Genomic DNA, 56,991 nt, shown 5'->3' on the forward strand with positions numbered 1-56,991 from the left:
CGCAGGATTCCGGCGGCGGTCTGGGCGACCTGCTCGGCGGGCTCATCGGCGGCAGCACCACCAGCGGCGGGCTCGGTGGGGTGATCGGCGAGGCGCTGTCGAAGAACGCGGGCGGCGGGCTCGGCGGCATTCTCGGCGGGCTGCTCGGCGGCAAGCGCTGAGAGATTTCCCACCGGGAGCTAACGTCGCGCGGCCCGCAGCGATAGACCCTACGCTGCGGGCCGAGCACCTAGACTCGTCAGTACGACGAGACGGCGTCGGCCGAGGTTGTGGCGTTGCTCAACTTAGGCGGAAATCCGCTCAGTTGCGTTTCGCATCACACCTACGGTGCCGTAAGGTATGGCCGCATCGCGACGTTCGACCGTAAGCACGACAGCGAAGGGTTTTTACATGGCAAGGGATCTGACTCAACTCGAACTGCTCACGGAGTTGGAGCCGGTTGCCGAAGAAAACGTCAACCGGCACCTGTCGCTCGCCAAGGAATGGCACCCCCACGATTACGTCCCGTGGGACGAGGGCCGCAATTTCGCCGCCATGGGCGGTATCGACTGGGATCCTGAGCAGTCCAAGCTCAACGAGGTCGCCAAGGCGGCCATGATCACCAACCTGCTCACCGAGGACAACCTGCCGTCCTACCACCGTGAGATCGCCGAGAACTTCTCCCAGGACGGCGCCTGGGGCACCTGGGTCGGTCGCTGGACCGCCGAGGAGAACCGCCACGGCATCGTGATGCGCGACTACCTGGTGGTCACCCGCGGCGTCGACCCGGTGGCACTCGAGAACGCCCGCATGATCCACATGACCAACGGTTTCGCCTCGCCCACCGAGGTGGACGCCGGCTTCCTGCACTCGGTCGCCTACGTGACCTTCCAGGAGCTGGCCACGCGCGTGAGTCACCGCAACACCGGCAAGGTGTGCGACGACCCGATCGCCGACCGCATGCTGCAGCGCGTCGCCGCCGACGAGAACCTGCACATGATCTTCTACCGCAACCTCTGCGCCGCGGCGCTCGACCTGTCGCCCGACCAGGCGATCGAGGCCATCTCGCTCATCGTCGAGAACTTCCAGATGCCCGGCGCCGGTATGCCGAACTTCCGCCGCAACGGCGTCCTGATGGCCAAGCACGGCATCTACGACCTGCGTCAGCACCTCGAAGAGGTCGTCCAGCCGGTGCTCAAGAAGTGGAACATCTTCGAGCGCACCGACTTCACCGCCCGCGGTGAGGCCACCCGTGAGCGCCTGGCCGGGTTCCTCGACAGGCTGGGCCAGGACGTGCTCAAGTTCGAGGAGCAGCGCGACAAGATGCTCGCCCGCGAAGCCAAGAAGCTCGAACTGGCCCGCGTCTAGCCCGCACAACGACCAACGCCCGCCCTCCGTGCTCGGAGGGCGGGCGTTGTCGTCGGTGCGGCTACTTGGTCGGCAGGGCGCCGTCGGTGCTGCCGACGTCGGTGATCTTCCAGTCCTTGCCCGCGTCGACGGTGATGTTGTAGGTGACCGTGTTGCGCAGGCCGTCGGGGTTCTGGGCGTTGGTGGTGCTCACGTCGACGAAGGCGGCGACCTTGTAGACCTCGCCCTCGTGCGACATCACCTTGGCCGTGATCGGCGTCGCGGCGGAGGTCCACTTCAGCGGGATGATGATCTGCTCGAGCTTGGCACCGGTGGCGTCGAACTTGGCCGACAGCTCCGGCGAGGTGCCCGCCTTCAGGTTGGCGACCCAGGCGTTGACGTCCTGGTAGTTCAGCGTCGCCGAGCCGACGGCGTAGTCGAGGGCGATCTGCTCGGCCTTGGCGTTGTCGGCGTCCTCGGCCTTCAGGTCGGAGAGATCGGAGCGCGCCGAGCCGAGCAGCACGCCGAGCACGAGGGCGATGATCGCGAGGACGGCGATCACGGCGCCGCCGATCAGCGTCGAGACCTGCACCGCGACCGTGCCCTTGCCCGGCTGGGCCGGTGGGGTTTCGGTCAGGTCGGTGGCGTCGTCAGCGGGTTCGGCCATGGGTGGTTTCTCCGATTACGTGGGGACAGCGCACCGCCGGAGGCGACGATGCCAGCAGACAACAGGCTACTGAGGTAGGCGACCAACCTGGGACTCCGAGTCACAGACAAATGGTGTCGCAGGGCTCGCAATCCCGAGATGACCCGCGGAAAGGCGCCGGTACGCGAGATCGATCACATCGGGTCGGATGAGAGAATAGCCAGCGTGACTATCACGATGCCCCAGGCCCCCACGGCGCTGCGGATCGGACCGTACCCGGTCGATCCGCCGGTCGTGCTCGCGCCCATGGCGGGCATCACGAATCAGGCGTTCCGGAAGCTGTGCCGCGAATTCGGCAGCGCGACCTCGATCTACGTGTGCGAGATGATCACCGCCCGCGCGGTGGTCGAGCGCAACGAGAAGACGCTGCACATGATGTCGTTCGACGCCGACGAGAACCCGCGCTCGATGCAGCTCTACGGCGTCGATCCGAAGACCCTCGGCGAGGCGGTGCGGATCATCGTCGGCGAGGGGTGGGCCGATCACATCGACCTCAATCTCGGCTGCCCGGTCCGCAAGGTGACCCGGCTCGGCGGCGGCTCCGCGCTGCCGTACAAGCGCAGGCTCTTCGCCAACATCGTCCGGGAGATGGTGCAGGCGGCCGAGCCGGCTGGTGTCCCGGTGACCTTCAAGTTCCGCATCGGCATCGACGACGATCACCACACCTACCTGGATACCGGCCGCATCGCCGAGGCCGAGGGCGCGGCCGCCGTGGCGCTGCACGCCCGCACCGCGGCCCAGCTGTACTCCGGCGCGGCCGACTGGTCGGCCATCGCCCGGCTCAAGGAAGCCGTCACCACCATCCCCGTGCTCGGCAACGGCGACATCTTCTCCGCCGACGACGCGCTGCGGATGATGCGCGAGACCGGCTGCGACGGCGTCGTCGTCGGCCGCGGCTGCCTCGGCCGCCCGTGGCTGTTCGCCGAACTCAGCGCCGCGCTGCGCGGCGAGCCCATCCCCGACGGCCCGGTGCTCGGGCGCGTCGGCGAGATCCTGCTCCGGCACGCGACCCTGCTCACCGAGCACGACGGTGAAGACAAGGCGATGCGCGATATCCGCAAGCACATGGCCTGGTACCTGATGGGCTTCCCGGTCGGCTCGCAACTGCGCCGCAGCTTCGCCACCGTCTCCCGGCTGACTCAGCTCGAGGACCTCATCGGTCAGCTCGACCCGTCCGCCACCTTCCCCACCGACGCCCTCGGCCCGCGCGGCCGCCAGGGCTCGCCGCAGGCCAAGGTCGCCCTCCCCGACGGCTGGCTCGACGATCCCGAGGACGACACCGTTCCATCGGCAGCCGATGTGATGCACAGCGGCGGCTGATTCCGCCGAGGTCAGCGGGCCTTTGTCATCGGTGCGCAACGAGTTCGCCTTCGATTCGTTTGCGCACAGGAGTGGCTACTCGTGGCGGAATCGTTATCATTGCGGACATCGTTCGGCTGCGGTACGAATCGGAGCCGGCGGTGACGCGCATGCTGCGGCAGATAGAAGAAGTGAGGTTCGTTGGTGGGTGACGATCGGCGCGGGCGAACGCCCCGGCCCGGAAGTCGCGCCCCCTGGGAGCGCTATCCGACGGCCGAACCCACCGAGCAGCCGGAGGCCGGCGCGCGACGGTCCAGGCACGCGGACGCGGCGCAGGACCCCGGTGCGGCACCGCTGACGGTGCAGGACCTGGTCGACCGCGTCGACAGCGAACGCACCAGGCGCGGCAGGCGCCCCGCCCCCGATATCGACGCCGGTTCGCGTGCGGGCCGCCGGGCCCGCGACCAGGCGCCGCGTCCCACCCAGCGTCCCGACATCACCGCGCGCACCGACAGCTCGTCCGTCGTCGACGACATCGTCGGCACACCGCATCGCGCCGAATCCCCCGCCGACCGCACCGCGACCACCGCGCTGCCCGCCCAGGCGCCCGAGCCGGGCCGTGGCGGGCGCAAGCCGAGCACGCCGCCGCGCCGCGCCCACGATCCGATCGGCGATCCGGCCACCGACATCCTGCCCGCGGTCACCGCCGAGCCGCCGCAGCGCGCCAGGCCGGTCAAGGCCACGGCCGACGCGTCGCCGCGCCGTCCCTCGGCCGACGGCCGCCGCGGCAAGCAGGCGCGGATGGCGGGCCGGGTGGCGTGCACCTTCTTCGCGGTGCTCGCGCTAGTAGTCACCGGTGGCGGCTGGAGCTACCTGCGTGCCACCAACAACAGCCTCAACCAGGTCTCCGCGCTCGACGGCGCCACCGAGGACGTGCTCGACGGCGATATGCAGCTCGGTGACGAGAACTACCTGATCGTCGGCACCGACACCAGGGCGGGCGTCAACGCCGGCGTTGGCGCCGGCACCACCGACGATGCCGAGGGTGCGCGCGCCGACACGGTCATGCTGGTGCACATCCCGAAGAACCGCTCGCGCGTCGTCGTTGTCTCGTTCCCCCGCGACCTCGATGTCACCCGCCCGCAGTGCGCGGGCTGGGACAACGAGAAGGCCACCTACACCGACCAGAAGTTCGCCCCGTTCATGGGCGACAAGCTCAACGGCGTCTACGCGCTCGGCGGCCCCCGCTGTCTGGTCGACGTGGTGCGAAAGATGTCGGGCCTGAGCATCGGCCACTTCATCGGCATCGACTTCGCCGGATTCCAGGCGATGGTCGATCAAATCGGCGGCGTCGAGGTCTGCTCCACCAAGCCGATCATCGACGGCGTACTCGGCACGGTCCTGGAAACCTCGGGCAAGCAGCGCGTCAACGGTGAGACCGCACTCAACTATGTGCGCGCACGACACGTCATTGGCGAGGAGCGCAGCGACTACGACCGGATCCACCGGCAGCAGCAATTCCTTGCGGCCCTGCTCCGTGGGGCGTTGTCGAGCAAGGTGCTGCTCGACCCGGGCAAGTTGCAGGGTTTCGTCGACGCGTTCGGGCAGCACACCTTCGTCGACGGCGTCGGCACCCAGGACCTGATCCTGCTCGGCCGATCGCTGCAGAAGGTCAATGCCGGTGCGGTGACGTTCATTACCGCACCGACCGCGGGGACCACGGCGTACGGCAACGAGATTCCGCGCGAGTCCGATATCAGGGCGATCTTCCGCGCGATCATCGACGACCAGCCGCTGCCCGGTGAGGAGACCGCCCCGCCGGTCACGAGCTCGGCCGAAGCGCCGCCGACGCAGGCGCCCAAGGTGCATGCCGTCAGTCCGGGATCGGTGTCGATTCGGGTATCCAACGGAACCGGTCGCACCGGCGTCGCGCAGCAGGCCGCCAACAAGCTCAGCACGATGGGCTTCGGGATCTACAGCGTCGGCAACTACCCCGACGGCAGCGAGTCGACGGTGGTGCACTACTCGATGGGCAACGAAGCGGCGGCCGCGACTGTCGCCAGTTCGATCCCCGGCGCGGTCATCGAACGCGACGACAACCTGGACGGGATCGTCGAGGTCATCCTGGGTTCGAGCTTCGCGGGACAGGTCCGCACCCCCACCGCGGTCGGTACCGAAATCCCCAACGTGGAGACCGGCAAAGCGATCGCGGCCGCACCCGTCGCCCTCCCGTCCGACCTCGAACACATGAACGCCGCCGACACCAGCTGCGACTGACCCCCGCAGAGCTGGCACGACACTGCCACGCGGCATTCACCCGCCGTTGGGTGACAGCGCCGGGGGTACCCACTAGGGTCTGCAATCATGCGTGTCATCTACAACGAGCAAATGGCCGATCTCGCCAACCTCCTGGGCGAGATGGCCGGTCTCGCTGGCCAGGCGATGGAACAGGCCACCCAATCCCTGCTGCAAGCCGACCTCACCCTGGCCGAGCAGGTCATCGGTGAGCAGGATCGGATCTCGGTGATGATCTCCGAGGCCGAGGAGAAGGCATTCGCCCTGCTCGCGCTGCAGGCCCCCGTCGCGGGCGACCTGCGCCAGGTGGTGAGCGCCATCCAGATCGTCGGTGACGTCAACCGGATGGGCGCGCTGGCACTGCACGTCGCCAAGGTGACCCGCCGCCGCCACCCCAACCACGCGCTACCCGAGTCGGTCAACGGCTACTTCGCCGAGATGGGCCGCATCGCGGTCAACATGGGCGCGGGCGCCAAGGAGGTGCTCGAGACCCGTGATCCCGAGCGCGCCGCCCAGCTCAACCAGGACGACGAGGCGATGGACGACCTCCACCGCCACCTGTTCACCCTGCTGATGGACCGTGAGTGGAAGTACGGCGTCGCCTCGGCCGTCGACGTCACCCTGCTCGGCCGCTACTACGAGCGCTTCGCCGACCACGCCGTCGAGATCGGCCGCCGCGTGATCTTCCTGGTCACCGGCGTCCTGCCCGGCGACGAAGAGGTCGAAAGCTAGCAAGCACCAACGGAAAAGCCCCCGCACTCCTTCCAGGAGGCGGGGGCTTTCTCGTCGCTCTTAACCGAAGCGGCCGGAGATGTAATCTTCCGTGGCACGCTGGGTGGGGTTGGAGAAGATCTTCTCGGTGTCGTCGATCTCGATCAGCTTGCCGGGCTTGCCCTGGGCCTCGAGGTTGAAGAAACCGGTCTGGTCACTCACGCGCGCGGCCTGCTGCATGTTGTGGGTGACGATGACGATCGTGAACTCTTTCTTGAGCTCGGTGATCAGGTCCTCGATCGCCAGGGTGGAGATCGGGTCAAGCGCCGAACAGGGCTCGTCCATCAGCAGCACGTCGGGCGAGACCGCGATCGCGCGGGCGATGCACAGACGCTGCTGCTGACCACCGGACAGACCGCCGCCCGGCTTGTCGAGGCGGTCCTTGACCTCGTTCCAGAGGTTGGCGCCCTTGAGCGAGCGCTCGGCGACCTCGTCGAGTTCCTTCTTGTTGCGCACGCCCTGCAGCTTCAGGCCCGCCACCACGTTGTCGCGAATGGACATGGTGGGGAACGGGTTCGGGCGCTGGAAAACCATGCCGATGGTGCGGCGCACACCCACCGGGTCGATGGCGGCGCCGTAGATGTCCTCGCCGTCGAGCAGCACCGCGCCCTCGACGCGGGCGTTCGGGGTCACCTCGTGCATCCGGTTCAGCGAACGCAGCACGGTGGACTTGCCACAACCGGAGGGACCGATGAAGGCGGTGACGCTGCGGGGCAGCACGGTCAGGTCCACGTCCGACACAGCGTGGAAGGCGCCGTAGTAGATATTGAGATCTTTGACGTCGATCCGCTTGGCCATCTGAGTTATCCGTTCGCTTCTATCGGTTCCGGGTGAGCAGCTTGTTGACGCCGGCTGCGGCAAGGTAGAGCGCCGCGATGATCAGGATCAGCGTGAGCGCCGCACCCCAGACCCGCTCGCGACCGGCAGCCTCCGGGTTGGCCAGCTCTTGGTAGATCAACAGCGGCAGCGAGGCCATGTTGCCGTCGAAGATGTTCTGGTTGATCGACTTGCTGTAGCCGACCAGCACGAGCACCGGCGCGGTCTCACCCATGACGCGGGCAAGGGCGAGCAGGATGCCCGAGATCATGCCGGGGGCCGCGGTGGGAATGACGATCCGCAGGATGGTCTTCCACTTCGGCACGCCGAGCGCGTAGGACGCCTCGCGCAGCTCGTCGGGCACCAGCTTGAGCATTTCCTCGGTGCTGCGCACGACGACCGGGAGCATCAGCAGGACCAGCGCCAGCGAGACGGCGAAGGAGCTCTGCGGCATACCGAAGGTGGCGATCCACAGCGCGAAGATGAACAGCGCCGCGACGATCGATGGCACACCGGCGAGGATGTCGACCATGAAGGTGGTGACCTTGGCGAGCCGGCCGCGACCGTATTCGACCAGGTAGACCGCGGCCATGATGCCGAGCGGCACGGCGATCACCGAGGCGACCGCGGACTGCACGATGGTGCCGTAGATCGCGTGGTAGACACCGCCGCCGGTCTGATCCGGCAGGATGCCCTTCTGCGAGTTGAACCACCAGTCGGCGGACAGGATCGCGGTGATGCCCTTGGTGACGACCAGTCCGAGCACCCACACCAGCGGGATCAGCGCGATCACGAAGCAGAGGGTGACCAGGCCGGTCGCGATGTTGTTCTTGATCCGCCTGCCGGTGCTGACGTGGCGGAAGGTAGGCGCTTTGACCGGCTTGTCGAGGGTCGTTGTGCTGGTCATCAGCCGTTCACCTTTCCACCGGAGGCCAGGCGGGCCAGCGCGTTGACGACGAAGGTCAGCGCGAACAGGACGAAGCCGGCGGCGATGTAGGCGCCGGTCGGCAGCGGTGCGCTGAACTCCGAGGCGGCGGAAGCGATCTTGGAGGCGAAGGTGTAACCGCCGTCGAACAGCGACCACTCACCGGCCTGGCTGGCGGTGCGCAACACGACCAGGACCGCGATGGTCTCACCGAGCGCGCGGCCGAGGCCGAGCATCGAGCCCGCGATCACGCCGCTGCGGCCGTAGGGCAGCACGGTCATCCGCACGACTTCCCACTTGGTGGCGCCGAGCGCCTGCGCGGCCTCGATGTGGGCGCGCGGGGTCAGCGCGAAGACCTCGCGGGCGACGGAGGTGATGATCGGCAGGATCATGACGGCGAGCACGACGCCCGCGGTGAAGATGGTGCCACCGCCGCCGATCGAGACGTTGCCGTCGGAGAAGAGGAAGAACCAGCCCAGCTTGTCGTTGAGGAACTGCTGGACCGGCGCGATCTGCGGCGCGAGCACCAGGAAGCCCCAGAGGCCGAACACGATGGACGGCACCGCGGCGAGCAGGTCGATCAGCATCGTGAACGGCCTGCCGAGCTTCGACGGCGCGTAATGGGTCAGGAACAGGGCGATCCCGACACCGATCGGCACCGCGACGATGAGCGCGAACACCGAGCTCAGCACCGTGACCATGAACAGGTCACGGATGCCGAAGCGCAGGTTGTTCGCGTCACCGGTCGAGAATTCGGTGCTGGTGAAGAAGTTGACCTCGTCAGCCCGGAGCGAGGGGACCGCGCGGATCAGCAGGAACAACGCGATCAACGCGATGGCGGCGACGATGGTCGCGCCTGCCGCGGTGGCCGTCCAACGGAAGATCGTCTCGGCGTTCAGGCGGCCGGTACGACCCCCGTCAGGGGCCTTGTCGATTTTCGGTTCGGTCGGCATAGTCGCAGTATCTCCGGCCGCCCTCGGGCTCGTCGAATTCGACGAGCCCGCTGCGGTCACCTCAGGGTGCGTGGTCATGGTCTTCGAAGCGATCAGGAGATGGCGTTGATCGCGGTGGTCAGCTTGGTCTTGAACGCGTCGGGCAGCGGCACGTAGCCCGCGTCGGCGAGACCGGTCTGGCCGTTGGTGACAGCCGAGGTCAGGAACGCCTTGACGGCCTTGCCGGTCTCGGCGTCGGCGTACTTGGAGCACACGATCTCGTAGGTCGCCATCATGATCGGGTACGAGCCGGCCGCGGTCGGCTTGTAGAACGAGCTGGTGTCGAGGACCAGGTCGTTGCCCTCGCCCTTGACCTTCACGCCGTCGATCGACTTACCGGCCGACTCGGCCGACAGCTTGACCGGGTCCTTGCTCGCGGAGGTGATGATCTGCGCGATCGACAGGTTCTGCGCCTTGGCGAAGGACCACTCGTTGTAGGTGATCGAGTTCTTGGTGCTCTTGATCGCGGCCGAGGTGCCCTCGTTGCCCTTGGCGCCTTCACCGACACCGCCGTTGAAGGTCTTGCCGCCACCCTTGCCCCACGCGCCGTCGGAGGCGGCGTCGAGGTAGAGCTGGAAGTTGTCGGTGGTGCCCGACTCGTCGGAGCGGAAGATCACGGCGATCTTCTCCGAGGGCAGCTTGGCGTTCGGGTTGAGCGCCTTGATCTCCGGGGCATCCCAGGTGGCGACGGAGCCGTTGAACACCTTGGCCGCGGTCGGGCCGTCGAGGACCAGGTCGGTCACGCCGTCGACGTTGTAGGTGATGGCGATCGGGCCGAAGACGGTCGGCAGGTTCCACGCCGGGGCGCCGCAACGCTCCTGCGCCTTGGCGGGCTCTTCCTTCTTCGAGCTCAGCGCGGAGTCGGAGCCACCGAAGTCGGTCTGGCCGCCGATGAACTCGTTCACGCCGGCGCCGGAGCCGCTGGAGGTGTAGTTCAGGGTGAAGCCGTCGCAGTTGGTCTCGTAGGCGGCGACGAAACGCTCCATGGCGTTCTTCTGCGAGGAAGCGCCGGACGCCTTCAGCGCCTTCTTGCCGCCGCAGTCGACGCTGCTGTTGGCGGCGCCGGTGTCGCCACCGGTGTTGTCGTCGCTGCCACAGGCGGCCAGGGTCATGGCGCCAACGGCGAAGACGCCGACCAGGGCACTGGTGCGCTTGAAGTTCACTTTTCCTCCGACAAAGCTGGACGACTCGCTCGGTCCCTCACCGGCCCGGGCGAGTTGGGCGGTGCGGACCGCGGGGGACCGCGCGCACCAGGCGACGACTGTGCCGCCCAGAAGTAACCTAGGGTCGCCCGGTTGACAGTGAGCCGGACGTGGGTTAACGGAGAATGAACACCCCGGCGCGAATAGGGCCACGAATGTGACGTTTGCCCCAGTTTTACTCACACGTACCCGGTCATCCGCGCAATATTCAGCGGCGCAGAAGAATTCACCCGCCGTGTGAGGTGTCTCGCATCGCTCAGGGCAGCGCGTAGGCGACGTCGATATGCGCCGGGGCGAACCCCAATGTGGTGTAGGTGCGCACGGCGGCGCGGTTGTCGGCCTCGGTGTAGAGCAGCACCTCCGCCAGCCCCTCGGCGCGCAGGTGCCGAAGCCCGGCAAGGGTCAGCAGCCTGCCGAGGCCACGGCCCTGCGCGGACGGATCGATGCCGACCACGTAGACCTCCCCCGCCGGCGCGGCGTCGGGATGCACCTTGGTCCAGTGAAAGCCCAGCAAGCGGGCCGGATCCGCGGCGTCGAAGGCGAGGAACAGCCCGGCCGGATCGAACCAGGATTCGGCGCGCCTCGCCGCGATGTCGCGCTCGGTCCAGCCGCCTTGCTCAGGGTGCCAGGAGAACGCGGCGTTGTTGACCCGCAACAGTTCGGCGTCGTCGGCGGGACCCGCGTAGGTGCGCAGGACGAGATCTTCGGGAACCACCAGGTCGGGTAGCTCCGGGGTCGCCAGCGACCGGCGCATCTGCCACAACTCCCGCGCCGTTGCCAGGCCGAGGCCGGTGGCGAGCGCCTTGGCGGCGGGCAGGTCACCGTGCGCCCACACCCGCGCGCCGGGTCCGCCCTCGGTCAGGGCGGCGCGCACCAGTTCGGCGCCGACGCCGTCGCCGCGCGCGGACGGGTCGACCGCGACCTCCGCCATCGCGGGGTGTTCGTCATGTGCCGCAACGAGATTCGCGTAGCCGACGAGTTCGCCCGCGCGTTCGGCGAGCAGATGCCTTGTCGCCGGGTCGGCCTCGGCGAGCGAGAGCACGGCCTGCTCGGAGACCGGCGCGACACCGTCGGCCGCCTTCGCCCTGGCGAGCAGGTCGCGCACCAGCGGCGCGGTCGCCGGATCGACCCGATCGGTCCAGGTCAGGGTTGCTGTCTGCGACATCGCCGTCCTCCTCGCTGTGCGCGGCGGGGAGATGACCACGCCGCGCCGTACCGTCCTGGCGCTGCTCGGCGCGCGCTACTGCGCGCTGCCGTTGAGCGGGGCCAGCGAGTCGTCGCCGTCGACGTCCTCGTCGTGGAAACTCACCACGTCACCCTTGGCGGCGGGCGTCCTCGCCGGGCGGACCGCCTTGTAGCCGACATTGCGCACGGTGCCGATCAGCGACTCGTACTCGCTGCCGAGCTTGGCGCGCAGGCGCCGTACGTGCACGTCGACGGTGCGGGTGCCGCCGAAGAAGTCGTAGCCCCACACCTCCTGCAGCAGCTGGGCGCGGGTGAACACCCGGCCCGCGTGCTGGGCGAGGTACTTGAGCAGCTCGAATTCCTTGTAGGTGAGGTCGAGCGGGCGCCCGCGCAGCCGCGCCGTGTAGGTGCCCTCGTCGATCACCAGCTCACCCAGGGTGATCTTGCCCGTGTTCTCCGGGCTGGCCACGCCGCCGTTGCGGCCGACCAGCAGCCGCAGCCGCGCGTCCAGCTCGGCGGGGCCGGTGCCGGGCAGCAGGATGTCGTCCAGGCCCCAGTCCGCGTTGACCGCCACCAGGCCGCCCTCGGTCAGCACCGCGACGACCGGCACCGAGGAACCGGTGCTGCCGAGCAGCCTGCACAGACCGCGCGCGGCGGCCAGATCGGTTCTTGCGTCGACCAGCGCGACATCTGCGCTGCCTGCCTCCAGCAGGGACGACACCTCGGTCGGCGCGGGCCGCACGTTGTGCGCGAGCAGCGACAACGACGGCAGCACCGCATCGGGGTTGGGGTCGGAGGTCAGTAGGAGCAGCTCCACCGGGCTCTCCTCCTATCTCGTTGCTCCGCGGACGACAGCAGCCGCGTAGCTACGTCGCCGAAACACAGGTCAGTCGATTGCAACATTAGCCCCTGAAGGCTGATGACCTCGAACCATGGGCCGAGTCGCGGTGTCGCTGCCGCCGTCCATCCCACTTCCGACCTGACCGGAGGGTGCGACGGAGAAGTACAAGGACGCCCGCCGCTAGGGTGAGCAGCATGCGCAAGCTGATCATCGGGCTGCTGTGCCTGGCCGGGGTGGCGGTGGTGATCGATTTCGGCGCCGCCGCCTACACGGAGTACCACGTATCGCGGCAGCTGCGAGCCGGAGCCGACTTGTCGGCCGACCCCGAAGTGACCATCAAGGGCTTCCCGTTCTTCGCCCAGGCGATGTCGGGCCGCTACGACGACGTGCTGATCCGCGCCCGCAGCATGCGCCCCGACATCCCCGGACAGATCGCGCTCGAGGCCAATCTCTACGGCCTGCACGCCTCGGCGAGTCAGCTGGTCGACGGCACCGCGCGCACCGCGCAGGTCGACCGCGTCGAAGCCAAGATGGCGATCGAGCCGACCGAGCTCGGTCGCCTGTTCGGCATCCCCGACCTGCAGGTACTCGGTCCGCCCGCCGACAAGTCCGACGGCACCGGCGGTTCCGGCGGTTCCGGGCTGACCACCGCGGGCGCCCATGTCCTCAAGGGCTCCCTCCCGGTCGCGCCCAACGGGCGCATCCTCGGGCCCGGCGTCGTCCCGACGAGCAACGCGACCAAGGTCGAGGTGCAGGTCGAAGCCGATCTGCTGCTCGACGGCGACAAGATCCGGATCCAGGCCACCCGCTTCTACACCGACCGCACCTCGACCGCCGATACCCCGGCCTCGACAACCAAGTCCGAGATCCTCGACGTCGATCGGCCCGCCGTGCTCGAGCGCTTCAGCCGTACGATCGATACCAAGGAACTGCCGTTCGGCATCGCCCCCACCGAAGTGGAGGCCAAAGGCGGCCAGATCATCGTCTACGGTGTCGGCCGCTCCCTGACCATCGACCTGGACCGATTGCAGCAAAAATGATCGAACTCGTCATCCTCGCCGCCGTGGTGCTGGCCGCCGTCGCGGTCGGCCTGTTGCTGCGGCGCAATCAGGGCCGCGTCCGCCCGGCCACCCTCGATCCCGAGACCGCGCAGCGCGCCCGCCTGCTCGACGCGGCGGGCGTCACCGGCGCCACCCCGGCGGTGCTGCACTTCTCGGCCGACTGGTGCGGCCCCTGCGACGCGGTCCGCCGGGTCGTCGCGGGCGTCACCGCCGACCTGTCCGAATCCCCGAACGCACCGCGCGACATCGAGATCGACATCGACGCCGACCCCGCGCTGGCAAGGGAACTCAACGTCCTCTCGCTGCCGACGACCTTCGTCTTCGACGCCGAGGGCAAGGAGCGTTTCCGCATCTCCGGCGTGCCGAAGGCGGGCGATCTGCGCACCGCGCTGGAGCCGCTGACAGTGTGATCTAGCCCCCTGTTCAGGGGGGCCGGGACATTTCCCGGGACGACCGGGTAAACTGCTTCTCGTGCAATCCGACCACGAGCTGATGCTCACCCGACGCCGCACAGTTGATCTGTGTCGGCTCGGTGGTTGTTGCTGCCTGTGCCGCTGAACGGTCGGCATCTCTGAACGAGATTCCTGACGCCGACCTATGTCCGCCGCGCGAGTGATCGTCTCGATCCCCCGGCGAACCGGCAGTTCCGAAGTCAACAGACTCAGCGCAGGAGTTCGCACAATGACCACTTCCCTTGATTCCCCACCGCGCGTCGACGTCCGCGGGCCACGTTTCGTGGCCTGGGTGACGACCGGCGTGCTGGTTCTGGTGCTCGTCGCCGCCGCTCTCTCCACCGTCGCCGCCGCGATCCTGATCGGCCTGCAGGCCGTCGTCTTCGCGATCGGCGCGTCGGGCGGCCCTGGCAAGAACCCTTACGGCCGGATCTACGCGGCGTTCATCGCGCCGCGGCTCGGTCCGCCCACCGAGACCGAGCCCGTGCCGCCGCTGCGTTTCGCGCAGCTGCTCGGCTTCGCGTTCGCCGGTCTGTCCCTGCTGGGCTTCGCGCTCGGCTCCCCGATCGTCGGCGCGGTGTTCGCCGGCTTCGCTCTGTTCGCGGCGTTCTTGAACGCGGCGTTCGGGGTCTGCCTGGGCTGCCAGATCTACCCGCTGGTGGCCCGCTTCCGCCGGTCCACTGCCCCGGCATCGAACTGAACCCCTGCAAGTCATCTCTGAAAGGAACAACATGGCTCGCTCCGATGTCCTGGTCTCCGTTGACTGGGCCGAAGAGAACCTCAACGCCCCCGGCGTGGTCTTCGTCGAGGTCGACGAGGACACCTCCGCCTACGAGGGTGGCCACATCGAAGGCGCCATCCGCCTCGACTGGAAGACCGACCTGCAGGATCAGGTTCGCCGCGACTTCGTGAACCAGGAGCAGTTCTCCGACCTGCTCTCGGCGCGCGGTATCGGCAACGACGACACCGTCGTGCTCTACGGCGGCAACAACAACTGGTTCGCGGCGTACGCCTACTGGTACTTCAAGCTGTACGGCCACAACGACGTCAAGCTGCTCAACGGTGGCCGCAAGAAGTGGGAGCTCGACGGTCGTCCGCTCTCGCGTGACGCGGTCTCGCGCCCGGCCACCCAGTACAAGGCCTCGGCGCCCGACAACTCCATCCGCGCGTTCCGCGACGAGGTCATCGCGGCCATCGGCGCCAAGAACCTGGTCGACGTGCGTTCGCCCGACGAGTTCTCCGGCAAGATCCTGGCTCCCGCGCACCTGCCGCAGGAGCAGAGCCAGCGGGCCGGCCACATCCCGACCGCGATCAACGTGCCGTGGAGCAAGGCGGCCAACGAGGACGGCACCTTCCGTACCGACGCCGAGCTCGCCGAGCTGTACAAGGACGCGGGCCTGGACGGCGAGAAGGAGACCATCGCCTACTGCCGCATCGGCGAGCGTTCCTCGCACACCTGGTTCGTGCTGCAGGAGCTGCTCGGCCACCAGAACGTCAAGAACTACGACGGCAGCTGGACCGAATACGGTTCGCTCGTCGGCGTGCCTATCGAGTTGGGAGCGTAATCAATATGTGTGCAGCACCTACCCAGGGTCAGGCCATCCCGGCCGGTGTCGACGTGGAGAAGGAGACGGTCATCACCGGCCGCGTCCTGAGCGCCGACGGTCAGCCGGTGGGCGGCGCGTTCGTGCGTCTGCTCGACGGCAACGGTGATTTCACCGCCGAGGTCGTCGCCTCCGGCACCGGTGACTTCCGCTTCTTCGCCGCGCCGGGTTCGTGGACCCTGCGCGCGCTGTCCTCGTCGGGCAACGGCTCGGCCTCGGTCACCCCCGAGGGCGCGGGCATCCACTCGGTGGACGTCGCGGTCGCGAAGTAAGAAACCTCACAACGGCCCTGGTAGTTCCTGTGCGGGAACTACCAGGGCCGTTTTCGTGTCCACTCACCGGACTCGCTAGACTCCGATTCGTGGTCCTCTTCTTCGAGATTCTCCTTGTCGTCGTGTCGATCCTCATCGGCTGGTTCGGCCTGTACGTCTTCTACCGGCTCTTCACCGAGTCATGAGCGGGCTCGCGAGCGAAGGTTCCGAACCGGCCGAGCGAGCGAGCAACCAAGACGCTCCGGCCGAGCGTCGCAGCGGTGACGAGGCAGTCAACGTCGCCGCCGAACGGGCCAAGGAGACCGGTGTCAGGAACATCGCGGTCCTGGCAGGTCTTCCCCTGCCTACCGACACCGCGAACCTGCGCGAAGGTCCCGACCTGAACCACGCCATGCTGGCGCTGCTGCCGCTGGTCGGCGTGTGGCGCGGCGAGGGCGAAGGCAATCATTCCGCCGACGGTGACTACCGGTTCGGCCAGCAGATCGTCGTCTCGCACGACGGCGGCGACTACCTGGTCTGGGAATCGCAGTCCTGGAAGCTCGACTCCGAGGGCAACTACGAGCGCCCCGATCTGCGCGAGAGCGGCTTCTGGCGCGTCGGCACCGAGGGTGACGACGAGATGCTCGAACTCCTGCTCACCCACAGCAACGGCATCGTCGAGCTGTTCTACGGCACCGCCCGCACCCAGTCCTCCTGGGAACTGGCCACCGACGTGGTGATCCGCAGCCAGTCCGGCGCGGTCCTCGGCGGCGCCAAGCGCCTCTACGGCATCGTCGAAGGCGGCGACCTGGCCTACGTCGAGGAACGAGTAGACGCCGACGGCGCCCTCGAACCCCGCCTCTCGGCCCGCTTGCAGCGCTATATCGGCTGACAGACGCACCGAAGGCCCCGCGCTTGCTGCGCGGGGCCTTCGACGTTCTCCGGAGAAATGGAGCGACCCCCGAGCCGTTCCACTGCGTTCGTGAACGCGATGGTCCCGGTTGGATCGTCCGGGGGCTCGGGGGTCGGGTGACTGCCTGGGATTCGCTCAGCGCACCGCTGGGGAATCTCCCGCAGTGGAGCTGCTAGCGGGCAGCCACCTCACGCATCCGATGAACATACATTCTTCAGACCACCTCCTCTCTTGTGTACTGACGAATCTATCTGCGCGTCGTGAGCTCGGCAATTGATTTTCTCGTCGCGCCGACCTGGGCGGATGCCGGTCAGGGTGCCCGGTGGGTGAGGTGGCAGGCGCCGGTGGGGTCGACGGTGACGACGGTGTCGGCGCGGTGGTCCACCGGGAGCTGGTGGGTGACGACGACGACCGTGCGGTCCGGGTCGACCAGGCCGCTGCCGGCATCGAGCAGATCCCGGAGCAGTTGTTCGCCTTCGGCGGCGGCCAGGTGTTCGGTTGGCTCGTCGAGCAGCAGGGTGGTGGCCGGGGCGACGAGTGCGCGGGCGAGGAGGATGCGTCTGCGCTGTCCGCCCGATACCGCGGCCGCCCCCGCGGTCAGCCCGGTGTGCACGCCGTCGGGCAGGGAGTCGAGCCAGGGGCCGAGTCCGACTGCGCGCAGGGCGGTTTCGGCGTCTTCGACGGTGAGATCACCGCGAGCGACGCGCAGGTTCTCCAGGATCGAGGTGCCGAACAGGTGGGCGTCCTCGGCGAAGAAGGTGACCCCGTCACGGGGAGTGTCGAACAGGCCTGCCCAGGACATGAGCAGGGTCGTCTTGCCCGCACCGCTGGGTCCGATGACGACGATTCGGCGCCCCTCGGGCAGCGGGATACGCGGCAACCTGTACCCCGCGCCGGCGAGCGTTTCGGCGGCCCCGCCCACCCGGCTGCCAGGAACCACCGCGCCACCGCTTGCCCCGGCCACCCCGCTGGTCGCGTGGGTGCGGATCGACTTTCCGGTCGCGCCGGCCGCGGCGGTGCCGCTGGTCTCGCCAGTGCCGCCTGACTCGGCGTCGCTGGCCTCGCCGGACTCGACGGCGCGGAGACGGTGCAGGGCTGCGCGGGAAGTCGTCAGAGTGGTTGCTGCGGCCGGGAGAGCGCCGACGGCTTCGAAGGCCGACAGCGGGACAAGGACGAGGATGGTGAGGGCCATCGGGGTCATGCCGCCGGGCAGTCCACCCGTCGGTCCGTAGGCGGCGATGCCGACCAGCAGGGCGCCCAGTGCGCTGACGCCGATGGACAGCGGGGTCGCGGCGGCGGCCCAGGCGCTGTGTGCGGCGGCGGTGTCCTCGGCTTGCACCGCGCGCCGAGTCGCCTTGTCCGCCTGGGCGAGTGCCGCGTCGAGCTTGCCCGCGACGCGCAGCTCGGCGGCATGGTCGAGCACGGTGACCGCCTCCGCCGTGAACTCCGCGCGGTCGGCGCGCACGGCCTGCTCCGCTTCCCGCGCCGCGACGCCCGACAGCCACGGCGCCACCATCCCCGAAACGGCAAGGGCAACAGCCAGAATCATCGCCGCGGGCACCGAGATGAACGCGATCAGCCCGATCGCCGCGAGTGACAGCACCACCGCCACCGCGACCGGAACAAGAACCCGGACCACCACCGCACCGAGGTCATCGATATCGGCGCCGATCCGCACCAGCAGATCACCCCGCCGCATCTCCCGCAGATCATCACGCCCGCGTTCCGGTGCGTCCGAACCGCCGGACCGGGAACGATCCGCCGAAGTCCCCTGCCACCACCAGATATCCGCGTGCGCGAGCGTGCGATACACCGTCGTCCGCGCCGTGGTCATCGCCCGCAGCGCCACATCGTGGGTGGCCAGCCGCTCCAGATACCGGCACAACCCCCGCGAGATGCCCAGCGCCCGCACCGCGACCACCGCCACACTGAGATACAACACCGGCGGCATCTGCCAGGCCCGCGCGATCAACCACGCCGCCAGCGCGGCCAGCCCGAGCCCACTACCGAGCGCCGCCACACCCCAGGCGATCGCCACCACGACCCGCCACGGCGACAGCGCGAGCAGCTGCCGCATCTCCCGCAGATCCCGCCGCAGCGACCCACCACGCTCGAGCCCGGCTCCAGTCACGACACCGACACCCCCTCCACGCCATCCCTGACGCCGTAGCTTCGAGATTCCGCGCGATCGCTCATCGTCTGTGTGCCGGACCCGCAGTTCGCAGAGCTGCCGTCGGCGCCGAATCTGGTGTCCGGCACCGCATCAGCGGGGGCGTGGTCGTCGACAGAAGGCGTCGTTCGATCGGAGCCGGTACCTTCGGGCCGGTCGGTGGCGGGTGCGGTGCTGCCGGCTACCTGGACGACGACGTCCGCTGCGGCCAGCACCGTCGGCCGGTGGCCGACGACAACGACCGTCGCGCCCGCGGCTGCGAGGGCGCGCAGGGTGGTCAGCACCTGCTGTTCGCTCCGGGAGTCGAGGTGGGCGGTGGGTTCGTCGAGCAGGAGGATGGGGCGGCGGGCGGCCAGCACCCTGGTGAGGGCGAGGCGCTGTCGCTGACCCAGTGACAGGCCGATGCCGCCTTGGCCGACGATCGTGTCCCAGCGATCCTGTAGTTCGTTCAGTACGGTGTCGAAACCTGTTGCGGCGCTGATCTCGTCGAGGTCGGCGGCGGTGGAATGGGCGCCGAGCAGTTCGACATTCTCACGCAGTGTTCCCGGTACCAGCACCGGTCGCTGAGGCAGCCAGGCGATGCGGGCCCACCAGCTGTCCGGGTCGAGCTCGCGGACATCGGTGCCATCGACCAGAACCGCACCGGCATCGGGGGCGACCAGGCCGAGAATCGCTTGCAGCGTGGTCGATTTCCCACATCCGTTCGGCCCGGTCAGTACCGTGACCGCCCCGGGAGCGAGTTCGGCGGTCAGTCGATCCGGCGCATTTCCCGAGCGGGACGCAATCGTCAACCCGCACACGGTGATTCCCGAGTCAGCAGGACCTGGACGGCCGCCGGCCCCCGTAACCCGGCGGCCCGCATCGGCCCTGTCTGTGCTCGCGGACTTCCCTGTCCCCGCCTCCAGCACCGCAAAAGCCTTGTCCCCCGCCGCCATCCCGTCCTGCGCCGCATGGAACTTCTCCCCCACCTGCCGCAGCGGCCAGTACACCTCCGGCGCGAGGATCAACGCGACGAGCCCGGCGTACAAACTCATCTCCCCGTACACCAACCGCAACCCGATGGCGACGGCGATCAGCGCGACACTCAAGGTCGCCAGCGACTCCAGCACCATCGAGGACAGGAACGCGATGCGCAGCGCTCGCATGGTCCGCTGCCGCAGCGAATCACCCAGTGCTCGGACCTGATTCACCATGCTCGGCCCGTCAGCCCCTTCACGGCCGAGGGCACGCAACGTCGGCATGCCGGCGAACAGATCGAGGAGCTGGTCGGACAGGCGGGTGGTCGCGGCGAGAGTCGCTTCGGCGCGGCCCTGGGTGAGCAGGCCGATGAGCACCATGAACAGCGGGATCAGCGGCACCGTGATGATCGCGATCAGCGCCGAGGTCGGATCATGGAAGGCGATGACCACCAACACGATCGGCGGCACCAGACAGGCCAGCAGCAAGGCGGGCAGGTAACCGGTGAACCAGCCGCGCAGGCCGCTCAGTCCGTTGCCGACCACGACCGCGATCTCGGTCCGGCGCGCGTCGAGTTCGCGCGGCGGCAGTTCCGCGCCTGCCCGCAGCACCGCCGATTCGAGCTCGGCGACAACGGTGGCACCGGCCCGGTGCGCCAGCCGCGCCTGCCACCAGCTCGCCGCCGCGCGCACCGCCACGGCGACGGCCAGCCCGATCAATTCCGTTGTCCACGCGCTGAACTCGCGCTTGCCGGGGTCGGTGATGACCGCGGCGAGCACCCGGCCGAGCAGCACGGCGATCACCACGATCGTGGCCGTGATCACCAGCGCGAGCAGCACCGACACCACCAGGTGGGGCCGGGCCGAGCGGGCGTACCGCAGCAGGCGGGGATCGACGGGACGGCGCTTGGCAGTCCGCGGTTCGACGACCGCACCGGCCTGCCGACCGACGACCGACCCGTTCTGCGACCTGCCCGCCCGCACCATCACTCAGTCCTTGCTGGTCAGCGGCAGCCCGGTCGGCGCCGGAATCTGCTCGACGGTCAGCCGCTGACGGAACACCCAGTACGTCCAGCCCTGGTAGACCAGCACGACCGGCGTGGCCAGCAGAGCGGCCCAGCTCATCACCTTCAGCGTGTACGGCGTCGAGGACGCGTTGTAGATGTTCAGGTCGTAGAGCGGGCTGATGGTCGAGGGCAGCACGTTCGGGTACATCGAGCCGACGATGAGCACGGTCGCCGAGATGACCGTCAACGTGGTGCCGACGAAGGCCCAGCCGTCGCGGCCCGCCGCGTTCGCCGCGCCGGTGAGCACCAGACCGAGTACGGCCGTCACCAGCACGGCCCAGGTCCAGCCGGCACCGTAGGCGAGCTGGGTCCACACCCCGAAGCCGCCGACGATCACCGCGGTCGGCACCAGCAGCAGCCGGACGATGCGCTGCGCGTCGGCACGGACCTCGCCGCCGGTCTTGAGCACCAGGAACACCGCGCCGTGCAGGGCGAACAGGATGCCGGTCGTCAGGCCGCCGAGCAGGGCGTAGGGGCTGAGCAGATCCCACACCGAGCCGACGATCTGGCGATCGGAGTTCAGCGGCACACCGCGCACCAGGTTCGCGAACACCCAGCCCCAGGCCAGCGCCGGGATCCAGGAGCCGATCCCGATGCCGATATCGCACCAGGCCCGCCATTTCGGATCGTTGATCTTGGCGCGGTATTCGATCGCGCAGATCCGCAGGATCAGCGCGACCAGCAACAGCAACAGCGCCAGATAGAACCCGGAGAACATGCTCGCGTACCACTCGGGGAACGCCGCGAACATCGCGCCGCCAGCGGTGATCAGCCAGACCTCGTTGGCGTCCCACACCGGGCCGATGGTGTTGAGCACAACGCGCCTGCGGGTGTCGGAGCCCTTGCCGAGGATCGGCATCAGCATGCCGACACCGAAATCGAAGCCCTCCAGCACGAAGTAGCCGGTGAACAGCACGCCGATCAGAACGAACCAGAACTGCTGCAGATCCATCACCGGCTCCTAGTAAGCGAAGGAAAGTTGTTCGACGGCGGGCTCTTCCGGTTTCCGGTGCTCGCCGGTGTCCGGACCGTCGGGGCCGTCGCCGGTGGATGGCCGTGTCGGCTCGTCCGGCCCGGCGACGGTGTACCGGCGGATCAGGTAGAACCACACCACCGCCAGCACGCCGTAGAGCAGCGTGAACACCACCAGCGAGAACACAACCGTCGCGGGTGCGTGGTCGGAGACCGCCTGCTGCACCGTCATCCGGATGTTCGGGTCGCCGGTCGGGTTGGGCACGACAGCCCACGGCTGGCGGCCCATCTCGGTGAACACCCAGCCCGCGGCGTTGGCCAGGAACGGGGTGGGGATCGCGAGCAGGCTCAGCCAGGAGAACCAGCGCTGGTCGGGCACCCTGCCCCCGCGAGTCACCCAGAATCCGGCGAGCAGCAGCAGCACCGAGCCGGCGGCCAGGCCGATCATGGCGCGGAAGGCCCAGTAGGTGACGAACAGGTTCGGCCGGTAGTCGCCGGGCCCGTACTTGACGTTGTAGGTCTGCTGCAGGTCGACGACGCCGTCGAGGGTCACCCCGGTGAACTCGCCCTCGGCCAGGTACGGCAGCACATAGGGCACCTCGAGCACGTGGGTGACGCTGTCGCAGTTGTTGTGCGTGCCGACGGTGAGAATCGAGAAGTCGGGGTCGGTCTGGGTGTGGCACAGCGATTCCGCCGAGGCCATCTTCATCGGCTGCTGCTCGAACATCAGCTTGCCCTGGATGTCACCGGTGAAGATCACCGCGACGCCGGCCAGGGCGACCACCACCAGCGAAAGCCGCGCCACCGGCCGCCACATGACGCGCGCGTCCTCGAGTTTCGCCGGATCACCGCTGCGCGCGTTGCGTACCATCCACCAGCCCGCGATACCCGCGACGAAGGTGCCAGCGGTGAGGAACGCGCCCGCGACGACGTGCGGGAACGCGGCCAGGGTCGTGTTGTTGGTGAGCAGCGCCCAGATGCTTTCCAGCTCAGCGCGTTCGGTCTCGGGGTTGTAGCGCGCGCCGACCGGATGCTGCATGAACGAGTTCGCGGCGACGATGAAGTAGGCCGACGCGTTCACGCCGAAGGCAACGATCCAGATGGTCGCCAGGTGCACGAGTTTCGGTAGCCGGGTCCAGCCGAAGATCCACAGGCCGATGAACGTCGACTCCATGAAGAACGCGATGAGCGCTTCCAGCGCCAGCGGCGCGCCGAAGATGTCGCCGATGAAGCGGGAGTACTCGCTCCAGTTCATCCCGAACTGGAATTCCTGCACGATGCCGGTGGCGACGCCGATGGCGAAGTTGATCAGGAACAGCTTGCCGAAGAATTTGGTGAGCCGGTACCAGTGTTCCTTGCCGGTGATCACCCAGGCGGTCTGCATCCCGGCGATCAGCGGTGCCAGACCGATTGTCAGCGGTACGAAGATGAAGTGATAGACGGTGGTGATACCGAATTGCCACCGGGAGACGTCCACAATGTCCATCCGACCCTCCAGCTTCTACTACGACAAGTCGTAGTAGATCGTACGCCTGGATCGACCCCTGTTGAGCGTGACAACCGCCACGACACGCCAAAAGGTTGCTGCACGATGGATATTACGCGGTCCGGCCGGGGATTCCCGGCGCCGCGGGGGCACGCCCACCCGTGCCCCGCACACGACTCACCAGTCGCCGATGGTCCCCGGCCGTTCGACCCCCAGATTCACCATGTCGATGATCTCCTGCGCATTGTCCGGCGCCGACATGCGCACACCGTCGAGCTGGTTCACCCGCGCGGCCAGCGTGATGCTCGACAGCAGCCAGATGCTGTCGCAGTCGAACAGGTCGGCGGTGAACAGCGACTGGTACTTGCACTCCCAGCCCTGCTTCTCCGCCACCGCGAACAGCGAACGCTGCGTTACCCCGGGCAGCACTCCGCTCTTCGCGGGCGGGGTGATGAGCTGCTTGTCGCGCGCGATCACGACGGTCGAGCGCGGGCCCTCGAGCACCCGGTGCTCGGTGCTGTGGAAGATCACGTCCTCGGCGCCCATCCGCCGCGCGAACCGCAGCGCGGCCATATTGGTCGCGTACGACAGCGTCTTCGCGCCGAGCAGTTGCCACGGCGCCGCCTGCGCGAGGTCGACCGAGATGCCGCGGGCCAGCGACATCACCTTCACGCCTTCGGCGCGGGCCGTGGCGACCCGAGCCGGTACCGGGGAGACGAGCACGTACGCGGTTGGCTTCGGTTCGGTCGGGGTCAGTCCCGCCGGAGCGTCGTATTCGGAATCGCGGCCGCGGGTGTAGATCAGCCGCAGCATGCCTTCCTCTTCCGAACCCCACTCCTTGCACGCCAGCTCGACCGCGGCGCGCCATTTCGACAGCCCCGGCTCCGGCAGCTCCAGCGCCTGCGCGGACCGGCGCAGCCTGGCGAGGTGGAATTCCAGCGCGGTCGCCGTGCCGTCGCGGACCAAAATCGTTTCGAAGACGCCATCACCGCGCAGTGCGCCGATGTCGTCGGCATAAAGCGACGGCGCGTTCGCGTCAGCGACCGCGCCGTCGAGTGTCACAAGTACCCGTTCTCCCATGTGGAGAGCGTAGGCGTTATCGGTCCGTTATGCCTACGGCTGCTCCGAATCGGACGCCCGGCTGCGGCGCGTGTCGGTGGACGCGCCTACAGTGGGTCTTGTGTCGGTGGTCGTCGCCCCCAGTCCTGTTCTCCACACTCCGGGTGCCGTCGCGGGCGCACCTGGCTCCCCGGACGCCGCGGTCGCGTGGCACTACGGTGATCCGTTCGGCGAACAGAAGGCCGCGGCGCAACGCGTCGCGGTGGTCGATCGCTCGCATCGCGCCGTCGCCAGGATCACCGGCGCCGAGCGTCTGAGCTGGCTACACACCATCACCAGCCAGCACATCGCCGCACTGCCCGACGGGCACAGCGCCGAGAATCTCGACCTCGATCTCAACGGCCGCGTGCTGCACCACTTCGTGCTCACCGATCTCGACGGCACCGTCTGGCTCGACACCGAGGCCGAGCGCGGCGCGGAGCTGGTCGCGTTCCTGCAGAAGATGGTCTTCTGGGCCGATGCCAAGCCCGAGCCCGCACCCGACTACGCCGTGCTGAGCCTGCTCGGCCCGCAGGTGAGCACGCTGCTCGACGCGCTCGGCATCGCCGCGCTGCCCGAGGTCTACGCCGCCGTCGCGCTGCCGGGTGGCGGCTTCCTGCGGCGCATGCCGTGGCCCAGCGCCGATTCCTTCGACCTCGTCATCCCCCGCGCCGAGCTCACCTCCTGGTGGACCAAGCTCACCCAGGCCGGCGCCGCGCCCGCGGGCATGTGGGCCTTCGAAGCACTGCGCGTGGCCGAACTGCGGCCCCGGATCGGCGTCGACACCGACGAGCGCACCATCCCGCACGAAGCCCGCTGGATCGGCGGCGTCGACGAGCACGGCGCGGTGCACCTGAACAAGGGCTGCTACCGCGGGCAGGAGACGGTCGCCCGGGTGCACAACCTCGGCAAGCCGCCGCGCAACCTGGTGTTGCTGCACCTGGACGGCTCGGCCGACGAGCGCCCGGCCACCGGCGCCGACGTCACCGCGGGTGGCCGCACGGTCGGCAGGCTCGGCACGGTCGTCGACCACTACGAACTCGGCCCGATCGCGCTGGCCCTGATCAAGCGGTCGGTCCCCGCGGGCACCGAACTGGTGGTCGGCAGCATGGCCGCCGCCATCGACCCCGACTCGATCCCCGCCGACGATGTCGTGCAGCCGGGCCGGGCCGCCGTCGACCGGCTGCGCGGGCGATGAGCCGCCCGATCCTGCGCGTCGGTGACACCGGCCGGGTGGAGGCCGTGTGCGTCGTGCACGCCGAGCTCGAGGTCCGCACCCGCGTCGGGCGGACCGCCATCGATAAGCGTCCCGTCGACGGTCGCGTCGCGGTGCGTGCCCTCGGCCTGGCAGGCGATCACGTCTGCGACACCGTCAACCACGGCGGCGTGCACCAGGCCGTCTACGCCTACGACGAGGAGGACGCCCACCGCTGGGCCGGTGAACTCGACCGCGAGCTGCCCGCTGGCTGGTTCGGCGAGAACCTGCGCCTGAGCGGGCTGCCGATCAGCGACGCGGTGCTCGGCGCGCACGTCACGATCGGTGACACCCTGCTCGAGGTCAGCGCGCCCCGCGTCCCCTGCTCGACCTTCCAGCAGTGGGCGGGCGAGCGCCAGTGGGTGAAGCGCTTCACGCTCCAGTCCGACACCGGCGCCTACTTCCGGGTGCTCACCGAGGGCACGGTCGGTGCGGGCGACGAGGTCCGCGTGGTGCACGTGCCCGACCACGGCATCACCGTGCGCGACGTGTTCACCGGCGCCGACCCCGCGCTGCTGGAACGGCTGCGCACCGAGGAGCCGAGCATCTCCGACGACATCCGCATGCAGATCGACCGGCACACCAGAACCCGCACCGACGTCCCCCTGGAGGTCCGGCCATGAGTCTGGAACTGGTCGAGGTGGTTCGCTCGGGATTTCGTGAGTGCGTGCACCGCGGCTCGGTCGTCGTGCTCGACGCCGACGGCACGCCCACCCTCGAGCTCGGCGAGGTGCACGGCCCGATCTTCCCGCGTTCCACCAACAAGCCGATGCAGGCATTGGCCCTGCTACGCAACGGTTTCGACCCCGTCGATGACGACGAACTCGCCGTCGCCACCGCATCGCACTTCGGCGAGCCCGACCACATCGCCCTGGTCCGCAGACTGCTCGACCGCTACGGCTTCGCCCCCTCCGACCTCGCCTGCCCACCCGACCTGCCCTTCGAGGACCGCGCCCGCGCCGCCGCGCTCACCGGCTCCGGCCCGAGCCCGCTCTACATGAACTGCTCGGGCAAACACGCGGCGATGCTCGCGACCTGCGTGATCAACGACTGGCCGCGCACCGGATATCTCGACGTCGAGCACCCCCTGCAGCAGGCGGTGCTCGCCACGATCGCCGACGTCACCGGCGAACCGGAAACCGACCTCGGCATCGACGGCTGCGGCCTGCCGATCGTGCCCGTCTCACTCGTCAACCTCGCGCGCGCCTTCGCCGGCTTCACCACGGCCGACACCGGCACCGCGCCGCGCCGGATCGCCGATGCCGTTCGGGCGAATCCGCGAGTGATTTCGGGCACGAAGGGCCCGGACCTGCTGGCCATGGCGGCCACCCCCGGCCTGTTCTGCAAGATCGGCGCGGACGGTGTGCACGCGGGTGCGCTGCCCGACGGAAGGGCCTTCGCGTACAAGATCGACGATGGTCACGACCGTGCCCGGATGCCCTTGACGCTGGCGATTCTGCGCAGGCTCGGGGTCGATTGGACCGACGAGCACACCGACCTCGCGGCCACCGCGGTCCTCGGCGGCGACGCCAGAGTCGGTGTGATCCGCGCGATCCCGGGGGTTCTCTGAGACGGGGTGCGCTCGGCGAAGAAGGGGCAAACGGCACCGGTTCGGTAGTTCTTCACCCACTCCTGGAAGCGCGACCGCCTGACACACGCTAAAGTGTCTGTCAGGAAGAGTATTAATTCGAACGGGGCCGCCAACAAACCCCAGGCCGCCCCGCAGTGACGCGAGGGGGTCAGCCATGGGCCGTGGCCGGGCTAAGGCAAAGCAGACCAAAGTCGCACGTGAGCTCAAGTACAGCTCCGCGCCGACCGACTTCGCGAGCCTTCAGCGCGAGCTGTCGGATAGCACTCCGCTCCACTCCCAACCAAGGAGTGGCGGCGTGATTTCCGACGAGCACGACGCAGACGATTCGCCGTCCCGTTGGAACAACGAGGACGACGACTACGACAGCTGGCGTCGCTGACCGAACGCCGGTGAAGGGGGAGGCCACGACGGCCTCCCCCTTCAACCGTTGTTCCGGCAGCGACCCAGGCTCGCAGCAGTACGGCGAACATCCGAATACACGACGAGCGTCCTGTGCACACACAGGACGCTCGTCGTGTTCGCCGCCTCGAGGCCCCGACCACCCCGAGCCGACCGGCACTGACCCCTTCGGTCAGGTTTAGCCGTTCCCGCGGCGCGCAAACCACCACAAACACGTGAGCCGGGCCGCAGCAGCGACCCGGCTCACGGTGTGCAGGCTGTAGTGCGTCAGAACCTGGGGTGGTCACCCAGCAGGACGGCACGCGGCGCGCCGGCGTCGGCGGCCTTCTTGACCTGGCCCAGGGTCCAGCAGTCGATGTGGCGGGCGGTGAGCACCGCCAGCGCGCGGTCGGCGTCCTCGGGCGCGACGATCGCGACCATGCCGACACCCATGTTGAACGTCTTCTCCATCTCGGCCCGCTCGACGCGACCGCGCTGGGCGATCATCTTGAACACCGGCGCCGGGTTCCAGGTGCCACGGTCCAGCTCGGCGACCAAGCCCGCGGGCAGCACGCGCGCCAGGTTGGCGGCCAGACCGCCACCGGTGACGTGCGAGAAGGTACGCACATCGGTCTCGGCGATCAGCGCCAGGCAGTCCTTGGCGTAGATGCGGGTCGGCTCGAGCAGTTCCTCACCGAGGGTGCGGCCGAACTCCTCGACGTAGCCGGTCAGCGACATCCGGTCGATGTCGAGCAGGACCTTGCGGGCCAGGCTGTAGCCGTTGGAGTGCAGGCCGGAGGAGCCCATCGCGATGACGACGTCACCGGGGCGCACCCGGTCGGGGCCGAGCACCGAATCGGCCTCGACGACACCGACGCCGGTGGCGGACAGGTCGTAGTCGTCCGGGTCCATCAGGCCTGGGTGCTCGGCGGTCTCGCCGCCGAGCAGCGCGCAGCCCGCCTTGATGCAGCCCTCGGCGATGCCGGAGACCAGCTCGGCGACCTTCTCCGGGATGACCTTGCCGATGGCGATGTAGTCCTGCAGGAACAGCGGCTCGGCGCCACAGACCACCAGGTCGTCGACGACCATGGCGACCAGGTCGAGGCCGACGGTGTCGTGCTTGTCCAGCGCCTGGGCGACGGCGATCTTGGTGCCGACGCCGTCGGTGGACGCGGCGAGCAGCGGCTCCCGGTATCCGCCCTTGAGCGCGAACAGACCGGCGAAGCCGCCGATGCCGCCCTGCACCTCGGGCCGGCTGGCCTTCTTCGCCAATGGTCCGAACAATTCGACGGCGCGGTCACCGGCTTCGATGCTCACGCCTGCCGCAGCGTAGGAAGCGCCTGCACCGCTGGGTGTCTGTTCAGTCATTGTGGGGGAAAGCTCCAAACCGAATCGGCGGATAGATGCCTAGTAACTCTAAGTGATCCGCCGGTTCAGCTGTCGTGCGGCTCCTAGCTCATTGTTCCAGCTCGGTGGCCGATGCAGGCGATTTGCGGCGGTCGGCCGCGTTCTCGGCCCGGCGGGCACGCTGTTGCACCGGGTCGGGGACCGGAACAGCGGCGACGAGGCGACGGGTGTACTCGTGCCGCGGGTTGCGCAGAATCTGCTCGTTGTCGCCTTCCTCGACGCAGGTTCCGTCGCGAAGCACCATGATCCGATCGGCGAGCTGGTCGACGACGGCGAGGTCGTGGCTGATGAACAGACACGCCCACCCCCAGCCGCGCTGCAGATCGGCGAACAGTTCGAGCACCGCCGCCTGCACCGAGACGTCGAGCGCGCTCGTCGGTTCGTCGGCCACGAGCAGGTCGGGGTCGAGGACCAGCGCTCTGGCCAGGCTCACCCGTTGCCGCTGGCCGCCCGACAGCTCGTGCGGATAACGGTCCTCGGTGCCGGCGGGCAGCCGCACGTCGTCGAGCATGTGCCTGACCCGCTCGCGGATGCTCGCGCGATCACCGATGCCGTGCACGACGAGCGGTTCGGCCACGCACTCGCCGACGGTCAGGCGCGGGTTCAGCGACCCGGCCGGGTCCTGGAACACGAAACCGAAGCGCCGCCGGATCGGCCGCAGCTTGCGCTGGGACAACTCGGCGATGTCCTGCCCGCGGATCAGCACCCGCCCCGAGGTCGGCCGCTGCAGCGCCGCCACGCACCGCCCGATGGTCGACTTGCCCGACCCGGACTCACCGACAAGGCCGAGGGTCTCCCCCGGCCGGATCCGCAGGCTGACCCCGTCGACGGCCCGGAACGCGGGCCGCCCGAACGGTCCGGGGAACTGCACGACCAGATCGCTGACGTCGAGCACCGGCTCGGCCTCCTGGTCGATCACAGGCCGCTCGATGGTCGCCGACCCCAGGTGCGGAACGGCGTCGAGCAGCGCCCTGGTGTACTCGGCGCGCGGACTCGCGAACAGCTCGTGCACCGGTGCCTGCTCGACGACCTCACCCGCCCGCATCACCACCACCCGGTCGGCCAGGTCGGCCACGACACCCATGTTGTGGGTGATCAGCACGATCGCACTGCCCAGCCGGTCGCGCAGATCGCGCAGCAGTTCCAGGATCTCGGCCTGCACCGTCACGTCCAGCGCCGTGGTCGGCTCGTCGGCGATGATCACCTTCGGTTCGCACGCGATGGCGATGGCGATCATCACGCGCTGCTTCTGCCCGCCGGAGAGCTGATGCGGGTAGTAGTCGACCCGGTGTTCCGGATCGGGCAGCCCGACCGTGCGCAACAGCTCGATCGCCTTGGCGCGCGCGGCTTTCCGGCTCATCCCCCCGTGCGCGCGCAATGCTTCGCAGATCTGGAAGCCCGCGGTGAACAGCGGGTCGAGCGCGCGGGCTGGTTCCTGGAAGATCATCGAGACCTCGCCGCCACGCAACGCGGTCAGCTGCTTTTCGGTCATCGCGGTCACCGCGCGGTCACCGATGCTGACCAGCCCGCGCACCTGCGCGGTGTGCGGCAGCAGCCCGATCGCGGTGCGCGAGCTCACCGATTTCCCCGAGCCGGACTCGCCGACGATGGCGAGCACCTCGCCGGGGAACACCTCGTAGGACACGGTGCGCACGGCCGCGACGGGCCCGCTGTCGGTCGCGAAGGTCACCGACAATCCGGCGACCGACAGTGCGGGCGTGCGGGTTTCAGTCATCGACCGTCTCCTTCTCTTCGGCCGTGGTGACCGCCCTGCGCGTCCGCAACAGCGGGTTCAGCGTCTCGTCGATGCTCTCCCCGACCAGCGTCATCCCGAGGACGACGAGCACGATCGCGGTGCCGGGGAAGATGGAGGTCCACCAGATCCCGTTGGACACATCGTTGAGCGCCTTGTTCAGGTCGTAACCCCATTCGGCCGCCTGGGTCGGTTCGATGCCGAACCCGAGGAAGCCGAGCGCGGCCAGCGTGAGGATGGCGTCGGCGGCATTGATGGTGATGATCACCGGCAGCGACCCGGTGACATTGGACAGGATGTGCCGGAACATGATTCGCGCGGTCGACGCACCGGTGACCCGCGCCGCGTCCACATACGGTTCGGTCTTCACCGCCACGGTCGCATTGCGGACGACCCGGAAGTATTGCGGCACATACACAACCGTGATCGCGATGGCCGCCGACAGCATCCCGCCGAGACTGCTCGACGTCCCGCCCGCGACGACGATCGACACGACGATGGCCAGCAGCAGCGACGGGAACGCGTAGATGGCGTCCATGACCAGCACCAGCACCCGGTCCACCCACCGCCCGACGTACCCGGACAGCAGCCCGAGCGGCACGCCGACCAGCAGCGAGAGCACCACCGCGATCACGATCACCAGTAACGCGGTCCGCGCGCCGAACAGCACCCGGGAGAACACGTCCTCGCTGCGCACCGAGGTACCGAACCAGTGCTCGGCCGACGGCGGCTGCTGCGATACGAAAGCCACACCGTCGGAAGAGTTCTGGGCGAGGCCGTAGGGCGCGAGCAGCGGTGCGAACACCGCGACGAGCACGAACACCGCGACCAGAACCAGCCCCGTGATGAGCGTGACCCGTTGCAGCCCGGCCGTCTTCGCCAGAAGGCCGGCACCCGGCAGGCGCCGCCGTTTGCCCGTTGCCGTGCTCATCAGAACCTCACCCTCGGGTCGATCAGCGCGACGATCGCGTCGACGACGAAGCTCATCACCGCGACCACCAGCGCGATGAACGCGACAATGCCCTGCACCGCGATGAAATCGCGCGCCCGCAGATACTCGGCGAGCTGATAGCCGAGGCCCTTCCACTCGAAGGTGGTCTCGGTGAGCACCGCGCCGCCGAGCATCATCGCGATGCACATGCCCATCACCGTGATGATCGGGATCAGCGCGTTGCGCACCGCGTGCCGCCCGGTGACCACGCGCGAGGACAACCCGCGCGCCCGCGCCGCCTCGACGAAATCACTGCGCAGCGTCTGGATCAGGTTGACCCGCACCAGCCGCAGGAAGATGCCGCCGGTGAGCAGTCCGAGGGCCAGCGCGGGCAGCACCGCGTGTTCGAGCACGTCGAGCACATAGGACGGTTCGCCGTAGAGGATCGCGTCGACGATCAGGATGTTCGTCTTCGGCGAGACATGTTGCAGCGCGAGCTCGACATCGGTGCTGGCCCGCCCGCCGACCGGGAGCCAGCCGAGCCACACCGAGAAGATCAGCTTGAACAGCATGCCGACGAAGAACACCGGGGCCGCGTAGGCCAGCACCGCCGAGAACCGCAGCACCGCGTCCGAGGTCGAATCCCGGTGTGTCGCCGCGTATCTGCCCAGCGGAACGCCGACGGCGAAGGCGACGACCAGCCCCCAGAACACCAGCTCGAACGTGGCAGCGCCGTAGGTGATCACCACCTCGCTGATCGCCTGGTTGTCCTGGGTCCGACCGAAATCACCGTGCAGGAATCCGGTGATGTACTCCCAATATTGGGCCAGGATCGGCCGATTCAGCCCGGCCGCTTCCTTGCGCTGTTCGATCTGCTCCTGGGTGAGCCGGCCACCCATGGCCGCGCTGATCGGGTCGCCGATCACCCGCATCAGGAAGAACACCACCGTCACCAGCAACCACGCGGTCGGCAGAATCAGCAGCAGCCGAATCAGCAGGTACCGCAGCAAAGCCACCTGGCGGGAACCCCCGCCGCGCATCCACCCGAAACGCCGCGCCCGGATCACCGATCCGGGCGCAGCGGGTACGTCACTCACTTGCTCAGTACCGTGAACCGGAACTTGAAGGATCCGTCGAGGGTCTGCTCGACACCGGCGACGCCGGGCTTGGACACCGCGACCTGCTTCCCCGAGAGCAGCGGCAGCGTCGGCAGATGGTTCTGCGCCAGGTCGGTCTGGATCTTGCGCAGCAGCTCGACTCGCTTGGCCGGATCGGATTCGGTGGTCTCGGCGATCAGCTGGGCGTTGATGCCGGGGTTCTCGAAGTGCGACTGCAGGAAGTTGTTCGGCCCGAAGAACGGCGAGAGGTAGTTGTCGGCGTCCGGGAAGTCGGGGAACCAGCCGAACTGGTACATCGGGTAGCCGTCGGAGGCACGTTCCTTCTGGTAGGTGACCCATTCGGTGGACTGCAGGTTCACCTTGAACAGGCCCGACGCCTCGAGCTGCGACTTGACCGCGGCGTACTCCTCCGAGGAGCTGGAGCCGTAGTGGTCGGGGTTGTACTGCAGGTTCAGCGTCACCGGGGTGGCCACGCCCGCGTCGGCCAGGAACTTCGCGGCGAGGGTCTTGTCCGGCTTGGCGCCGTAGAGCTCCTTCAACGGCTCGGCCGCGCCCGTCATGCCTTGCGGCACATAGCCGTACGCGGGCTGATAGGTGTTCTTGTACACCGAGGAGGCCAGCGCTTCCCGATCCACCGAGGACGCGAGCGCCTTGCGCACGGCCAGCTTCTGCTCGGGGGTGTTGCCCGGCATGGTGTTCATGTTGAACACGATGTAGCGCAGTTCGCCGCCGGGTCCGTCGGTGACCTTCACCTTGGAATCGGCACGGAGCGAATCGATGTCGGTGGGCGTGAACGAGCGGTAGCCGACGTCGATGGCGCCGTTCTGCAGGTCCAGCTTCAGGTTGTCGGAGGTGGCGTAGTACTTGGTCGAGACCGTGGTGTTCTTCGGCGTGCCGAGGATGCCCTGGTAGGCGGGGTTGGCCTGGTACTCGACCAGCTTGTTCTTGTCGTAGCTGGTGATCGTGTAGGGTCCCGAATAGCCCTTCGCCGCAACGACTTCCTCGTCGGTGGCCACCTTGTCGGCCGAGAACACCTTCTCGTCGACGATCGGGCCCGCCTGGGTCGGCAGGATGGTCGGGAAGGTCTGGTCGTTGGCGACCTTCAGCGTGAACGCGACGGTGAGATCGTCGACCACATCGGTCTTGTCGAGATTGCCGAGCAGCGAGGCGGGACCGTGCGGATCGTTGATCTTCAGCATCCGGTCGAAGGAGAACTTGACGCTCTTGGCGGTCAACGGATTTCCGTTGGCGAATGTCAGCCCGGATTTGATCTTGCACGTGTACACGGTTGGCGCGGTGAACTCGCACTTCTCCGCCGCATCGGGCTTGGGCGTGGTGTCGCCCGGCGCGAAATTCAGCAGATACGAATAGATCTGATTCTCCACCAGCAGCGAGCCGTTGTCGTAGGCGGCGGCCGGGTCGAGCGAGAAGATCTTGTCCGTGGTGCCGACGACCAGCCCCGCACCGGACCCTGCCTCATCGGTGCGGCCCGAACCACAGCCTGCCAGCGCGGCGGCGACGACAGCCGCGACACCCACTGCGGCAACTTGTTTCGCGCGATTCTTGCGAACGCTCAGTGCACTGTTCAACATCAGGTCCCATTCTCGAACGCCACGCCGTCGCCGCACCCGGATCACAGGTGCGACGACAACACGGTGAGCTAGCGATATAACGGGGGACCGTACAGGCGAACCATTACCGCCCAGTATCAATTCGTGCGAATAATTGCTCGGATGTTATGAACTAATCTTACGAAATTATCGGTTACCGGAATTCCTTACGTACACAACACAAAAAGGGCCGATCAGGTTTATCCTGACCGGCCCCTCCTGGTGACGATGCGGCGCTACGGCCTGCTCAGCGCATCGGCGTTGACGTTCTCGGCGAGCAGCTTGGCCTCCGGCTTGCCCGAGAGCATCCCCTCGAGCACGTTCTTGCCGATGGCGGCCTCCTGCGGCAGCGGGATCGGGTAGTCGCCGGTGAAGCAGGCGGTGCACAGCCTGCTGGCCGGCTGCTCGGTGGCGGAGATCATGCCCTCGGTGGAGATGTAGCCGAGGGTGTCGGCGCCGATCGAGCGGCGCACGTTCTCGACCATGTCGTCGTAGCTGTCGTCGGCGCCCGCGCCGTTGGCGATCAGCTCCGCGCGCGAGGCGAAGTCGATGCCGTAGAAGCAGGGCCACTTCACCGGCGGCGAGGCGATCCGGACGTGGATCTCGAGCGCACCGGCCTCGCGCAGCATGCGGATCAGCGCGCGCTGGGTGTTGCCGCGCACGATCGAGTCGTCGACGACGATGAGCCGCTTGCCGCGGATGACCTCGCGCAGCGGGTTGAGCTTGAGCCGGATACCGAGCTGGCGGATGGTCTGGCTCGGCTGGATGAAGGTGCGGCCCACGTACGCGTTCTTCATCAGGCCCTGGCCGTAGGGGATGCCGGAGCCCTGCGCGTACCCGACCGCGGCGGGCGTGCCCGACTCGGGCACCGGGATCACCAAATCGGCGTCGACCGGGCTCTCCTTGGCCAGCTTGCGGCCGATCTCCACGCGGGTCGAGTGCACCGAACGTCCGGCGATCGTGGTGTCGGGGCGAGCCAGGTACACGTACTCGAAGACGCAGCCCTTGGGCTCGGGGTTGGCGAAGCGCATCGAGCGCACGCCGTCGGAGTCGATCGCGAGCAGCTCGCCCGGCTCGATCTCACGGACGAACGCGGCGCCGACGATGTCGAGTGCGGCGGTCTCGGAGGCGACGACCCAGCCCCGGTCGAGCCTGCCGAGCACCAGCGGGCGCACGCCGTGCGGGTCACGCGCGGCGTAGAGGGTGTGCTCGTCCATGAAGGTCAGGCAGAACGCGCCGCGCAGCTGCGGCAGCAGTTCCATCGCGGCCTGCTCGATGCTCGAGTCCGCCGCGGCGTGCGCCAACAGGGCGGTGACGATGTCGGAGTCGGAGGTCGCGCCGGTCATCTGCGGGCGGCCGTCGATCACGCCTGCCCCGATCAGGCCGAGTTCGCGTGCGCGCCCGGCCAATTCGGCGGTATTGACGAGGTTGCCGTTGTGGCCGAGCGCCAGGCCGGAGCCGACGGCGGTGGTGCGGAAGATCGGCTGCGCGTTCTCCCAGGTGACGCCACCGGTGGTGGAGTAGCGACAATGTCCGACGGCGATATGACCTGGCATCGCGCCGAGGGTCTGCTCGTCGAAGACCTGACTGACCAGGCCGAGATCCTTGAAGACCAGGATCTGGGAGCCGTCGGAGACGGCGATACCGGCCGCCTCCTGCCCGCGATGCTGCAGGGCGTACAGGCCGTAGTAGGTGAGCTTGGCTACGTCCTCGTCGGGAGCCCAGACGCCGAAAACGCCACACTCCTCGCGGGGCTCGTTCTCGGGCTCGTTGGGGTCATTCACCGTTTGCTCCCTGTTCGGGCGGGCTGGGGGCACCCGTCATTCTACGGGTGAATAGGGACGCGTTGTACGCGCGCTCGCATCCCGGCAGCAATCTCCTGTTCGCGTACCCACCGATCAGCCGTCGTGAGCTGTTACCGTGCGCAAGGTGACAACGGACGACAGCGGGCACGAAGCAGCCGGTGATGCCGGTTCGGGTAGTGAAAACGCCGGCTCGGCGCGGAAAGATTCCACCCAGGCACCGGCGGCGGAAGCGATATTCGCCACACCCGCGTCCGATCGGCGTCACTGGTCCCACATCGTGGTCATCCCCACGCTGGTGCTCACGGCGCTGACCGCGCTGCTCGGCGTGATGTACCTCGGCTATGTCGCCGATCCGGAGGAGAACCTGCACGATTTCCCGATCGCGCTGGTCAACCTGGATGTCGGCGATGTCACCGGCTCCGGCGACCAGCAGAAGCGGGTCGACTACGGCAAGCAGGTCGCCGACGGGCTGGTCGCGAACGTGCCCGCCGACAAGGTGAATCTGCGCGTCGTCGGCAAGGCGGAGTCCGAACAGTTGCTGCGCAACGCGCAGGTCTACGGCGCCATCGTCATCCCCGGCGACTTCAGCAAACGTCTGGGCATTCTCGGCACGGGCAGCATCGTGCCCGGCGAGATGGAACGGCCGATCATCACCCTGCAGACCAACCCGGGGATGGGCGCGTTCGGCGTGCAGATCGTGCACCGCATCGGCGACCAGGCGCTGGCCGAGGTGAACAAGCAAGTCGGCACCCAACTGACCGACCAGGTGAAGGCCACCCTCGCGCAGACACCGGAGGGCGCGCCGGCGCCCCAGGTGTCCGGCGCGGCGACGCTCACCTTGGAGAGCCCGGTCGAGGTGGTGTCCCAGCAGTTCCGGCCGCTGCCCAGCGGCTCCGGCGAGGGCTTGACCGCGTTCTTCTACGCCCTGCTCCTGCTACTGGCGGGCATGGTCGGCGCGATGGTGATCCACACGATGGTCGACGCCCAGCTCGGCTTCGTCCCCACCGAATACGGCCCCTGGTTCGTCCACTACCCGACGGCCTCGATCTCTCGCTTCCACACCCTGCTCCTCAAATGGGGTGTGATGACGCTGGCCTCGGTGGTCATCTCGGGAGTCTTCATGCTCGCGGCGAACATCGTCGGCATGCCCATCGGCAACCCACTCGCGCTGTACCTGTTCTCGGTCCTGGCGATGATCGCGGTCGGCTGGACCGGCCTGATGACCCTCGCCGCCTTCGGCAGCGCGGGCCTGCTGGTGAACCTCATCCTGTTCGTCATCCTCGGCCTGCCCTCCTCCGGCGGCACCGTCCCGATCGAAGCCATCCCACCCCACATGGCCTGGCTCGCCGAATTCGAGCCGATGCACCAGGTCTTCCTCGGCACCCGCTCCATCCTCTACTTCGAAGCCAACTACGAAGCAGGCCTCGACCGCGGGATCTGGATGTCCCTACTCGGCATCGCGATCGCCGTCGTCGGCGGCGTCACCATCACCCGCTACTACGACTACAAAGGCCTGCACCGCAAGAACTCCGATGCCTGAGCGGACCCGCCTCGTGTACTGGCGGGCCGCCACTGTGGCCGTTCCGGCAGGAGCTGTCATCGGAGTTGCGCTCTTTGCATTGTCAGCGGCCATCATCGACGGAAACTTGGGAATCGCCACCGGCCTACTCGCCTCTACGCTGGTGGTCGGATTCGCCGGCCTGATGCTGCGGATGTACAGGCGAAAATATGCCCGCTCGTCAGAATCGTTCGGGCCAGAAAGCTTCGTAACGTCGGCGGTCGGCTTGGCCTGCATCAGCCTCCCGTACACCGTCTCAGCCGCGCGCGCAGCGTGGTGGCTGATCGTCCTCCCGCTCGTCCTCGGCGGCACCTTCGTCATCCTCGGCGAGACCGTCACCGACAAGTGGTCTACATCTTTCACGCGTGCCGGCGTGGGCCTGCTAGTAGCTTTCGCAGGTTTCGCGCTATCGCTGATCGGCCTACTCTTGACGATCGCGATCGCATCGGTGTTTCGGCACTGAACTGATCAGGCCAGACCGAGCGGGCATCACCGATCGGCGACTTCGCGGGCCGGGGCTCACTCGTCTGCGTGAACCGGCGCCACCGCTATTGGCAAGCCGAAATAGCGTGGCTCAGTGGCGCATTCGCGCTAACGTGGCGGTCGATGAGACGTGCGACAGCCTTGATCTCGATCCCCGCGGCGGCACTGATCGTCGCCTGCCAGGCGCCCGACGACACCACTCCACCCGGCCCGCCGCCGCTCGTCGCGGCATGCGCGGGTGATCTGCCGACCGGGCCGCAGACGATCGCCGGATTCGACCTCGCGAGGTTCATGGCGGACACCCGGCTGCCGTCGGGTGTCCGGGTGGCCGCCGGCGAATTGGCGTTCTCGCCAGGGCTGCCAGGAATGGTCGACCTGTCCCTCGACCTCTGTCTGCCGGGTACCCCGACTTTGGACGATCTGCTCTCCGTGGCCACCGGACTGGCGCAGGACCTCAAAGCCGACGAACTGGGAACGCGAACCGCCGCACTGTCCATCTCCTGCGTGTGCCCACACCTGCCGGGACGCACCGCGGTGCGCGACCAGGACTTCCAACTCCATCCATGGGATGGCACGCCGTCCGCGGAGGCCGAGCGCATGAACTGGGAAACATCGGGCGGCTAGATCCCTATCCCGTCAATGCCACGATCGGCAGCCATCCGGCGATCTCCCCCGCCCGCATCCCCGACACCGACAGCGCACCGGACTCCACCGCCGCATCGAAGTCCAGCAGCCCCGTGGCCAGCAACAACCAGGTTCGCGGATCGGTCTCCACCACGTTCGGCGGCGTGCCCCTGGTATGCCGCGGCCCCTCGATGCACTGCACCGCCACGAACGGCGGCACCCGCACCTCCACCGAATGCCCCGGCGCATCCGCGGCCAGCGCCCTGGCCGTCCCCCGCACCGCCGCCGCGACCTCGGCCCGCCCGGGCGCCCCCACCGTCGCGTCCCGCAACCACTCCCCCACAGCCCACACCGCCGCCCGCACCTGCGCGGGATCGACCACATTCCGTCCTGCCATACCCACGACGCTACCGACCCCCGGCATCTCAGCCGAGTTGCCTGCTGGGCGCATGATCACCAGGCGATGAGGGATTTTCGCTCTCGGGCGATGGTGACGTGAGGGCCTGGTGATCAATCGTCCAGAATCGTGCGGACCGTCAGCACGCTCTCCGGGCAGGCATCGGCCACCACGTCACCGCGAAACTACGGATCGACCCGGTCGAGTGGGTCAGCCTCGTCCGGCCCGCAAGGCGTCGATGCGCAAGTCGAGGTACTCGCGCATCATCTGGCGGGCGTCGGCGCCGCCGAGGAGAGCCAGGCGTTTGGTGTGGGCGAGCAGGAGCAGGCCGGAGAGGTGGGCCAGGACGTCGGCGGTGATGACGCGGGCTCGCTCCTCGGTGGCGCCGAGTTCCATCGTTGCCGACACGATCGGGGCGAGGCCGGACAGCATGGCCGCGTTGAGGCCTGCGTTCAGTTCGGCGCCGAGGCCGTGGGGGCGGATGCCGCCGCGGAAGAGGTAGAAGCCCAGGTCGAGGTCGCGGGGGTTGCCGTCGTAGAAGTCGAAGAAGGCCAGGCCCGCGGCGCGGAAGCGGGCGGCGGGGTCGTCGAGGACGGTCACCGCGGCTACCTCGGCCGAGAGTCGTTCCAGGGATTCGCCGAGCAGGGCGGCGTAGATGTGTTCCTTGCTCGGGAAGTACGCGTAGAGGGCGCCGGGGGTGTAGCCGGCCGCGGTGGCGATGGCCCGGATATTGGCCGCGTCGACGCCGTCTTCCTCGAAGATCGTCCTGGCCGCGCGCAGGATGATCGCGCGTTTCGCCTCGGCGATCTCGTCTCGACGCCCCGCCCGGCTCGATTCGGCCACTGGTCCCCACTTCCCTTCGATCGGGGCCTCACGCTACATTCTGAACAACGTTCAGCACAGTAAACAATGTTCAGGAGGTGTCATGCCGAGCTCCACCGAACCGCTGGAACCGACGACGCTGCGGCTGCGCGGCTGCGACGGTCTCACCCTGGTCGCCGACAGTTTCGGTGTGCCAGGCGGCCCGCTGGTCGTGATGCTGCACGGCGGCGGGCAGAACCGGCATTCGTGGAAGCGCACCGGTCGAGCGCTGGCGGCGGCGGGCATGCACGTCGTCGCGGTGGACGCGCGCGGCCACGGTGACAGCGACTGGTCGCCGACGCGCGACTACACCCGCGAAGCGATGGTCGGCGATCTGCTCACGGTGCTCGAACAGCTCGGCGCGACGCCCGGGGCTGGCGCTGTCGTCGTCGGGGCCAGCATGGGCGGCATCACCGGCCTGCTCACCACCGCGACGCCCGGCGGCGACGCGATCCGCGCGCTGGTGCTGGTCGACATCGTGCCCCGCTCGGAATCCAAAGGCGTGGAACGGGTCATGGACTTCCTCGGCAGGCACCGCGACGGCTTCGACACCCTCGACCAGGTCGCCGACGCGGTCGCCGCCTACCTCCCACACCGCCCGCGCCCCGACAACGCCGACGGCCTGCTGCGCAACCTGCGTCAGCGCGAGGGCCGCTGGTACTGGCACTGGGACCCCGACCTGCTGACCGGCCTCGAGGACAACCCCCAGGCCCGCATCGCCGAGATGGAAGCCGCCGCCGAGGCCCTGACCATCCCAGTCCTGCTGGTCCGCGGCGGCAAGTCCGATGTGGTCAGCGACGAGGGCGCCGCCGCCTTCCTCGCCCTGGCACCACACGCCCGCCTGGCCGAGATCACCGCGGCAGCGCACACCGCCGCCGGCGACGACAACGACGCCTTCACCGACGCCGTCGCGGGCTTCGTCGCTACGGCCTGAGCTACTCGGCCCGCCGCGGAGGAACGCCGATGGCGGCTGCTGCGGCGAAGGCCATCAGCACAACGTGCCAGGTGGGGATCCACACCCCCTTGGGTGCCTATTTGCCGGACATTCGCTCGTCGACGATTGGAGTACCCCCAATCGCTCGCACGAGGAAGAACGGCTCCATGTCACTCGCTCTCGACCAGGCACTTCTCACCCGCACGGCAGCGCGAACGCTCGAGCACGCGAATCCGTCGGCGCCGACCGTCCCCGTCATCGAAGCCATCGCGACCGGTGCGCCCAGCCTGGTCCTCGACCAAGCCGTGGCAGCGGACTGGATGGCTGGGCAATTCACCGATCCGGAGCAGCAATCCCGGGTCAGACGCATCTTTCGCAAGACCATGATCAATACCCGGCACTTCGCCGTCGACCCGCTGGAAGACGGCCTTTCCGCGCCCGGCGGCGAACCGGCGACAATCCAGGATCGCATGCGCCTGTTCTACCGCCACGCCGTTCCGCTTGCGGTCGACGTGGCGCGGCGCGCACTCGACGGTGTCGACCCGGCCGACGTCGGACTCCTCGTGTTCGCCACGAGCACCGGGCTCATCGCGCCCGGCGTCGACGTCGCGGTCGTCGAGCACCTCGGACTGCCCAGGTCGGTCGCTCGCCTCGTGGTCAATTTCATGGGCTGCGCGGCAGCGATGAACGGAATTCGCACCGCCTCGGATTTCGTCCGCGCCAACCCGGACAAGAAGGCGATGGTCGTGTGCATCGAGCTCAACTCGGTGCACGTCGTCCCCGTCGAAGGTGTCGACGACGCGGTCGCGCACAGCCTGTTCGGCGACGGTTGCGGCGCGGTCGTCATCGGGGCACACCGCGGAATGGAGCAGCCTGGCGCCGGGGCGATCGTCATCCGGGACACATTCACCCATTTGTTCGAGGGCACCGAAGACGGCATCGCGGTCGGCGTCAACCAGGACGCCATCACCTGCGAGCTGTCCGCGAACGTGCCCACGTACATCTACGACGGCGTCGCACCCGTTGTCCGAGACACATTGCGGCGCAATGGATTGCGGCAGGCAGATATCGATGTGTGGGCAATCCACCCGGGCGGGCCGAAGATCCTGCTCGAATCCGCGCGATCACTCGGCCTCCCGCCGGAAGCCGCGTCGACGAGCTGGGAAGTTCTCGGTGAGTACGGAAACATGTCGAGCGTCTCACTGATCTTCGTGCTCGAACGGATCGCCGCTCGGACCGCGGCGGACAAGCCGCTCTCGACGGGCGTCGCGTTCTCGTTCGCGCCGGGAGTCACGATCGAAGGCTTCGTCTTCGACGTTCATGCTTGACCGCAACGACGCTACTGCTCGAGCAATTCGATCCGCATCGCCGCGAACGGGAGCAACGCTCCCCCGGCATTGATCGCCAGATGCACCAGCGCGGGCGCGGTCGCGCTGCCGGCGTGCCTGCGCAACGCGCTGAAGACCAGGCCGGCGAGCGTGGTGAGCGCGACCGTTCCCGGCACCGATTCGCCGGTGGCCTGCGCGGGGCGGATGTGGCACAGACCGAAGTCGAGCGCGCCCACCGCCGCGGCGACGCGCGGTTCGGCGACCTCGTCGAGCAGCGGATCGAGCGTGCCGCGGAACACCGCTTCCTCGGCGAGGACCGTGCCCACCGGGATGTGCAGGGCGATCCATTCGAGGTGCGACGTCTCCGGTACCCGCTCGGCGACTTCGAGCGGCAGCCGACGCAACGCCGGAACCGCCAGCACCGCACCATAACCGGCGAACACCAGGACGGCACCCCACACACCCGACCGGAACCCCTTGGCCGACAACCAGTTCGGGCGCCCGTCGAAGACCGCCGTGTACCCCGTCGCGAACACGATGTTCGCCACGGTCCGGCCGCGCAACGGCAGGTCGAGCGCAGGAAGCACCCGGTTACTCCACAGCACCGGAAGGGCCAGCGCTACACCGCGTCCGATACGACTGCGCTTGCGCACACGAGACAGACGGACCGGGCGCTTCTTCGCCGCTCTGTGCGCATGGCCCGCATTCATCCCCGCCGCAGACCCGTCGCGATCATCGACCAACGCCGACCATCGCCCTGCCCTCACTTGACCGCTCGCTCGTACTCGTCCGCGGATTCCAGTGCGGCACGAATACTTTCGACGACCTCGGCACTGACTCCCGGCGGCTCGGCAACGGCCAGCCAGCCGTCGAGCACCAGCGACCCATACCGATGCCCATGCCCGTCGACCACCCCTTGCGCATTCGTGAGGTCCGCCGTGACCTGCCAGAACGTCACGAACGGCGCCCACCGCATCTGCGTCGAGACACCGGGGCCACGCGGCTCGCTCAGCCAATCCGGCTGGGTGAAGATCAGGTCCGCCGACCACCACACGATCGGATCGGACGGGAGCTGCAGGTAGGCGATGCGCGGCTCGCGCCAGGTCTCCGCGGGCCCTAGATCGGTCGCGTCGTCGGCGAATCGGACGACCAGCCCGTCGGCATAGACCGGCGCCACCTCGGGCGACCCGGGATCACGCCGGTCGACGAATTGCCGCCACAGCCGATTCGAGTTCGGCGGCCCCACCCACAGCGCACCGTCCACCTTCTCGCGCAGATCGGCGAGCCCGTCGAAGGCCTCCTCCGAACCCTGGGAGCCCAGGCTCTCGCCGTACACGAACAGTTTCGGCCGTTGCCCCTCCGGCTGGGCCAGCCACCGCTGATACACCGCGTCGAACAGTTCCCGGCTGGCCGCGGCCGCCTTCTCCCGGTCGGAGAGGAAGGACAGCACGCTGGGCAGATACGAATACTGGGTGGCCACGATCGCCGTGTCGCCCCCGTAGAGGTATTCGATCGCGCCCGCCGCCATCGAGTTGACCCAGCCGGTGCCGGTGGTGGTCACCACCACCATGGCCTCGCGTTCGAAGGCCTTGGTCCGTTCCAGCTCGTCGACGGCCAGCTGCGCCGCGGTCTGCTCGCCGGTCACCGACTCCAACCCCACGTAGACCCGGATCGGTTCCCGCGCAGGCTTTCCCGTCACCTCGGTGATGTCGTCGGCGCTCGGCCCGTTCGACACGAACCACCGTCCCTCGAAACCGAGGGTCTCCCACGGCGCGAGCGAGGCCGCGCTGCCGGAGCGCTCCGGTTTCGCGGGCTGCACCGCGAACTCCGACACCCGGTCGTTGCGCACGCTGAACGCGGAGTTGGCCACGGCGAAGAACGCCCGTGACGCCACACCGTTGAAGATCGTCACCGTCAACACGACGAGCACCAGCGCACCGGCGGCGGGCGCGAGTTCGCGCGGCACCCGCACCCAGCGATTGAGCTGGCGGGCCAGTACGAGCACCAGCACCCGCACGGTCCGGTAGGCGGCGACAACGGCGACCCCGACGGCCACGCTGAGCAGCCCGGTCCGCAGGTACGCGGTCGTGGTGGTCCCCGCCATCCCCATCAGCGAGGTGATCTCCCGCTGCCAGCGCGCCGATTGCACCAGCATCACCGCCGCGACCAGCGCGCAGACGACCAGCACGGTCGCCTTGATCGCGTACCGCAGCCGGTCCGACGGGCTGGGAATCGGGATCCGCGCCCGCACCCAGCGCCGGAACGCCCACTCGAGCAGACACCCGAGCCCGTAGCCGATGGCGGCGTTGATCCCGCTGATCAGGCCCTGGAACAACCAGTCGCGCGGCACCAGCGACGGCGTGACCGACAGCGCGAAGAACAGCGTCGCCAGGACCAGACCGGGGTAGTTGAGGTCTACGATGTCCTCGACGCGGCGCAGCAGCCCGGCGCCGCGCGTGCGCAGCGCCACGAGGGTCGAGCCTGTCGCGGACACCAAACCAGTATGGCTGGCCGGTTTCGGCCCGGCAGGGTGTTGTGGATGGCGGGTCGGTCACTCCCGGCCTGCGTTCGGCAACTACCCACCGCACTCGAGTAGTTTCACGCGCCCGGGTGAATCCCCCGGTCAGCATGCTTATTCCTATGAGCACACCCAATGCCAAGCCGAAGAACACCTCGGCCTACATGGCCCAGGCCGCGATCGCGTTCGCCGTCAGCCTGTTCGGGACCGGTGCCGGAATCGCCTACCTGCCGCTGGACGGCTGGCAGCGCGCGTTCCTGGCGATGTCGGGCCTGTTCCTGGTGACCAGCTGCTTCACTCTCGCCAAGGTCGTGCGCGACCAGCAGGAGACCCAGTCACTGATCGGCCGGATCGACGAGGCGCGGCTGGAACAGCTGATCGCCGAACACAATCCGTTCAAATCGGTGTCCTGAGCGGATCGGGCCTGCGCCGATCGAGGGGTTCGGCGCAGCCCGGTCTATTTCAGCTGATGTTCGGTGGCCGCGGACTCGACGAGGAAAGACTTGATCCGCGCGGCCAATTCCGGTGTGTAGTCCGGTGGTTCGGCTACCGCGGCCCAGGCGTCGGGCACCACGTTGCCGTAGTTGTGCCCGTGCCCGTTCGACACCGTCTGCGCGCGTGGCAGATCCGCGGCGACCTGCCAGAACGTGACGATCGGATACCACGACATCGCCGGTGACACATCGGGTCCGCGCTTCTCGGTCAGCCAGTCGGGTTCGGAGAACAGCAGATCCGGCGACCACCACACCACCGGATCGGACGCGTGCTGCAGGTAGACGATGCGCGGGTCGGTCCAGTTGTCCGACGGCCGGGCCAGCTGATCGGCACTCGCGGCGAAGCGCACCGAGAGCCCGTCGGCGTAGATCGGGGTGATCTCCTCGGTGCCGGGGTCACGCCTGCGCACGAACTCCGACCAGAGCCGGTTGGAATTGGGCGGGCCGACCCAGAGCACGCCGTCGGCACGATTGCGGATATCGGCCAGCCCGGAGAACGCGCCCTCCGAGCCCTGCGAGCCGAGGCTCTCGCCGTAGACCAGCAGCTTGGGCCTGGTGTCCTCGGGCAGCGCCGCCCAGCGCTCGTACACCTTGTCGAACAGCAGGCGGCCCATGGTCATCGACTTGTCCCGGTCGGACAGGAACGACAGGGCACTCGGCAGGTAGGAGTACTGGGTCGCCACCAGCGCGCTGTCGCCGCCGTACATGAGCTCGATCGACTCCGCGCTGGTCGAATCAACCCAGCCGGTGCCGGTGGTGCTGATCACCACGAGTACTTCGCGTTCGAAGGCCTTGGTGCGCTCGAGTTCGGCGACAGCCAGATCGGTCTGCGCCTCGAACCCGTCGGCCGATTCCAGCCCGGCGTAGACCCGGATCGGTTCGCGCGCGGGCTTTCCGGTGACCTGCCCGATCGCCAGCGCGGTCGGTGCGTTGGATACGAACCACCGGCCCTCCGAACCGAGGGTGTCCCACTTCGCCAGCGACTCCGGGCTGCCGGAACGTTCGGGCAGTGTCGGCTGGATCGCGTGCGCCGAGGTGTGGCTGTTGCGGGCGCTGAACGCCGAATTCGCCACGGTGAAGAAGGCTTTCGCCAGGACGCCGTTGAACAGCAGCACCGCGGCCACGATCACGATGACCACGCCGAGCGGCCGCGCGACCGAGGCGGGAATCCGGACCCACTGGTTCAGCCCGCGCGCCACGGCCCGCACCAGCCTGACCACGCCGCGCGAGATCCAGATCAGCAACCCGACCACCACCGCGCCGACCAGCACGGTACGGGGATATCCCGAGTCGGATACCGGCTCCATCCCCATCAGATCGGTGATCTGGCGCTGCCAGTGCGCCGACTGGACGCTCAGCAGGATCGCGAAGATCAGGCAGACCACCACGATCACGGACTTCACCGCGATCAACGTCCAGCTCGGCCGCTTCGCCCAGCGCGCGGTGACCTGCTCCGGCAGGGTGATCCTCGGCACGACCCACCGGCGCCAGGCCCAGGCCAGCGCACAGCCGAGGCCGTAGCCGATCGTCGCGTTGATGCCGCTGACCAGGCCCTGGAAGAACCAGTCACGCGGTAGCAGCGAGGGCGTCAGCGACCAGCCGAAGAACACGGTGGCCACGACGAGGCCGGTGTAGTTCGGATGAAAAAACCTCTCCGCCTCGTGGATTCCACGGACGAAGAGGTTCTCCCGAACGGCGGGCGGGGCAGTCGGGCTCGTGTCCTCGATGATCAAGCTCGACTCCTCATCCGATGAATCAGGCGGTGTGCGCTCCGAACAGCTTAGGCAGGGTGCCCTCGAACGCCTCGCGCAATTCGGCGAGTGTCACCGAGAACTGGCCCTGCACCTCGATCGAATCCGAGCCCTGGTCGACAACGCCGATGCGCGCCCACGGCAGCTGCCGCGCGTCGCACATCTTGGTGAAGCGGGTCTCCTCCGAGCGCGGCACGGCGACGAGCACGCGGCCCGCCGACTCCGAGAACAGCTCGACGAACGGGTCCGAACCCTCGGGAAGCACGATGCGGCAACCGGTCTCGCCCGCCAGCGCGGCCTCGACGACGGTCTGCGCGAGACCACCTTCGGAGAGGTCGTGCGCGGCGGAGATCATGCCGTCGCGCGAGCCCGAGGTGAGCACCTCCGAGAGCAACTGCTCGCGGGCGAAGTCGACCTTCGGCGGCACGCCACCAAGGTGATCGTGCACGACCTGCGACCAGATCGAGCCGTCCAGCTCGTCGTGGGTCTCGCCGAGCAGGATCAGCGACTCGCCCGGCTCGAGGCCGAGGCCGGTCGGGATGCGGCGGTGCACATCGTCGATCACGCCGAGCACGCCGACCACCGGGGTGGGCAGGATGGCGTCCTTGCCGGTCTGGTTGTAGAAGCTGACATTGCCGCCGGTGACCGGAATGCCCAGCGCCGCACAGCCGTCCGCGAGACCGCGCACGGCCTGCTGGAACTGCCACATCACGCCGGGGTCCTCCGGCGAACCGAAGTTCAGGCAGTTGGTGACGGCCTTCGGGGTGGCGCCGGTGGTGGCGACATTGCGGAATGCCTCGGCCAGCGCCAGCTGCGCGCCGGTGTACGGGTCGAGCTTGGTGTAGCGGCCCGAGGCGTCGGTGGCCAGCGCGATACCGCGACCGGACTCCTCGTCGATGCGCACCACACCGGCGTCGGCGTGCTCGGCCAGCACGGTGTTGCCGCGCACGTAGCGGTCGTACTGCTCGGTGATCCACTTGCGGCTGCACAGCTGCGGGCTGGCGATCATCGTCAGCAGGGTTTCGCGCAGCTCGTCGGCCGTCTTGGGCCGGGTCAGGGTCGCGGTGGTGTCGGCGATCAGCGCGTCCTGGTCCTCGGGACGCTGCACGGGGCGCTCGTAGACCGGGCCCTCGTGGGCGACGGTGCGCGGCGGCACGTCGACGACGGTCTCGCCGTGCCAGGTGATGACGAGGTGGTCGCCGTCGGTGACCTCACCGATGACGGTGGCCAGCACGTCGTGCCTCTTGCAGACGGCCATGAAGGCGTCCACGTTCTCGGGGGTGACGACCGCGCACATGCGCTCCTGCGACTCGCTCGACAGGATCTCGGCGGGGGTCATGTGCTTGGCGCGCAGCGGGACCTTGGTCAGGTCGATGTGCATGCCGCCGTCGCCTGCCGCGGCCAGCTCGGAGGTGGCGCAGGACAGCCCGGCGCCGCCGAGGTCCTGGATGCCGACGACGAGTCCGGCCTTGTACAGGTCCAGACAGCACTCGATGAGCACCTTCTCGGTGAACGGGTCACCGACCTGCACGGCGGGCAGCTTCTTGCGGCCGGTGCCGGTCTCCTCGCCGGAGAAGGTGTCCGAGGCCAGTACGGAGACGCCACCGATGCCGTCGAGGCCGGTGCGAGCGCCGAACAGGATGATCTTGTTGCCCGCGCCGGAGGCGAAGGCCAGGTGCAGGTCTTCCACCCGCATCGCGCCCGCGCACAGCGCGTTGACGAGGGGGTTGCCCTGGTAGGAGGCGTCGAAGACGGTCTCGCCGCCGACATTCGGCAGGCCGAGGGAGTTGCCGTAGCCGCCGACGCCGCGCACGACGCCGTCGACAACGCGACGGGTGTCGGCCGCGTCTGCCGCGCCGAAGCGCAGCTGGTCCATGACCGCGATCGGGCGCGCGCCCATCGCCATGATGTCGCGCACGATGCCGCCGACGCCGGTGGCCGCGCCCTGGTACGGCTCGACGTAGGACGGGTGGTTGTGGCTCTCCACCTTGAAGGTGACCGCCCAGCCGTCGCCGATGTCGACCACGCCCGCGTTCTCGCCGATGCCGGCCAGCATGGAGGCCTTCATCTCGGGAGTGGTCGTCTCACCGAAGTAGCGCAGGTGCACCTTGGAGGACTTGTAGGAGCAGTGCTCGCTCCACATCACGGAGTACATCGCCAGTTCGGCGTCGGTGGGCCTGCGGCCCAGAATCTCCTTGATGCGGGCGTACTCGTCGTCTTTGAGACCGAGTTCCTTGTACGGCTGCGGAGCATCCGGGGTGGCTGCGGCGGTAGCGACGGTGTCGACCTGCAGTGTCACGGGAGACCAGGGTCCTTTCGGCCGGGGGAACTTGACTCCAGAGTCTAATGGTTAGTACCGGAGCGGCTTCGCCCCGCACTGCCCACTGGTGACCGACCTCGCACCCGGCCTCATCACACCTGCACTTCGGCCGGGTGCGCACCCGATAGTCTGACGCCGTGAACGAGAGTCCGGGGGTTGCCGAGCAGGTCGAGCCGCCTGTTCCCGCGCGGGACGCGGCGCCGAGTTCCACTCCGGCCGGGCCGTCGGCAAACCCACCGGGCGTCGACCGCGACCGGCAGCGCAAGTGGCTGGCCGCATCGATCGGGTTGTTCGTGTTCTCCGCCGCGGTCGCGTTGCTCGCGCACTGGTGGCACGGGTTCATCGACCTGCAGGTTTACCGCAACGGCGCCCGCGTCTGGCTCGACGGCGGCGACCTGTACGGGCCGATGCCGCCGGTCTACGGACTCGGCCTGCCCTTCACCTATCCCCCGCTCGCCGCGGCGTTCTTCGTGCCGCTGGCGTTGATGCCGCTGGTGGTCGCCGAGATCTCCGTGCTGGTGACCTCGCTGGTGAGCCTGGGTATCGCGCTGTGGCTGGTGCTCGCCCGGATCCGTCCCGAGCTCGACCGGATCTCGGTGCTCACCGTGGTGATCGCCGGTCTCGGCCTTGCCCAGTTCCTGGAGCCGGTGCGGCAGACGTTCAACTTCGGCCAGATCAATCTGATCCTGATGGCCGCGGTCACCATCGACATCCTGGTCCGCAAGCCGTTCTGGCCGCGCGGGATGCTGATCGGCATCACGGTGTCGATCAAGCTGATTCCGGCGGGCTATCTGCTGTACTTCCTGTTGCGCCGGGACTGGAAGGCCGCGGCCACCCTGATCATCTCGGCGGCGGGCGCGGTGGGCGTCGGCTTCCTGCTGTTCCCGAGCGACTCGGTCGAATACTGGTTCCACACCGTCACCGACACCGGCCGCATCGGCACCCCGTACTTCGCGGGCAACCAGTCGATCAAGGGCACGCTGTTCCGGCTCGGCATGGACGAATCGGTGGCCACCGGGCTGTGGATCGCGCTGTCGGTGCTGACGGTCGCGCTGGCCGCGGTGTGGATGTACCGGCTGATCGGCGCGGGCAAGGATGTCGCCGCGCTGCTGGTCAACGCCGCTGCCGTGCTGCTCGTCTCGCCGGTGTCGTGGTCGCATCACTGGGTGTGGGTGGCGCCCGCGCTTGTCGTCGCCGTCGACCAGGTCACGCGCCGCCGCTCCCGCGTGTTCACCGCCGTCGTCGCGCTGTTCACGGTGATGTTCATCGTCGGGCCGCAGTGGGTGCTGCCGCATTCCAACGGCAAGGAACTCGGCTGGGCCTGGTGGCAGCAGATCATCGGCGCCAGCTACGTGTGGACCACCTTCGCGGTGATCGTGTACGCGGTGATCACCTACCGGCCTACCCCTCAGTCGAGGGCGGCCGGCGTCAAGAAGGCGGCCAGCGCCGAGGCGTAGGCGGGAACGTCGGCCGCGCCCATGAGTTCTCGGCACGAGTGCATGGCCAGCTGTGGTGCGCCGATGTCGACGGTGGACATGCCGGTGCGCGCCGCGGTCATCGGGCCGATGGTCGAACCGCACGGCAGATCGGCGCGATGCACGTAGCGCTGCAACGGAACACCGGCCTGCGCACACGCCAGCGCGAAGGCGCCCGCCCCCGCCGCATCGGTGGCGTAGCGCAGGTTCTGGTTGACCTTGAGCACCGGCCCGCCGCCGACCTCGATGCGGTGCGCGGGTTCGTGCCGGTCCGGGTAGTTCGGGTGCGTCGCGTGCGCCATGTCACCGGAGGCGACCACCGAACCGGCAAGGGCGGCAAGGTAATCCGCTCGCCCACCGCCACGGGCCAGCACGATGCGTTCCAGGACGGCGGGCAGCAGATCCGACTGCGCGCCCCGATCGGACTGGCTGCCGACCTCCTCGTGGTCGAACATCACCAGCACCGGTGTCGCGGCGCCCGGCTCGTCGACCGCGGCGAGGAATGCTTGCAGCCCGGCGTAGCAGGTGCCCTGGTTGTCCAGCCGTGGCGCGCTCACCAGATCGTTGTCGCGCCCGACCAGTGTGCTCGGCGCGAGATCGTGGGTCATCAGTTCCCAGCCGAGCACGTCGGCGCCGTCGACCCCGGCCCGCTCGGCAACGAAATCCAGGAACGAGGCGGGCGAATCACCGATGCCCCAGATCGCGTTCACGTGCCGCTGCGGGTCGAGGGTCACCCCGCGCCGGTCCTCGGACAGGTGGATCGCCAGCTGCGGCACCCGCAGAATCGGCTCGTCGATGCGAACCAGGACCTCGCTCATCCGCGCACCGTCGCGCACGCTGAGCCGCCCGGAGATCCCGAGCTCCCGGTCCAGCCACGAATTCAGCCACGCGCCGCCATAGGGCTCGAGCCCGACCAGCTGCCACCCGGCCGCCGCCAGGTCAGGATGCTGCTTCACCCGCAGATTCGGACTGTCGGTGTGCGCACCGACCACCCGGAACGGATCGGTTGGCGCCGCGTCGAAATCGGCCCACGCGATCAGCGAACCACCGCGCACCACATAGTGTTTCCCACCGACACCCTCCCACGCCTGCGCCTCCGCCAGCGGCGTGAACCCGTTGGCCGCGAGCTCGGCGGCGACCGTCGCACACACATGGAACGGCGACGGCGAAGCATCGATGAAGGCGCACAGGCCACTCGCGGTGGCCGCAGTCAGGGATACAGGCACATCCGCGATCCTAGGTGCTGAAGCTCCCGATCGATCCAGCCCGCACGCCCCGACCTCGAGGAGGGGCAGGCCGACGCAGTCGGCCGTCGCGGCCGCGCTGGCCGACGCAGTCGGCCGTCGCGGCCGCGCTCCAAAATTACAGCTCGGCGATGACCGACAGCGCGGTAACCAATTCGCTGTAGCGCCGCGCACCGAGCCGGGCCCGCAGATCGTCCTCTGCCTGCTGTTCCTCCGCCCGGATCCGCCCGACCAGCTTCGCGCCGAGATTACTCAGCCCGATCAGGATCCGCCTGCGGTCATCGGTCGCGGCGACCCGGAAGATGAGACCGCGTTCGGCGAGATGGTCGGCGTGCCGGGTGGCCGAGGACGGCGCGAGGCGCGCGGCAGCCGCCAGCTCCGACATGGTCATGCCCTCATCGGTCGACAACTGCGACAGAATCGCCCAGTGATCGGCCGTGAGATTGTCGGCCGACAGCGCCGAATCGAGCTGACGGACCCAGTTACGCTCCGCCGAGCGCAGCGCGCCGTGCAGCGTGGAACACCCACTTATGATGGACACCGATTGCATTCCCACCTGCCGACACAATTCATTCGAACGAACCTGTTCGCACTCGAGCGATAGAGTACAGAATGCCCACGTTCGACGAGAGTCGGGACGAGACGATCGAGATTCTCTCGATCGTGCCCACTCAGGGCCCCGGTGGGATCATCGCTCCATCGTGTACCGCGGCCATTTCCCTCGCTGTCGATGAAATCAATAGTGGGACAGGAATTCTGGGCCGCGAAATTCGGCTGACAACCATCGACGGCGGCCGCTCACCGTACGAAGTGGCCACCGAGGTCGAGGCGTTTCTGGCGACCGGAATGGTCGGCGCGATCACCGGCTGGCACACCTCGGCGGTGCGCCGCGCGGTCGCCGACGCCGTCGACGGCCGCGTCCCCTACCTGTACGCGACCGATCACGAGGGCCTGCCCGACGAACGCCCCGGCGTCCTGCTGGTCGGTGAGCATCCTGATCACCAGACCGTGCCCGCCGTCGCGTGGATGGCGCGTGAACTGGGGGTGCGCAGGTGGGCGGTGATCGGCAACGACTACATCTGGCCGCGCCAGACGGTCAACGCGCTGCGCCGCGCGCTGCGGTCACCGGCCGATATCGTGCTCGAGCAGTACGTCCCGCTCGGCACCACCGATTTCCACGCGTTCCTGGACAGTCCGGCCTTGCTGCGCGCCGACGCGGTGCTGATCCTGATGGTCGGCGCCGACACCGCCCGGTTCAACCGCCAGTTCACCGCGACCGGCCTGCCCGCGATCATGCCGCGCCTGAGCCCCGCCGTCGACGAGAATGTCCTTTTGAGCGCGGGTCCCGCCGCCAACACCAACCTGTATGTGGCATCGAGCTTCTTCATCGACGAGCACACCGCCGACGGCCGCGACCGCCGTGCCCGCTACCGCGAACACCAGGGCGCCTTCGCCCCCGCGCTGACCACGTTCAGCAATTCCACCTATGAGGCGGTCCACCTGTTGCGCACGCTGGCCGACACGGTCGGCACCCTGGACGTCCCCACCATCGCGGGCCGCCTCGCCACCGGCATAGTCCTGGACGGCCCGTCCACCCGCCGGGGATTCGTCGGAAACCAGGCCGTCGGCCCCGCCTATCTAGCGAGAGCCGACGAAGTGGATTTCGACATCATCGACCGACTGCCATAGCAACCCACACGCCCCGACCTCGAGGAGGGGCAGGCCGACGCAGTCGGCCGTCGCGGCCGTCCCGCCGGTCAGGCGCCGTTGCGTACGCGACGAAGGAGCAAGCAACGGTGCCTGACCGGCGGGACACAAGGGGCCGCGACTCGAGCGCGCCAGCGCTCCAACAAACACAGCGACCTCGAGCGCGCCAGCGCTCCAATAATTCAAGCGCTGATCAGGCTGTCGATGACCGAGAAGAACATGCCGAGGCCGTCGTCGCTCGGGCCGGTCAGCGCCTCGGTGGCGTGCTCGGGGTGCGGCATCAGGCCGACGACCCGGCCGTTGGCCGAGGAGATGCCCGCGATCCCGCGCTGCGAGCCGTTCGGGTTGTCGCCCGCGTAGCGGAACACCACGCGACCCTCGCCCTCGAGCTCGTCGAGCACCTTCTGCGAGGCCTGGTAGCGGCCCTCGCCCGACTTCAGCGGGACGAGAATCTGCGCGCCCTGCTCGTAGCGGGAGGTCCACGCGGTGTTCGTCGCCTCGACCTGCAGCCACTCGTCGCGGCAGATGAAGTGCAGGCCCTCGTTGCGGGTCAGCGCGCCGGGCAGCAGCCCGGCCTCGCACAGCACCTGGAAGCCGTTGCAGATGCCGAGCACCGGCAGGCCCTGACCGGCCGCGCGCACGACCTCGCCCATCACCGGCGCGAACCGGGCGATGGCGCCGCAGCGCAGGTAGTCGCCGTAGGAGAAGCCACCGGGCACGATGACCGCGTCGACACCCTTGATGTCGGCGTCGGCGTGCCACAGGCTCACGGCCTCGGCACCGGCCAGCTTCACCGCGCGGGCAGCGTCGACATCGTCGAGCGTGCCCGGAAAAGTAATTACGCCGATACGCGCGCTCACGAGACCCGAACGACCTTCCAGTCCTCGATCACGGTGTTGGCGAGCAGCGCCTCGGCGATCTGCTCGAGCTCGGCGTCGGAGACACTCTCGTCCACCTCGAGCTCGAATCGCTTGCCCTGCCGCACATCCGAGATTCCGGCGAATCCCAGACGCGGGAGCGCGCCGACCACGGCCTGTCCCTGGGGGTCCAGGATCTCGGCCTTCGGCATGACCTCGACCACGACTCGTGCCACGCGTTGCTCCTCATGTGGTGTGGGGGGTTACCTCAGAAATCCTAGTTGACCCGGCCGTCGTGCCCGCGTTCCGGGGTCGTGGCGGCTTAGCATCGGCATATGCGTATCGCCCACTTCGGTCATTCCTGCATCCTCGTGGAACTGCACGGCGTGAAGGTGCTGTTCGATCCAGGCACGTTCGCGCACGGCTTCGAGGGCATCACCGGATTGGACGCGATCGCGGTGACCCATCAGCATCCCGACCACATCGACCCGAACCGGATCGAGGCGCTGATCGAGGCCAACCCGGCCGCCCGCCTGCTGTCGGACCCGCAGACCGCCCAGCAGCGCAGCGAGGGCTGGGAGCCGGTCTCGGCCGGTCAGGTGCTCGATATCGGTGAGCTCCAGATCACCGGCGGCGGCGGGCGCCACGCGGTGATCCACCCGGAGATCCCGGTGATCGACAACACGGTCTTCCAGCTCGGCACCGAGGCCGACCCCGCCCAGCTGGTCCATCCCGGCGACTCGCTGTGGGTGCCGCCGGTCCCGGTCGGCGTGCTCGCCATCCCGGCCGTCGCGCCGTGGATGCGGATCTGGGACACCGTCGACTACCTGCGCGCGGTGAATCCCCGCACCGCCGTCCCGATCCATTTCGGGATCATCGAGCCGGCGGCGCAGGGCATCTACTTCGGCAGGCTGAACGAGATGGCTCCGGCGGGCACCGAGTTCAGGGCGATCCAGCCGGAAGACCAGGCGCAGTTCTGAATCAGCGGTAGCTGCTCAGGAACAGCGCCTCGGCCAGGGCCATGTGTTCGATCTCGCTCGGGTCCACGCTCTCGTTGGGCGCGTGGATCAGGCATTTCGGCTCTTCCACGCCGATCAGCATGATCTCGGCCTTCGGGTAGGTGTCGGCGAAGACGTTGCACAGCGGGATCGACCCGCCCTGCCCCTCGGTGGTCACGTGGCGGCCGTAGGAGGTCGCCATCGCCTGCTCCAGCGCCGAGCGCGCGGGCCCGTGCTCGGAGGCGACGAACGGTTCGCCGAGCGCCTCGACCTCGATGTCGAGCCGGGCGTTCCACGGCACGTGCGCGCGCAGGTGCCCCTCCAGCAGGTCGAGGGCTTGCTTGGGCTCGGTGCCCGGTGGGATGCGCAGGTTGAGCCTGGCCCGGGTGCTCGGCTGGATCGCCGCCGACGACCCGACGACGGCGGGTACGTCCATCCCGAGCACGGTCAGCGCGGGCCGCGCCCACACCATGTCCGAGACGGTGCCGCTGCCGAGCAGGTCGACGCCGTCGAGCACACCGGCGTCGGCCCGGAATTCCTCGACCGGGTACTGCACGCCGGTCCACTTCTGGTTGTCGGTGAGACCGTCGATGGTGGTGTTGCCGTGCTCGTCCCGCAGCGACGACAGCAGCCGGATCATCGCCGCCAGCGCGTCCGGTGCCGGGCCGCCGAACATGCCCGAGTGCATCGGCCCGGCCAGCGTCTTCACCGTGACGACGACATTCACGTTCCCGCGCAGGGTCTGGGTGAAGGTGGGTACGCCGACCGCGAAGTTGCCGCAGTCGGCCACCAGGATCACGTCGGCGGCGAGCAGGTCGGGATTGGCGACGACGAACTTCTCCAGCCCGCCGGTGCCCTGCTCCTCGGAGCCCTCCGAGACCACCTTGATGCCGATCGGGAAGTCGGGTCCGATCGCGCGCAGGGCCGTCAGGTGGGTGACGATGTTGCCCTTGCAGTCGGCGGCGCCGCGGCCGTACCAGCGGCCGTCCTTGTCGGTCAGGGCCCATACCGGGGTGTTCCAGGCATCGTCGTCCAGCGGCGGCTGCACGTCGTAGTGGCAGTAGAGCAGCACCGTCGGTGTGCCCGGCGGGCCCGGCTTGTGCCCGATGACGGCCTTGCTGCCGTCGGGCGTCTCGTGCAGGCCCACCTCCGTCAGCCCGGCCGCGGTGAACGCGTCGGCCACCCACTGCGCGGTCTGCGCGCAGC

At 68.5% G+C, this 56,991-nt stretch carries 53 protein-coding genes (2 of these 53 running past the window's edge); 24 read left to right on the forward strand and 29 right to left on the reverse strand.

What is annotated here, in order from left to right:
• Window positions 1-161 carry the final stretch of a DUF937 domain-containing protein gene (locus ACWF82_RS16870; protein WP_452502082.1) on the forward strand. Its footprint begins 433 nt before the window's first position, so the window shows 161 of its 594 coding nt (coding positions 434-594); its start codon lies off the left edge, out of view; the stop codon is at window positions 159-161.
• 229 nt (window positions 162-390) lie between these two features.
• Entirely contained in the window at window positions 391-1,347 is a 957-nt protein-coding gene (locus ACWF82_RS16875; RefSeq protein WP_452502084.1) for an acyl-ACP desaturase, read from the forward strand.
• Between the two features lie 61 nt (window positions 1,348-1,408).
• Here ACWF82_RS16875 and ACWF82_RS16880 read toward each other — a convergent pair whose 3' ends face one another.
• The gene (locus tag ACWF82_RS16880; protein ID WP_452502086.1) at window positions 1,409-1,993 is read right to left on the reverse strand and encodes a hypothetical protein; all 585 of its coding nucleotides are present in this window, start codon (window positions 1,991-1,993) and stop codon (window positions 1,409-1,411) included.
• A 216-nt stretch (window positions 1,994-2,209) separates the two neighbouring features.
• On the opposite strand from ACWF82_RS16880, the gene dusB reads away from it, so the two are divergent.
• From dusB to phoU, 3 genes are all read left to right on the forward strand, one after another.
• Window positions 2,210-3,352 (forward strand): tRNA dihydrouridine synthase DusB, encoded by a 1,143-nt coding sequence (gene dusB, locus ACWF82_RS16885; RefSeq protein WP_452502267.1) that lies wholly within the window; start codon window positions 2,210-2,212, stop codon window positions 3,350-3,352.
• 183 nt (window positions 3,353-3,535) lie between these two features.
• Entirely contained in the window at window positions 3,536-5,608 is a 2,073-nt protein-coding gene (locus ACWF82_RS16890; RefSeq protein WP_452502088.1) for an LCP family glycopolymer transferase, read from the forward strand.
• Between the two features lie 87 nt (window positions 5,609-5,695).
• Window positions 5,696-6,358, forward strand: a complete 663-nt coding sequence (gene phoU / locus ACWF82_RS16895) for a phosphate signaling complex protein PhoU (RefSeq protein ID WP_452502090.1) — start codon at window positions 5,696-5,698, stop codon at window positions 6,356-6,358.
• Window positions 6,359-6,418: 60 nt separating this feature from the next.
• On the opposite strand, the gene pstB is transcribed toward phoU, so the two are convergent.
• The 6 genes from pstB to ACWF82_RS16925 all read right to left on the reverse strand — a co-directional run bounded on the left by pstB (window position 6,419) and on the right by ACWF82_RS16925 (window position 12,334).
• Complete coding sequence (gene pstB / locus ACWF82_RS16900; protein ID WP_379038492.1) at window positions 6,419-7,195, reverse strand: phosphate ABC transporter ATP-binding protein PstB; 777 nt, start codon at window positions 7,193-7,195, stop codon at window positions 6,419-6,421.
• 19 nt (window positions 7,196-7,214) lie between these two features.
• Complete coding sequence (gene pstA / locus ACWF82_RS16905; protein WP_452502092.1) at window positions 7,215-8,120, reverse strand: phosphate ABC transporter permease PstA; 906 nt, start codon at window positions 8,118-8,120, stop codon at window positions 7,215-7,217.
• Window positions 8,120-9,091 (reverse strand): phosphate ABC transporter permease subunit PstC, encoded by a 972-nt coding sequence (pstC, locus tag ACWF82_RS16910; RefSeq protein ID WP_452502094.1) that lies wholly within the window; start codon window positions 9,089-9,091, stop codon window positions 8,120-8,122. Before pstC ends, pstA begins: the two co-directional genes overlap by 1 nt.
• 92 nt (window positions 9,092-9,183) lie before the next feature.
• A complete protein-coding gene (gene pstS, locus ACWF82_RS16915; protein WP_452502096.1) occupies window positions 9,184-10,293 on the reverse strand; it encodes a phosphate ABC transporter substrate-binding protein PstS in 1,110 nt (369 codons plus the stop codon).
• A 295-nt stretch (window positions 10,294-10,588) separates the two neighbouring features.
• The gene (gene mshD, locus ACWF82_RS16920; RefSeq protein WP_452502098.1) at window positions 10,589-11,497 is read right to left on the reverse strand and encodes a mycothiol synthase; all 909 of its coding nucleotides are present in this window, start codon (window positions 11,495-11,497) and stop codon (window positions 10,589-10,591) included.
• A 75-nt stretch (window positions 11,498-11,572) separates the two neighbouring features.
• Entirely contained in the window at window positions 11,573-12,334 is a 762-nt protein-coding gene (locus tag ACWF82_RS16925; RefSeq protein ID WP_452502100.1) for a winged helix-turn-helix transcriptional regulator, read from the reverse strand.
• A gap of 218 nt (window positions 12,335-12,552) precedes the next feature.
• Between ACWF82_RS16925 and ACWF82_RS16930 the strand changes: the two genes are divergently transcribed.
• From ACWF82_RS16930 to ACWF82_RS16955, 6 genes are all read left to right on the forward strand, one after another.
• Window positions 12,553-13,398 (forward strand): LmeA family phospholipid-binding protein, encoded by an 846-nt coding sequence (locus ACWF82_RS16930; RefSeq protein WP_452502101.1) that lies wholly within the window; start codon window positions 12,553-12,555, stop codon window positions 13,396-13,398.
• Window positions 13,395-13,829: a thioredoxin family protein gene (locus ACWF82_RS16935; RefSeq protein ID WP_452502103.1), complete on the forward strand. Its 435-nt coding sequence runs from the start codon at window positions 13,395-13,397 to the stop codon at window positions 13,827-13,829. The genes ACWF82_RS16930 and ACWF82_RS16935 overlap by 4 nt, the downstream gene beginning before the upstream one ends.
• Before the next feature lie 271 nt (window positions 13,830-14,100).
• Entirely contained in the window at window positions 14,101-14,571 is a 471-nt protein-coding gene (locus ACWF82_RS16940; RefSeq protein WP_452502105.1) for a DUF4395 domain-containing protein, read from the forward strand.
• A gap of 31 nt (window positions 14,572-14,602) precedes the next feature.
• Window positions 14,603-15,436, forward strand: coding sequence for a sulfurtransferase (locus ACWF82_RS16945; RefSeq protein ID WP_452502107.1), 834 nt, complete (start codon window positions 14,603-14,605; stop codon window positions 15,434-15,436).
• Between the two features lie 5 nt (window positions 15,437-15,441).
• Entirely contained in the window at window positions 15,442-15,747 is a 306-nt protein-coding gene (locus tag ACWF82_RS16950) for a DUF1416 domain-containing protein (RefSeq protein WP_189030076.1), read from the forward strand.
• A gap of 181 nt (window positions 15,748-15,928) precedes the next feature.
• Entirely contained in the window at window positions 15,929-16,618 is a 690-nt protein-coding gene (locus tag ACWF82_RS16955; RefSeq protein ID WP_452502109.1) for an FABP family protein, read from the forward strand.
• Between the two features lie 331 nt (window positions 16,619-16,949).
• On the opposite strand, the gene cydC is transcribed toward ACWF82_RS16955, so the two are convergent.
• From cydC to ACWF82_RS16980, 5 genes are all read right to left on the reverse strand, one after another.
• A complete protein-coding gene (cydC, locus tag ACWF82_RS16960; protein WP_452502269.1) occupies window positions 16,950-18,716 on the reverse strand; it encodes a thiol reductant ABC exporter subunit CydC in 1,767 nt (588 codons plus the stop codon).
• 50 nt (window positions 18,717-18,766) lie between these two features.
• Complete coding sequence (cydD, locus tag ACWF82_RS16965) at window positions 18,767-20,752, reverse strand: thiol reductant ABC exporter subunit CydD (RefSeq protein ID WP_452502111.1); 1,986 nt, start codon at window positions 20,750-20,752, stop codon at window positions 18,767-18,769.
• A gap of 3 nt (window positions 20,753-20,755) precedes the next feature.
• Window positions 20,756-21,784: a cytochrome d ubiquinol oxidase subunit II gene (gene cydB / locus ACWF82_RS16970; RefSeq protein ID WP_452502113.1), complete on the reverse strand. Its 1,029-nt coding sequence runs from the start codon at window positions 21,782-21,784 to the stop codon at window positions 20,756-20,758.
• 9 nt (window positions 21,785-21,793) lie between these two features.
• The gene (locus tag ACWF82_RS16975) at window positions 21,794-23,290 is read right to left on the reverse strand and encodes a cytochrome ubiquinol oxidase subunit I (protein WP_452502114.1); all 1,497 of its coding nucleotides are present in this window, start codon (window positions 23,288-23,290) and stop codon (window positions 21,794-21,796) included.
• A 177-nt stretch (window positions 23,291-23,467) separates the two neighbouring features.
• Window positions 23,468-24,370, reverse strand: a complete 903-nt coding sequence (locus ACWF82_RS16980; RefSeq protein WP_452502116.1) for an aminodeoxychorismate lyase — start codon at window positions 24,368-24,370, stop codon at window positions 23,468-23,470.
• 100 nt (window positions 24,371-24,470) lie between these two features.
• Between ACWF82_RS16980 and ygfZ the strand changes: the two genes are divergently transcribed.
• The 4 genes from ygfZ (at window position 24,471) to ACWF82_RS17000 (ending at window position 27,613) form a co-directional block, all read left to right on the forward strand.
• A complete protein-coding gene (gene ygfZ / locus ACWF82_RS16985; protein WP_452502118.1) occupies window positions 24,471-25,586 on the forward strand; it encodes a CAF17-like 4Fe-4S cluster assembly/insertion protein YgfZ in 1,116 nt (371 codons plus the stop codon).
• Window positions 25,583-26,266, forward strand: coding sequence for an MOSC domain-containing protein (locus ACWF82_RS16990; protein ID WP_452502120.1), 684 nt, complete (start codon window positions 25,583-25,585; stop codon window positions 26,264-26,266). Before ygfZ ends, ACWF82_RS16990 begins: the two co-directional genes overlap by 4 nt.
• Window positions 26,263-27,213: an asparaginase gene (locus tag ACWF82_RS16995; protein WP_452502121.1), complete on the forward strand. Its 951-nt coding sequence runs from the start codon at window positions 26,263-26,265 to the stop codon at window positions 27,211-27,213. The genes ACWF82_RS16990 and ACWF82_RS16995 overlap by 4 nt, the downstream gene beginning before the upstream one ends.
• 175 nt (window positions 27,214-27,388) lie before the next feature.
• A complete protein-coding gene (locus tag ACWF82_RS17000) occupies window positions 27,389-27,613 on the forward strand; it encodes a DUF3073 domain-containing protein (protein ID WP_189030048.1) in 225 nt (74 codons plus the stop codon).
• Between the two features lie 287 nt (window positions 27,614-27,900).
• Here the strand turns inward: ACWF82_RS17000 and purM are convergent, their stop codons facing one another.
• The 6 genes from purM to purF form a co-directional block, all read right to left on the reverse strand.
• Window positions 27,901-28,980, reverse strand: coding sequence for a phosphoribosylformylglycinamidine cyclo-ligase (gene purM, locus ACWF82_RS17005; RefSeq protein WP_189030046.1), 1,080 nt, complete (start codon window positions 28,978-28,980; stop codon window positions 27,901-27,903).
• An 88-nt stretch (window positions 28,981-29,068) separates the two neighbouring features.
• Complete coding sequence (locus tag ACWF82_RS17010) at window positions 29,069-30,754, reverse strand: ABC transporter ATP-binding protein (RefSeq protein ID WP_452502124.1); 1,686 nt, start codon at window positions 30,752-30,754, stop codon at window positions 29,069-29,071.
• Window positions 30,747-31,703 carry an ABC transporter permease gene (locus ACWF82_RS17015; RefSeq protein ID WP_452502126.1) on the reverse strand — a complete coding sequence of 319 codons (957 nt, stop codon included), beginning with the start codon at window positions 31,701-31,703 and terminating at the stop codon, window positions 30,747-30,749. The genes ACWF82_RS17010 and ACWF82_RS17015 overlap by 8 nt, the downstream gene beginning before the upstream one ends.
• The gene (locus ACWF82_RS17020) at window positions 31,703-32,743 is read right to left on the reverse strand and encodes an ABC transporter permease (protein WP_452502271.1); all 1,041 of its coding nucleotides are present in this window, start codon (window positions 32,741-32,743) and stop codon (window positions 31,703-31,705) included. Before ACWF82_RS17020 ends, ACWF82_RS17015 begins: the two co-directional genes overlap by 1 nt.
• Before the next feature lie 53 nt (window positions 32,744-32,796).
• Window positions 32,797-34,413: an ABC transporter substrate-binding protein gene (locus ACWF82_RS17025; protein WP_452502127.1), complete on the reverse strand. Its 1,617-nt coding sequence runs from the start codon at window positions 34,411-34,413 to the stop codon at window positions 32,797-32,799.
• 254 nt (window positions 34,414-34,667) lie between these two features.
• A complete protein-coding gene (purF, locus tag ACWF82_RS17030; protein WP_452502129.1) occupies window positions 34,668-36,215 on the reverse strand; it encodes an amidophosphoribosyltransferase in 1,548 nt (515 codons plus the stop codon).
• Window positions 36,216-36,360: 145 nt separating this feature from the next.
• On the opposite strand from purF, the gene ACWF82_RS17035 reads away from it, so the two are divergent.
• From ACWF82_RS17035 to ACWF82_RS17045, 3 genes are all read left to right on the forward strand, one after another.
• On the forward strand, window positions 36,361-37,776 hold the full coding sequence (locus ACWF82_RS17035) for a YhgE/Pip domain-containing protein (RefSeq protein ID WP_452502131.1): 1,416 nt from the start codon (window positions 36,361-36,363) through the stop codon (window positions 37,774-37,776).
• Window positions 37,769-38,257, forward strand: a complete 489-nt coding sequence (locus ACWF82_RS17040) for a hypothetical protein (protein WP_452502133.1) — start codon at window positions 37,769-37,771, stop codon at window positions 38,255-38,257. The genes ACWF82_RS17035 and ACWF82_RS17040 overlap by 8 nt, the downstream gene beginning before the upstream one ends.
• 143 nt (window positions 38,258-38,400) lie before the next feature.
• Window positions 38,401-38,901 (forward strand): hypothetical protein, encoded by a 501-nt coding sequence (locus ACWF82_RS17045; RefSeq protein ID WP_452502135.1) that lies wholly within the window; start codon window positions 38,401-38,403, stop codon window positions 38,899-38,901.
• A 4-nt stretch (window positions 38,902-38,905) separates the two neighbouring features.
• Here ACWF82_RS17045 and ACWF82_RS17050 read toward each other — a convergent pair whose 3' ends face one another.
• Window positions 38,906-39,298 carry a sterol carrier family protein gene (locus ACWF82_RS17050; protein WP_452502137.1) on the reverse strand — a complete coding sequence of 131 codons (393 nt, stop codon included), beginning with the start codon at window positions 39,296-39,298 and terminating at the stop codon, window positions 38,906-38,908.
• 210 nt (window positions 39,299-39,508) lie between these two features.
• Window positions 39,509-40,141 (reverse strand): TetR/AcrR family transcriptional regulator, encoded by a 633-nt coding sequence (locus ACWF82_RS17055; protein WP_452502139.1) that lies wholly within the window; start codon window positions 40,139-40,141, stop codon window positions 39,509-39,511.
• A gap of 82 nt (window positions 40,142-40,223) precedes the next feature.
• On the opposite strand from ACWF82_RS17055, the gene ACWF82_RS17060 reads away from it, so the two are divergent.
• The gene (locus ACWF82_RS17060; protein WP_452502141.1) at window positions 40,224-41,093 is read left to right on the forward strand and encodes an alpha/beta fold hydrolase; all 870 of its coding nucleotides are present in this window, start codon (window positions 40,224-40,226) and stop codon (window positions 41,091-41,093) included.
• A gap of 167 nt (window positions 41,094-41,260) precedes the next feature.
• Window positions 41,261-42,421, forward strand: coding sequence for a type III polyketide synthase (locus tag ACWF82_RS17065; protein WP_452502143.1), 1,161 nt, complete (start codon window positions 41,261-41,263; stop codon window positions 42,419-42,421).
• 11 nt (window positions 42,422-42,432) lie between these two features.
• Here the strand turns inward: ACWF82_RS17065 and ACWF82_RS17070 are convergent, their stop codons facing one another.
• Together ACWF82_RS17070 and ACWF82_RS17075 are read right to left on the reverse strand one after the other, a co-directional pair.
• Window positions 42,433-43,008 carry a CPBP family intramembrane glutamic endopeptidase gene (locus ACWF82_RS17070; RefSeq protein ID WP_452502145.1) on the reverse strand — a complete coding sequence of 192 codons (576 nt, stop codon included), beginning with the start codon at window positions 43,006-43,008 and terminating at the stop codon, window positions 42,433-42,435.
• A 176-nt stretch (window positions 43,009-43,184) separates the two neighbouring features.
• Window positions 43,185-44,915: an alpha/beta hydrolase gene (locus ACWF82_RS17075; RefSeq protein ID WP_452502147.1), complete on the reverse strand. Its 1,731-nt coding sequence runs from the start codon at window positions 44,913-44,915 to the stop codon at window positions 43,185-43,187.
• Window positions 44,916-45,061: 146 nt separating this feature from the next.
• On the opposite strand from ACWF82_RS17075, the gene ACWF82_RS17080 reads away from it, so the two are divergent.
• Window positions 45,062-45,352, forward strand: coding sequence for a YiaA/YiaB family inner membrane protein (locus ACWF82_RS17080; protein WP_336086490.1), 291 nt, complete (start codon window positions 45,062-45,064; stop codon window positions 45,350-45,352).
• Between the two features lie 44 nt (window positions 45,353-45,396).
• Here ACWF82_RS17080 and ACWF82_RS17085 read toward each other — a convergent pair whose 3' ends face one another.
• Together ACWF82_RS17085 and purL are read right to left on the reverse strand one after the other, a co-directional pair.
• Window positions 45,397-47,166, reverse strand: coding sequence for an alpha/beta hydrolase (locus ACWF82_RS17085; protein ID WP_452502149.1), 1,770 nt, complete (start codon window positions 47,164-47,166; stop codon window positions 45,397-45,399).
• A 22-nt stretch (window positions 47,167-47,188) separates the two neighbouring features.
• Window positions 47,189-49,483 carry a phosphoribosylformylglycinamidine synthase subunit PurL gene (gene purL, locus ACWF82_RS17090; RefSeq protein WP_452502151.1) on the reverse strand — a complete coding sequence of 765 codons (2,295 nt, stop codon included), beginning with the start codon at window positions 49,481-49,483 and terminating at the stop codon, window positions 47,189-47,191.
• Between the two features lie 158 nt (window positions 49,484-49,641).
• Between purL and ACWF82_RS17095 the strand changes: the two genes are divergently transcribed.
• Entirely contained in the window at window positions 49,642-50,961 is a 1,320-nt protein-coding gene (locus ACWF82_RS17095; protein WP_452502153.1) for a glycosyltransferase 87 family protein, read from the forward strand.
• Here ACWF82_RS17095 and ACWF82_RS17100 read toward each other — a convergent pair.
• Complete coding sequence (locus ACWF82_RS17100; protein ID WP_452502155.1) at window positions 50,913-52,205, reverse strand: M18 family aminopeptidase; 1,293 nt, start codon at window positions 52,203-52,205, stop codon at window positions 50,913-50,915. The genes ACWF82_RS17095 and ACWF82_RS17100 overlap by 49 nt on opposite strands.
• Window positions 52,206-52,341: 136 nt before the next feature.
• Window positions 52,342-52,773 (reverse strand): MarR family winged helix-turn-helix transcriptional regulator, encoded by a 432-nt coding sequence (locus ACWF82_RS17105; RefSeq protein ID WP_452502157.1) that lies wholly within the window; start codon window positions 52,771-52,773, stop codon window positions 52,342-52,344.
• Between the two features lie 62 nt (window positions 52,774-52,835).
• On the opposite strand from ACWF82_RS17105, the gene ACWF82_RS17110 reads away from it, so the two are divergent.
• A complete protein-coding gene (locus ACWF82_RS17110; protein WP_452502159.1) occupies window positions 52,836-53,912 on the forward strand; it encodes a substrate-binding domain-containing protein in 1,077 nt (358 codons plus the stop codon).
• Between the two features lie 200 nt (window positions 53,913-54,112).
• Here ACWF82_RS17110 and purQ read toward each other — a convergent pair whose 3' ends face one another.
• Both purQ and purS read right to left on the reverse strand, forming a co-directional pair.
• On the reverse strand, window positions 54,113-54,790 hold the full coding sequence (gene purQ / locus ACWF82_RS17115) for a phosphoribosylformylglycinamidine synthase subunit PurQ (RefSeq protein ID WP_452502160.1): 678 nt from the start codon (window positions 54,788-54,790) through the stop codon (window positions 54,113-54,115).
• Entirely contained in the window at window positions 54,787-55,023 is a 237-nt protein-coding gene (gene purS / locus ACWF82_RS17120; RefSeq protein WP_022565847.1) for a phosphoribosylformylglycinamidine synthase subunit PurS, read from the reverse strand. Before purS ends, purQ begins: the two co-directional genes overlap by 4 nt.
• 99 nt (window positions 55,024-55,122) lie before the next feature.
• On the opposite strand from purS, the gene ACWF82_RS17125 reads away from it, so the two are divergent.
• A complete protein-coding gene (locus ACWF82_RS17125) occupies window positions 55,123-55,767 on the forward strand; it encodes an MBL fold metallo-hydrolase (RefSeq protein ID WP_452502162.1) in 645 nt (214 codons plus the stop codon).
• A 1-nt stretch (window position 55,768) separates the two neighbouring features.
• On the opposite strand, the gene ACWF82_RS17130 is transcribed toward ACWF82_RS17125, so the two are convergent.
• On the reverse strand, window positions 55,769-56,991 hold the 3' portion of the coding sequence (locus tag ACWF82_RS17130; RefSeq protein ID WP_452502164.1) for a M20/M25/M40 family metallo-hydrolase. It continues 130 nt past the right edge of the window; only the last 1,223 of its 1,353 coding nucleotides appear in the window; its start codon lies beyond the right edge, outside the window — the gene reads right to left on this strand; the stop codon is at window positions 55,769-55,771.

The sequence above is a fragment of the Nocardia sp. NPDC055053 genome (assembly GCF_053608285.1).

Excerpts from the sequence above, each read along its gene's own strand:
- ACWF82_RS16875 (WP_452502084.1), top strand. The coding sequence starts at position 391 with ATGGCAAGGGATCTGACTCAACTCGAACTGCTCACGGAGTTGGAGCCG.
- ACWF82_RS16880 (WP_452502086.1), bottom strand. The coding sequence starts at position 1,993 with ATGGCCGAACCCGCTGACGACGCCACCGACCTGACCGAAACCCCACCG.
- dusB (WP_452502267.1), top strand. The coding sequence starts at position 2,210 with ATGCCCCAGGCCCCCACGGCGCTGCGGATCGGACCGTACCCGGTCGAT.
- phoU (WP_452502090.1), top strand. The coding sequence starts at position 5,696 with ATGCGTGTCATCTACAACGAGCAAATGGCCGATCTCGCCAACCTCCTG.
- pstB (WP_379038492.1), bottom strand. The coding sequence starts at position 7,195 with ATGGCCAAGCGGATCGACGTCAAAGATCTCAATATCTACTACGGCGCC.
- pstA (WP_452502092.1), bottom strand. The coding sequence starts at position 8,120 with ATGACCAGCACAACGACCCTCGACAAGCCGGTCAAAGCGCCTACCTTC.
- pstC (WP_452502094.1), bottom strand. The coding sequence starts at position 9,091 with ATGCCGACCGAACCGAAAATCGACAAGGCCCCTGACGGGGGTCGTACC.
- mshD (WP_452502098.1), bottom strand. The coding sequence starts at position 11,497 with ATGTCGCAGACAGCAACCCTGACCTGGACCGATCGGGTCGATCCGGCG.
- ACWF82_RS16930 (WP_452502101.1), top strand. The coding sequence starts at position 12,553 with ATGCGCAAGCTGATCATCGGGCTGCTGTGCCTGGCCGGGGTGGCGGTG.
- ACWF82_RS16935 (WP_452502103.1), top strand. The coding sequence starts at position 13,395 with ATGATCGAACTCGTCATCCTCGCCGCCGTGGTGCTGGCCGCCGTCGCG.
- ACWF82_RS16940 (WP_452502105.1), top strand. The coding sequence starts at position 14,101 with ATGACCACTTCCCTTGATTCCCCACCGCGCGTCGACGTCCGCGGGCCA.
- ACWF82_RS16945 (WP_452502107.1), top strand. The coding sequence starts at position 14,603 with ATGGCTCGCTCCGATGTCCTGGTCTCCGTTGACTGGGCCGAAGAGAAC.
- ACWF82_RS16950 (WP_189030076.1), top strand. The coding sequence starts at position 15,442 with ATGTGTGCAGCACCTACCCAGGGTCAGGCCATCCCGGCCGGTGTCGAC.
- ACWF82_RS16955 (WP_452502109.1), top strand. The coding sequence starts at position 15,929 with ATGAGCGGGCTCGCGAGCGAAGGTTCCGAACCGGCCGAGCGAGCGAGC.
- cydC (WP_452502269.1), bottom strand. The coding sequence starts at position 18,716 with ATGCGGCAGCTGCTCGCGCTGTCGCCGTGGCGGGTCGTGGTGGCGATC.
- cydD (WP_452502111.1), bottom strand. The coding sequence starts at position 20,752 with ATGGTGCGGGCGGGCAGGTCGCAGAACGGGTCGGTCGTCGGTCGGCAG.
- cydB (WP_452502113.1), bottom strand. The coding sequence starts at position 21,784 with ATGGATCTGCAGCAGTTCTGGTTCGTTCTGATCGGCGTGCTGTTCACC.
- ACWF82_RS16975 (WP_452502114.1), bottom strand. The coding sequence starts at position 23,290 with ATGGACATTGTGGACGTCTCCCGGTGGCAATTCGGTATCACCACCGTC.
- ACWF82_RS16980 (WP_452502116.1), bottom strand. The coding sequence starts at position 24,370 with ATGGGAGAACGGGTACTTGTGACACTCGACGGCGCGGTCGCTGACGCG.
- ACWF82_RS16990 (WP_452502120.1), top strand. The coding sequence starts at position 25,583 with ATGAGCCGCCCGATCCTGCGCGTCGGTGACACCGGCCGGGTGGAGGCC.
- ACWF82_RS16995 (WP_452502121.1), top strand. The coding sequence starts at position 26,263 with ATGAGTCTGGAACTGGTCGAGGTGGTTCGCTCGGGATTTCGTGAGTGC.
- ACWF82_RS17000 (WP_189030048.1), top strand. The coding sequence starts at position 27,389 with ATGGGCCGTGGCCGGGCTAAGGCAAAGCAGACCAAAGTCGCACGTGAG.
- purM (WP_189030046.1), bottom strand. The coding sequence starts at position 28,980 with ATGACTGAACAGACACCCAGCGGTGCAGGCGCTTCCTACGCTGCGGCA.
- ACWF82_RS17010 (WP_452502124.1), bottom strand. The coding sequence starts at position 30,754 with ATGACTGAAACCCGCACGCCCGCACTGTCGGTCGCCGGATTGTCGGTG.
- ACWF82_RS17015 (WP_452502126.1), bottom strand. The coding sequence starts at position 31,703 with ATGAGCACGGCAACGGGCAAACGGCGGCGCCTGCCGGGTGCCGGCCTT.
- ACWF82_RS17020 (WP_452502271.1), bottom strand. The coding sequence starts at position 32,743 with ATGCGCGGCGGGGGTTCCCGCCAGGTGGCTTTGCTGCGGTACCTGCTG.
- ACWF82_RS17025 (WP_452502127.1), bottom strand. The coding sequence starts at position 34,413 with ATGTTGAACAGTGCACTGAGCGTTCGCAAGAATCGCGCGAAACAAGTT.
- ACWF82_RS17040 (WP_452502133.1), top strand. The coding sequence starts at position 37,769 with ATGCCTGAGCGGACCCGCCTCGTGTACTGGCGGGCCGCCACTGTGGCC.
- ACWF82_RS17045 (WP_452502135.1), top strand. The coding sequence starts at position 38,401 with ATGAGACGTGCGACAGCCTTGATCTCGATCCCCGCGGCGGCACTGATC.
- ACWF82_RS17050 (WP_452502137.1), bottom strand. The coding sequence starts at position 39,298 with ATGGCAGGACGGAATGTGGTCGATCCCGCGCAGGTGCGGGCGGCGGTG.
- ACWF82_RS17060 (WP_452502141.1), top strand. The coding sequence starts at position 40,224 with ATGCCGAGCTCCACCGAACCGCTGGAACCGACGACGCTGCGGCTGCGC.
- ACWF82_RS17065 (WP_452502143.1), top strand. The coding sequence starts at position 41,261 with ATGTCACTCGCTCTCGACCAGGCACTTCTCACCCGCACGGCAGCGCGA.
- ACWF82_RS17080 (WP_336086490.1), top strand. The coding sequence starts at position 45,062 with ATGAGCACACCCAATGCCAAGCCGAAGAACACCTCGGCCTACATGGCC.
- ACWF82_RS17105 (WP_452502157.1), bottom strand. The coding sequence starts at position 52,773 with ATGCAATCGGTGTCCATCATAAGTGGGTGTTCCACGCTGCACGGCGCG.
- ACWF82_RS17110 (WP_452502159.1), top strand. The coding sequence starts at position 52,836 with ATGCCCACGTTCGACGAGAGTCGGGACGAGACGATCGAGATTCTCTCG.
- ACWF82_RS17125 (WP_452502162.1), top strand. The coding sequence starts at position 55,123 with ATGCGTATCGCCCACTTCGGTCATTCCTGCATCCTCGTGGAACTGCAC.